The organism is candidate division KSB1 bacterium, assembly GCA_034505495.1.
In the GTDB taxonomy this organism is placed as follows: Bacteria; Zhuqueibacterota; Zhuqueibacteria; order Residuimicrobiales; family Krinioviventaceae; genus Fontimicrobium_A.
Window position 1 is genome coordinate 20666 of record JAPDQV010000010.1, and the last position, 57671, is coordinate 78336.

Annotated in this window: 44 protein-coding genes and 2 tRNA genes (1 of these 46 cut by a window edge); 9 read left to right on the forward strand and 37 right to left on the reverse strand. The window is 55.4% G+C overall.

Going from position 1 to position 57671, the window contains the following annotated elements; translation table 11 throughout:
* The 10 genes from ONB24_06180 to lexA form a co-directional block, all read right to left on the reverse strand.
* Positions 1-571 (reverse strand): flippase-like domain-containing protein (locus ONB24_06180; protein ID MDZ7315694.1); only part of this gene is annotated, 571 nt, incomplete at its 3' end.
* Positions 572-588: 17 nt separating this feature from the next.
* On the reverse strand, positions 589-3381 hold the full coding sequence (locus ONB24_06185) for a DUF2723 domain-containing protein (protein ID MDZ7315695.1): 2793 nt from the start codon (positions 3379-3381) through the stop codon (positions 589-591).
* A 7-nt stretch (positions 3382-3388) separates the two neighbouring features.
* Entirely contained in the window at positions 3389-4513 is a 1125-nt protein-coding gene (locus ONB24_06190) for a glycosyltransferase family 4 protein (GenBank protein MDZ7315696.1), read from the reverse strand.
* Entirely contained in the window at positions 4513-5286 is a 774-nt protein-coding gene (locus tag ONB24_06195; GenBank protein ID MDZ7315697.1) for a class I SAM-dependent methyltransferase, read from the reverse strand. Before ONB24_06195 ends, ONB24_06190 begins: the two co-directional genes overlap by 1 nt.
* Positions 5287-5315: 29 nt before the next feature.
* On the reverse strand, positions 5316-7421 hold the full coding sequence (recG, locus tag ONB24_06200; GenBank protein ID MDZ7315698.1) for an ATP-dependent DNA helicase RecG: 2106 nt from the start codon (positions 7419-7421) through the stop codon (positions 5316-5318).
* Positions 7422-7430: 9 nt separating this feature from the next.
* On the reverse strand, positions 7431-8735 hold the full coding sequence (locus ONB24_06205) for a DUF4139 domain-containing protein (protein MDZ7315699.1): 1305 nt from the start codon (positions 8733-8735) through the stop codon (positions 7431-7433).
* A gap of 122 nt (positions 8736-8857) precedes the next feature.
* Positions 8858-11581: a valine--tRNA ligase gene (locus tag ONB24_06210; protein ID MDZ7315700.1), complete on the reverse strand. Its 2724-nt coding sequence runs from the start codon at positions 11579-11581 to the stop codon at positions 8858-8860.
* A gap of 120 nt (positions 11582-11701) precedes the next feature.
* Positions 11702-11953, reverse strand: coding sequence for a hypothetical protein (locus ONB24_06215; GenBank protein MDZ7315701.1), 252 nt, complete (start codon positions 11951-11953; stop codon positions 11702-11704).
* A 24-nt stretch (positions 11954-11977) separates the two neighbouring features.
* The gene (locus tag ONB24_06220; protein MDZ7315702.1) at positions 11978-12367 is read right to left on the reverse strand and encodes a hypothetical protein; all 390 of its coding nucleotides are present in this window, start codon (positions 12365-12367) and stop codon (positions 11978-11980) included.
* A gap of 25 nt (positions 12368-12392) precedes the next feature.
* Positions 12393-13028 (reverse strand): transcriptional repressor LexA, encoded by a 636-nt coding sequence (gene lexA / locus ONB24_06225; protein ID MDZ7315703.1) that lies wholly within the window; start codon positions 13026-13028, stop codon positions 12393-12395.
* Between the two features lie 356 nt (positions 13029-13384).
* Here lexA and ONB24_06230 point away from each other — a divergent pair, with 356 nt between their 5' ends.
* Complete coding sequence (locus tag ONB24_06230) at positions 13385-13714, forward strand: cupin domain-containing protein (protein MDZ7315704.1); 330 nt, start codon at positions 13385-13387, stop codon at positions 13712-13714.
* Between the two features lie 59 nt (positions 13715-13773).
* Here the strand turns inward: ONB24_06230 and ONB24_06235 are convergent, their stop codons facing one another.
* From ONB24_06235 to ONB24_06250, 4 genes are all read right to left on the reverse strand, one after another.
* Entirely contained in the window at positions 13774-14013 is a 240-nt protein-coding gene (locus ONB24_06235) for a hypothetical protein (GenBank protein MDZ7315705.1), read from the reverse strand.
* A gap of 150 nt (positions 14014-14163) precedes the next feature.
* The gene (gene typA, locus ONB24_06240; GenBank protein MDZ7315706.1) at positions 14164-15993 is read right to left on the reverse strand and encodes a translational GTPase TypA; all 1830 of its coding nucleotides are present in this window, start codon (positions 15991-15993) and stop codon (positions 14164-14166) included.
* A 27-nt stretch (positions 15994-16020) separates the two neighbouring features.
* Complete coding sequence (locus ONB24_06245; GenBank protein MDZ7315707.1) at positions 16021-16167, reverse strand: hypothetical protein; 147 nt, start codon at positions 16165-16167, stop codon at positions 16021-16023.
* A gap of 93 nt (positions 16168-16260) precedes the next feature.
* Positions 16261-18261, reverse strand: a complete 2001-nt coding sequence (locus ONB24_06250) for a cellulase family glycosylhydrolase (GenBank protein MDZ7315708.1) — start codon at positions 18259-18261, stop codon at positions 16261-16263.
* 141 nt (positions 18262-18402) lie between these two features.
* Here ONB24_06250 and ONB24_06255 point away from each other — a divergent pair, with 141 nt between their 5' ends.
* Entirely contained in the window at positions 18403-19956 is a 1554-nt protein-coding gene (locus ONB24_06255) for a hypothetical protein (GenBank protein MDZ7315709.1), read from the forward strand.
* 107 nt (positions 19957-20063) lie between these two features.
* Here ONB24_06255 and ONB24_06260 read toward each other — a convergent pair whose 3' ends face one another.
* From ONB24_06260 to ONB24_06325, 14 genes are all read right to left on the reverse strand, one after another.
* The gene (locus ONB24_06260) at positions 20064-22604 is read right to left on the reverse strand and encodes a glycoside hydrolase family 9 protein (protein ID MDZ7315710.1); all 2541 of its coding nucleotides are present in this window, start codon (positions 22602-22604) and stop codon (positions 20064-20066) included.
* Between the two features lie 352 nt (positions 22605-22956).
* Complete coding sequence (locus tag ONB24_06265) at positions 22957-23460, reverse strand: C40 family peptidase (GenBank protein ID MDZ7315711.1); 504 nt, start codon at positions 23458-23460, stop codon at positions 22957-22959.
* Between the two features lie 142 nt (positions 23461-23602).
* Positions 23603-23676, reverse strand: a tRNA-Met gene (locus ONB24_06270).
* Between the two features lie 89 nt (positions 23677-23765).
* Positions 23766-24533 carry a phosphate ABC transporter ATP-binding protein gene (locus tag ONB24_06275; GenBank protein MDZ7315712.1) on the reverse strand — a complete coding sequence of 256 codons (768 nt, stop codon included), beginning with the start codon at positions 24531-24533 and terminating at the stop codon, positions 23766-23768.
* Positions 24533-25297, reverse strand: a complete 765-nt coding sequence (locus tag ONB24_06280; GenBank protein MDZ7315713.1) for a phosphate ABC transporter ATP-binding protein — start codon at positions 25295-25297, stop codon at positions 24533-24535. The genes ONB24_06275 and ONB24_06280 overlap by 1 nt, the downstream gene beginning before the upstream one ends.
* A complete protein-coding gene (pstA, locus tag ONB24_06285) occupies positions 25291-26175 on the reverse strand; it encodes a phosphate ABC transporter permease PstA (protein ID MDZ7315714.1) in 885 nt (294 codons plus the stop codon). Before pstA ends, ONB24_06280 begins: the two co-directional genes overlap by 7 nt.
* Positions 26176-26183: 8 nt before the next feature.
* Positions 26184-27080, reverse strand: a complete 897-nt coding sequence (gene pstC, locus ONB24_06290) for a phosphate ABC transporter permease subunit PstC (GenBank protein MDZ7315715.1) — start codon at positions 27078-27080, stop codon at positions 26184-26186.
* A complete protein-coding gene (locus tag ONB24_06295) occupies positions 27077-28006 on the reverse strand; it encodes a phosphate ABC transporter substrate-binding protein (GenBank protein MDZ7315716.1) in 930 nt (309 codons plus the stop codon). Before ONB24_06295 ends, pstC begins: the two co-directional genes overlap by 4 nt.
* Positions 28007-28067: 61 nt before the next feature.
* Entirely contained in the window at positions 28068-29171 is a 1104-nt protein-coding gene (phoU, locus tag ONB24_06300; GenBank protein ID MDZ7315717.1) for a phosphate signaling complex protein PhoU, read from the reverse strand.
* Between the two features lie 126 nt (positions 29172-29297).
* Positions 29298-31424 (reverse strand): endo-1,4-beta-xylanase, encoded by a 2127-nt coding sequence (locus ONB24_06305; GenBank protein MDZ7315718.1) that lies wholly within the window; start codon positions 31422-31424, stop codon positions 29298-29300.
* Positions 31425-31483: 59 nt separating this feature from the next.
* A complete protein-coding gene (gene glgX, locus ONB24_06310; GenBank protein MDZ7315719.1) occupies positions 31484-33553 on the reverse strand; it encodes a glycogen debranching protein GlgX in 2070 nt (689 codons plus the stop codon).
* Between the two features lie 13 nt (positions 33554-33566).
* Complete coding sequence (locus ONB24_06315; GenBank protein ID MDZ7315720.1) at positions 33567-34112, reverse strand: porin family protein; 546 nt, start codon at positions 34110-34112, stop codon at positions 33567-33569.
* A 196-nt stretch (positions 34113-34308) separates the two neighbouring features.
* On the reverse strand, positions 34309-35886 hold the full coding sequence (locus ONB24_06320; protein MDZ7315721.1) for a B12-binding domain-containing radical SAM protein: 1578 nt from the start codon (positions 35884-35886) through the stop codon (positions 34309-34311).
* A 5-nt stretch (positions 35887-35891) separates the two neighbouring features.
* A complete protein-coding gene (locus tag ONB24_06325; protein ID MDZ7315722.1) occupies positions 35892-37091 on the reverse strand; it encodes a radical SAM protein in 1200 nt (399 codons plus the stop codon).
* 401 nt (positions 37092-37492) lie between these two features.
* Between ONB24_06325 and ONB24_06330 the strand changes: the two genes are divergently transcribed.
* From ONB24_06330 to ONB24_06355, 6 genes are all read left to right on the forward strand, one after another.
* The gene (locus ONB24_06330; protein MDZ7315723.1) at positions 37493-38377 is read left to right on the forward strand and encodes a hypothetical protein; all 885 of its coding nucleotides are present in this window, start codon (positions 37493-37495) and stop codon (positions 38375-38377) included.
* A 110-nt stretch (positions 38378-38487) separates the two neighbouring features.
* Positions 38488-38955, forward strand: a complete 468-nt coding sequence (locus ONB24_06335; GenBank protein MDZ7315724.1) for a response regulator — start codon at positions 38488-38490, stop codon at positions 38953-38955.
* A 153-nt stretch (positions 38956-39108) separates the two neighbouring features.
* Positions 39109-39453, forward strand: coding sequence for a hypothetical protein (locus ONB24_06340; protein MDZ7315725.1), 345 nt, complete (start codon positions 39109-39111; stop codon positions 39451-39453).
* 93 nt (positions 39454-39546) lie between these two features.
* On the forward strand, positions 39547-40881 hold the full coding sequence (locus tag ONB24_06345; GenBank protein ID MDZ7315726.1) for a glucose-6-phosphate isomerase: 1335 nt from the start codon (positions 39547-39549) through the stop codon (positions 40879-40881).
* Entirely contained in the window at positions 40881-41516 is a 636-nt protein-coding gene (locus ONB24_06350; GenBank protein MDZ7315727.1) for an NUDIX domain-containing protein, read from the forward strand. Before ONB24_06345 ends, ONB24_06350 begins: the two co-directional genes overlap by 1 nt.
* 60 nt (positions 41517-41576) lie before the next feature.
* A tRNA-Met gene (locus ONB24_06355) sits at positions 41577-41649 on the forward strand.
* Between the two features lie 126 nt (positions 41650-41775).
* Here the strand turns inward: ONB24_06355 and ONB24_06360 are convergent.
* Entirely contained in the window at positions 41776-44196 is a 2421-nt protein-coding gene (locus ONB24_06360; protein MDZ7315728.1) for a T9SS type A sorting domain-containing protein, read from the reverse strand.
* Positions 44197-44215: 19 nt separating this feature from the next.
* Positions 44216-46228, reverse strand: a complete 2013-nt coding sequence (locus tag ONB24_06365; GenBank protein ID MDZ7315729.1) for a glycoside hydrolase family 97 protein — start codon at positions 46226-46228, stop codon at positions 44216-44218.
* Positions 46229-46473: 245 nt separating this feature from the next.
* On the opposite strand from ONB24_06365, the gene ONB24_06370 reads away from it, so the two are divergent.
* On the forward strand, positions 46474-47982 hold the full coding sequence (locus ONB24_06370; protein MDZ7315730.1) for a Gfo/Idh/MocA family oxidoreductase: 1509 nt from the start codon (positions 46474-46476) through the stop codon (positions 47980-47982).
* Between the two features lie 426 nt (positions 47983-48408).
* Here ONB24_06370 and ONB24_06375 read toward each other — a convergent pair whose 3' ends face one another.
* From ONB24_06375 to ONB24_06405, 7 genes are all read right to left on the reverse strand, one after another.
* Positions 48409-50277: a T9SS type A sorting domain-containing protein gene (locus ONB24_06375; GenBank protein MDZ7315731.1), complete on the reverse strand. Its 1869-nt coding sequence runs from the start codon at positions 50275-50277 to the stop codon at positions 48409-48411.
* A gap of 397 nt (positions 50278-50674) precedes the next feature.
* Complete coding sequence (locus ONB24_06380) at positions 50675-51349, reverse strand: ABC transporter ATP-binding protein (GenBank protein MDZ7315732.1); 675 nt, start codon at positions 51347-51349, stop codon at positions 50675-50677.
* Between the two features lie 47 nt (positions 51350-51396).
* Positions 51397-52632 carry a PQQ-like beta-propeller repeat protein gene (locus ONB24_06385; protein MDZ7315733.1) on the reverse strand — a complete coding sequence of 412 codons (1236 nt, stop codon included), beginning with the start codon at positions 52630-52632 and terminating at the stop codon, positions 51397-51399.
* A 39-nt stretch (positions 52633-52671) separates the two neighbouring features.
* Entirely contained in the window at positions 52672-53961 is a 1290-nt protein-coding gene (locus tag ONB24_06390) for a glycosyltransferase family 4 protein (protein MDZ7315734.1), read from the reverse strand.
* Entirely contained in the window at positions 53958-55190 is a 1233-nt protein-coding gene (locus ONB24_06395; protein MDZ7315735.1) for a PQQ-binding-like beta-propeller repeat protein, read from the reverse strand. Before ONB24_06395 ends, ONB24_06390 begins: the two co-directional genes overlap by 4 nt.
* Entirely contained in the window at positions 55187-56788 is a 1602-nt protein-coding gene (locus ONB24_06400; GenBank protein ID MDZ7315736.1) for a 2Fe-2S iron-sulfur cluster-binding protein, read from the reverse strand. The genes ONB24_06395 and ONB24_06400 overlap by 4 nt, the downstream gene beginning before the upstream one ends.
* Positions 56785-57671 carry the end of a 4Fe-4S dicluster domain-containing protein gene (locus tag ONB24_06405; protein MDZ7315737.1) on the reverse strand. Its footprint extends 952 nt past the window's final position, so 887 of the gene's 1839 nt are visible here — the last part of the coding sequence; its start codon lies beyond the right edge, outside the window; the stop codon is at positions 56785-56787. The genes ONB24_06400 and ONB24_06405 overlap by 4 nt, the downstream gene beginning before the upstream one ends.

The window sequence follows — 57671 nt, forward strand, 5'->3', positions numbered from 1 at the left end:
TCGGCAGCCTGCGCTGCAGACGAATCTGCAGCCAAGCGCCGACCCGCCGGCTGAACAATCCGGCTAGGATTGCCGTCCACAAAAATAGAACAGCGCCGATTGCCCAGAATTCCGCACGAGTGAGAACTCGAGCTTTAACCACTGCCGCCATCATGGCTATCATGGCCATGGCCGTAAAGCCGATGATGCGGTCGAACAGCACGGTCGAGACCGCTACCGTTCCGCGGCCGCTGTGCCGTTTGATGTCATAGATGCGCACCGCATCGCCGCCGATGTTGCTCACCAAAAAGTTGTTAAAGAACAAGCCGATATGATACAGCCTCAGAGACTGCATAAAAGTGATCTCGGTTTGCTGAGACCGCAGCAGCAGATGCCATTGATAAGTGCCGAGCACATTGCTGAGCGCATAGACGGCAAACGCCGCAAGCAGCCAATGCAGGCTCGCCGCTGCCAATCGGCCGAGCACATCTTCGGCTCCAAGCCGCCGCAGAAGGCTATAAACCAAGCCAACGGAAACGAGGGCCTTGAGGATTGTAGAGAAAACCGGTTTTACATGCCTCTTTCTTTTCAAAGCGATCGTCCGTTCGCTCAATTTTGCAGCGTATCTCCGGCGTTGCGGTTCATCAGCTTGTCCAGCTCTTCGATCTTTTTCTGCGCCTCCGAATCCATGGGCCGCATCGCCAGCCACTTCTGCAGGATCTCCTTTGCTTTTGCGTATTGGCCCTGGCGTTCGAGCAGACTGACATAGGCACCGACCACTTCGGGGTCTTCGGGCGCCTGACTGTAGGTATATTCGGCCATTTCTAAAAAGCGGTCGTTTCTTCCGGCAAAATAATAATATTGGCCGACCTGCAGCGCCAGACGCGGATCCGGCGCCGGTATCACCTTAAAGGGCATGATTTCATTCATCTTGTCGAGCGTGCGGACGACTCCCGCATGGTCACGGTTCATGAGATAATAGTGCGCCAACCGTAAAAATGCGGCGCGATAATTCTGCAGCAACCCGACAATGTTATCGTTGAAATAGACTTTCGGATTGTCTAGGTTGCGGTATTGGAAAACCTCAAAGAGATTTTTCTCCAGCCGGGCGGCGTCGATGCCGTCGGCTTTGCCGGGAATCAGTTTAAAGCAGAGGCCGTCCATGCGCAGAAATTCGTCAAGATTGACTTTGTTTTGATCCGAGACGGTAACGGCAAAATAGATCGGCTTTTGCCATTGATTGGCCAGCACAATGTTAAGAACCATGATATCCTGCACGCGCAGCGCCTGGCCGAATACAGTCGGTTTGACGTAAAAGCGCAGCGTTTCCGGTTCGCTGATCTCGATGCCCAATTCGCGGCGTTTGACCTCGGGCGGCACAGGGATCTCGACATTTCCGCCCTTCCAGACTCTAACCTCCAGCTTGTCGATCTGTTCATCGGTCAAACTAATCGGAACCTTGGGTTCCTGATGCTTGAGCTGTTTGATGTACCATTGCGTGTTCAGCAGACTGAGATTGACGACGCGGATATCCGTTCGAATCCCCTTGACGTACTGGAGAAACCAGAGCGGAAAGGTGTCATTGTCTCCGTTGGTGAAAATGATGGCGTTCGGCTCGCAGGTTTGCAGGATGTTATAAGAGTAATCGTAGGCCACATATTCGCCGGTGCGGTCGTGAGTATGGAAATTAAAAGCAAACAGGTTGATTGGCGCGATGATCAGCATGAATGCAATCGCCGCAAAGGAGGCGCCGAACAGCAGCCGTTTTCGGTCGCGGAAGGTTTCTTCGAGCCATTCCAGTACGGCCGTCACGCCGATGCCCAGCCATATCGCAAAGGCGAAAAAGCTGCCGACAAAAACATAGTCCCTCTCGCGCGGCTGGGGATCCTCCTGGTTGAGATAGATGACGATGGCCAATCCCGTGAGAATGAAAAGCGCCGTCACAAAAGTTGCATGCTTCCAATGCTTGATGAAATGGTGCACCATGCCCAGAATGCCGAGAAGGAACGGCAATCCCCACAAGCCGTTGAGTGAAATTAGCTCGGCAATAAAGCCGTCCGGACCGATGGTTTTGCCTTTGCCGATGAATTGCCAGCCGAAATACCGCCAGTAGAGCTTGTTGATCTGATAATCGATCATGAACTTGATCTGTTTGGAGAACTGGTAGGTTTCGTAATTTTCACCCGGGTTCTCATACTCAAACTGCCAATCCGGCGCCAATCCCGGAAAACGGCGCGGCAGAATGCCCCAAGTACCATATTGCTCGCGGTTGAGGTAGCTGACCATGCCGGCCAAGGTTTCGGGGTCGTTCTCATCGACAGCGGGATCCAGATTGGAACGAATATAGATCATGGCATAAGTCGTATAGCCGAGAATAATGAGAAGGAGTGACATGAGAGCAAGAGAGGCGACACGATTGCGGTCGGCTAGTGTTTTGCGCAGAGCTAAAATCAATCCGATCGGCAGAAGCAGCAGAAAGAAAAAGCCGAAGGACTTGAGCTTTCCGGCAATGTATGGAACATACTGCACAATTCCCGGATAGATCAGTGCAAAGCCGAAAAGCGCGATAATAGCGAAGAAAGTGAAATTTCGGTAACTGATGCGCTCAGGATGATCGCTGCGCAGCAGAGCGATGCCGACCATCAGCAGTACGCCGAAGGCCAAATTGACTTTGAGCGGAATGCCGACCGACAGGCCGAAAGCCAGGACCAGAAAAAATAACAGCAGGGTAAAACCGACATAGCCGGCGAATCTTCCCAGAGTTGCCTCGCGGCCGTGCGTCTCCAAGTAGCGGAAATAAATGACGAGAAAGAGAGCAGGCAGCGCCAGGATCATCAGCAAGTGTACGGCAATAGCGAGACCGATCAAATAAGCGATGAAAAGCAGGTAACGGTCTGAAGTCGGAGCGTCGGATTTCTCCAGCCAGACCAGAATCAGATAGATCACCGAGCTGGTGAAGAGCATACTGATGGCATAAACCTCAGCCTCTACGGCGTTGAACCAAAAAGAGTCGGTAAAGGCAAAGGCCAAAGCGCCGATCAGACCGCTCGCCGTCAGCACCAAAAGATCATAGTCGGATTTCGGTTCACCCCGCCATTGCTTGATAAGTCGCACGATAATGAGATAGAGGAACATAACCGTTAAGGCGGAACTGACGGCGGAAATAAGATTGACGCGCAGCCCGATGTCGGCTACAGGAATGATCATGCTGAACAGCCGGCCGAGCATCAGGTAGAACGGCGCCCCAGGCGGGTGCGGAATGCCGAGTATGTAGGAACAGGTGATGAATTCGCCGCAGTCCCAAAAAGAGGTCGTCGGCGCAATGGTGCGCAAATAGGTCACAAGCGAAATGACAAACGCCAAAGAGGCAAAGATTCGGTTGATTTGTTTCTCGCGCTGCATTCTATCCTCATGATTTATGCTGTGCATAACGTTCAATCAATTCTGCGGCGATGCGCGCCGATTCGTCCCAACTCCATTGTTTAGCCCAAAACGTCGCCTGGGTTCCTAGTGAGAGCCGTTTCTCTTTATTTAACAAAAGCTCCGTCACGCGCTCCGTCAAAGCCTGCAGGTTGCCGTATTGGTACAACAAACCTGTAACGCCGTCGACGACCGAATCGCGCAGTCCCGGCGAATCAGCCGCCACAACCGGAATGCCGCAGGCGTTGGCTTCCAAAACCGTCAATCCCCACCCTTCCTTCGGCGAGGGATTGACGACAACCGCGCAGCTACGCAGATGCTTGACTTTATCAGCCTGCGAAACGTGGCCGGTAAACTCGATCCATTCCGATAATTCGAGCTCACGGCACAAGCCGCGCAGCATCGCTTCAGCGTCGCCGCCGCCGATGATTTTTAATCTGGCGTTCGGCACGCGCAAACGAATCAGCGGCAGCGCGCGAATGAGATGGTCGATGCTCTTGTACTTTTTTAAACGGCCCAAATAACCGATAACCGGCTCATCCGCCGTTCCGTCCGTTCCGACATACGCCTCGACCTCTACGGCATTGGGCAATATATGAATTTCGCTCTTTATTCCCCAGCGTCGCAGCTCTCGACGCGTGCTTTCCGAGACTACGGCAAAGGGCGTCCGACGATAGACCCAGCGCACCAAATACTCGGCCGTGCAGACATAGGCGCCGTACCAGGGCGAAACTTCTTTAAAGATGCTGCTGCCGAAAAAATGGTGAGCAATGGCCAAAATCGGTTCTTTGACGAATAGCGGAGTAAAGAACGGAATTTTATTTAAATCATCAAGTACAATATCATAACACCGACTTTGAGCGAGTTCGCGGTAGGCTTTGGGTACGACATAGTTAAAAAAATTGCGTCCGCCGCGCCGAACAACGCGGATGCCGTCTATTTCTTCCTCGTCAGCGCCGCCGGCAAAGCTGCAGCAGAGCAGCGTCACGTCGTGCTCGCGCGCCACGCGACGGAAAATCTCGTGCAGATGCACCTCAGCCCCGCCGGCCAAAGGATGACGGATATCCTGCCAATTGATGACCAAGATGCGGTAACGTCGCTTTGCCGATCTCATTACGGTTTCCGTGCCACAATACCGATATCCATGAACGTCATCCGAGCTGCGGGCAACCGCCGAAATGAGTTGCGAAAGGTTTGCCGCAGGCGGTGCAGCAGCGGAATTTTGGGCGGATACATCGGCAGAAAGATGCCGATCTTTTTCAGGATTTCACGGACTGCGCGGTAAAAAAAGCTCGGACGCATCCAATCGCCGTAGATTCGGAGGGTGACAAGTCCGCATTTTTCGTGGAGCCGCCGCAGTTGCCCAGCAGTAAATTCCGTTTCCCATCCTGCAAACCATTTGTTCATTGCAATCAAAACGTGCTTAACGAGCGTATACGGGTGAAAGGTCTGCGGAACATCGGCTATCGTACAGCCGCCGGACTTGAGCACATAATAAATCTCTGCAACAATACCTTCAGGCCGTTCGAAATGTTCCAGCAGGCCCTGGTGATAAACAAGGTCCAAGCAACCTTGACGGAAGGGCAGATGAAAAGCGTCGGCGCGCACCAGATAGACGGATGCGTTCTCTTTTTTTGCCGATTCGGCGATCAATTTGAGCGAGCTTTGCGCATAGTCGAGAAAAATCACGCGGCCGCCCGATTTTGCCAGGCGCAGGCCGTCGCGACCGGAGCCGGCGCCGATCTCCATGATCCATTTACCGGCGGGCGGTCCAAGGCTGAGAATCTGCTGCAAAATTCGCTCGGAAGTCGGATAGATCTCTTCGATCGGCCGGCCGGACCAAAAGCTTTCCCAAACGTCCCGTCGGTGTTTTCCTTTCTCGGTCAAACGCCTGCTCCCTCTTGAACCGACTTGGGTCAACTGATCCAGCATAACTGGTAATAGTTGCGATACTTTCGGCTAAAATAGCCGCGAATGGGTAAATCCTCGGGGGCGGAAAGCTGCGGATCGCGTTCGACCAGCGCAGCGGCTTCTTCGCGGGCGCAGGTCAACAGATCGCCGTCGCGCAAAATGTCCGCCACCTTTAAATTCGGCATGCCGCTCTGCTGCGTGCCGAAATAGTCGCCTGGACCGCGCAGCTGCAGATCCTTTTCGGCAATCTTGAAACCGTCGTTGGTCGCCGCCATGGTCTCCAACCGTTCGCGCGCTTCGGCGGAAAGGTTGCCGTAAGCGATCAGAATGCAGTAGGACTGTCGACTGCCTCTGCCGACTCGACCGCGCAGCTGATGCAGCTGCGACAACCCGAACCGCTCGGCATGCTCAATCACCATGATCGTAGCGTTGGGCACGTCAACGCCGACCTCAATGACCGTGGTGCTGACCAAAATCTGCACGCGGCCGCTTTTAAAATCGTCCATGACCTGCGCTTTCTCTTCCGCCGACATGCGGCCGTGCAAAAGACCGAGCGAGAAGGACTGAAAGAAGGTCTTCCGCATGATTTCGTAGCTTTCAGTTGCCGCCTTCAGGTCGAGTTTTTCAGACTCTTCAACCAGCGGAAAGACAATGTAGGCCTGCTCGCCGGACTCAACCTTTTGTCGTACATATTCATAAATTTTGCGCCGACTCTTTTCATCGCGCCAGCGCGTGATGATCGGCTTGCGGCCGGCGGGCAACTGGTCGAGCAGAGACACATCGAGGTCGCCGTACAACGTCATGGTCAAAGTGCGGGGAATGGGCGTGGCGGTCATGACCAAGAGATGCGGCTGAAGGCCTTTTTCCCGCAAAGCCGCCCGCTGCATGACGCCGAAGCGATGCTGCTCATCAATGACCACCAGCCCCAGGCGCGAAAATTCGACATGCTCCTGAATTAAGGCATGCGTGCCGACGACAATCTGCGCCGTACCGTCGGCGATCTCCCGGATGACCCTCTCGCGCTCGCTCTTTTTTTGCCCGCCGATGAGCAGCGCAAGGTGTACGTCGATCCCTTGCAACAGGCTGCGCAGAGTAAGGTAGTGCTGCTCGGCCAAAATTTCGGTAGGCGCCATGATCGCCGCCTGACAGTCGTTGTCGACGGCCATCAGCATGGCAAACAACGCCACAAGGGTTTTTCCGGAGCCGACGTCTCCCTGCAACAACCGGTTCATCGGCCGACTGGAACGCAGATCGGCGCGAATTTCGTGCAGAACGCGCTTTTGAGCTTCAGTCAATTCGAACGGCAAAGCCGCAGAAAGAGCTTTTACTTTCTCGCCGATGTGCGTAAAAGCGGTGCCGCCGCCTTGGACCGCATATCGCCTGCGGCGCAGCGCCAGCAATAGTTGAAGAAAGAACAGCTCGTCGAATTTCAACCGCCGCAAAGCGCACTGCAGGCTCTCAAAGCTGTTCGGCAGATGAACCTGGCGCAGGGCTTCGCCCAGCGGCGGCAAATCGTGTCGGGCGCGAAGAGCCGCCGGTAAAGGATCCGCAAGATCGCCGCAAAAGTCCTTGACCAGTCGCGCCATCAAACGGCGGAAACCGCGGCTGTCGAGACCGACGTCCGTCAAGCCTTCGGTGGAAGGATAGACCGGCACGATCCTGCCTGTGTGGATCGGACTCACCTCGAGGTTTCTCCCCAGGCGATCGAATTCGGGGTGCACCATCTGAAGGCCGCCGTAACGACTCGGCTTGCCGCTCACGGCCAGCCATTCACCGACGGCAAACAGGCGCTGCCAAATAGGTATACCGGCAAACCAGACACAGACGAGAAGACCGGTATCATCTTTGAGCACCAAATAGAAGCGGGTTTTGCCGCCTTTTTTGATGCCGGTCTCGATGATGCGGCCGATGACCGTGGCCGGTTCATCTTCGCGCAGCTGATTGATTGGGGTGACGTTGGTGCGATCCAAATAGCGCCGCGGCAGATAGTAGAGAAGCTCCTCGATCGTAAAGACGCCGACTTGAGCCAGCGCAGCGGCGCGTTTCGGACCGACCGACGACAGCCGGTCCACCGGCTGCAGCAAAACTTCCAAAGAGACCGAAGAGCTCACGACGCCGTGCTACTGAATCAAGACCGTGTACTCGAAGCGGGTCTCGCCGTTGGCGGGTACCGACACCAAAAAATCGACGCGGCGCGCAGTTTTTTCCTTGATGGGCGGCGTGCTGCCGATGAACTTGCAGTCGCCCCATAAATGCTCGACCACCACCACCTCGATTGGCTCCTTCTTGTGGTTGCGCAGTTTTATAGCCACCGTGAGCTGACGACTCGTACTGGTCACCTTTTGCTCCTTCACGACTTCGCGCTCGCCGACGACATCAAAGGCATTGCCGAGTTTCAGGCGCACCGTCTCGTCTTTGGGCGTATGATCAATCATATCTTCGCCGATGAATTCCTGGGAACCATCCGTATCGCGCTTGTAAACGCGAACTTTGCCTTTGGGGAGCGGCATGCCCAAGCCGCTGTCCTTGCTGTTCTTAAACTCCAACCGTACCTGCACCTTGTCGTCGTTGAAAGCGCCGTCGTACACATAGACTTTGGTTACCGGCGTGGTCTGGGGTTCAAAAAGGGACATCTGTTTGATCTGACGATCTTTGAGCGTTGCCGGCCGCTGAAGAGTGTAAAGGTGGTATTCAAAGAACTCTTTTTCTTCGAACGGCGCCATGGAGGCAAGCATATAGACATCCTTAAGCAAACGCTCACCACGGGATTCCTCTTTAACACGATTGACGTCGCCGGCAACCAGCTTTAGTTTGGCATTCTCGAACGATGCGCCGCAGTTGTTCTCAATAGACACCCAACCGGCGAGGTCCATCTGCGTGTCCTTTTCGTTGACCACAGCGACATACTCGGCATGCCATTTGATGCCGCTTGTCAAATAGCTGATCTCAGAGCGTACCGGCCCCGCAACCTTGCTGTCGAGCTGCCAAACCAGCGTCGGCCTGGTCACCAGGCCGCCCGGCAGCGACGGAAAGACGACGCTTTCGATGGCCGCCGCTTTAATCGCTCTCACTTGGCCGCCGTCAAGGCCAATGATCACATCATTGTCGACCGCACTCAGCAGCGTACCCTGCACCGCACCGGTCTGTTTGACCATCACCAGCACTTCCTGGTTGATGTACTTTTGCAGCAGCCGCGACATGCCCACCAAGTCGTACTCGAAATTCTGTTCCAACAGCGCCACTTCCTGCGGATGCGAGAGCGCTTTGAAATGCACCGAAGTGGGATCGATGCGCGCCGCTACATCCTCGAAAGAAAAAATCTGAACGCCCTTTTTCAACTGAATGGTGCGCACCTGCCGAACCAGAGCCAAATCGTTGTTGTAGATCGTTACCGCCGTCTCATCGGCTGCAATCGTCGTCGCCATGATGACCCCTCCTAAGGTTAGCCTGATAAATTTTTTCATTGCAACACCCCGTATTTAATAAGGTACGGCTTTCAAACCTCTCTCACGCGACTTTGTTCCCGCGCAATCGGCTGCAACGGTGTTCACGATTCGAGCGTGTGCAGCGCTGCCTGCAGCTTGTGCAGATTGGTCTCCCAATCGCTCTTCTTTTGGCGCTCTTTTTCAATGACCTCCTGCGGAGCGCGGGAAACAAAGTTTTCGTTGGCAAGCTTTTTATCCAGCGCCGCCAACTGCGCCGACAGGCGGTCGATCTCTTTTTTCAGACGACTCTTTTCCACCTCAATATCGATCAGATCGGCCAGAGGAACGAACAGTTCCACGCCTTGAACTACGGCGCCGGCGGCAAGCGGCGGCCGTTCATTTTTGAATCGAATCGCGGAAAGACGGGCCAACTTTTTGATCGCCGTTTCGTTGTCCCGAATGGCTTGAAGCTTTTCCGCATCGCCGGAGCGCACCACCAGCTCGGCTTCCTTGGCCGGCGGCACATTCATTTCGCCGCGAATGTTGCGCAGCGAAGAGATAACCTGCTGAAGAAAAACGATCTCGCGCTCGGCCTGTTTGTCGAACCATTTTTCATCCGCCTGTGGGTAGGTCTGCAGCAGCACCGACAGGCCTTTGCCCTCGTTGCCGGGCAGGGCGTGCCAAATTTCTTCGGTAATAAACGGCATGAAAGGATGCAGCAGCCGAACCACGGTATCCAGCACGTACAAGGCAATCGAACGGGCTATCCGACGCGGTCGCGGCGCGCTTTCGTCGTACAGCCTCGGCTTGATCCACTCGATGTACCAATCGCAGTATTCGCTCCACACAAAGCTGTAGAGCGCATGCGTGGCATCGTTCAGTTTGAAGACGGCCAGGGCATGGTTAATGACCTGCGCGGCTTTATGGAGGCGGCTGAGAATCCAGCGGTCAACCGTTTCCAATTCTTTGGCATCAATCTCGTCGAGCGAAAGGATCGGTTCGTTTTCATCCAAGTTCATCAACACAAAGCGGGCGGCGTTCCACAGCTTGTTGGCGAATTTTTGTCCGACCTCCGTAAGGGACTGATCGAAACGGACGTCGCCGCCCACCGGCGTCAGGTAAAGCATGGTCATGCGCACGGCATCGGCGCCGTAAGCGGGAATCCCTTCCGCGGCCGAGGGATTCTCTTTGGCAAAAGCGGCCACTTCTTCCTTGGATGCACCTTCGATGAGCCAGAGCGGATCCGGCGAGTTGCCCAAGGATTTGCTCATTTTCCTGCCTTTGAGGTCGCGGATCATGCCGTTGAAATAGACATCATGGAAGGGAATTTCGCCCATGAAATGCAGCGAGGCCATGATCATGCGCGCCACCCAGAAAAAGATAATGTCCGGACCGGTCACCAGGGTATCGGTCGGGAAGAATTTCTGCAGATCCTCCGTCTGTTCCGGCCAACCCAAGGTGCTGAACGGCCACAGCCACGAGGAAAACCAGGTGTCGAGCACGTCTTCATCCTGCCTGAGCTGAGTGCTGCCGCATTCGCGGCAGGCGCGCGGTGTTTCGCGCGCGATGGTGACGTGGCCGCTTTCGCAATACCAGGCGGGAATGCGGTGGCCCCACCAGATCTGTCGGCTGATGCACCAGTCGCGGATATTCTCCATCCAGTGGAAATAGGTCTCTTCCCAATGTTTGGGGTGAAACCGGATGCGGCCGGAACGCACTGCTTCAATGGCCGGTTCGGCCAGCGGCTTCATTTTGACGAACCATTGGGCGGAGAGATAAGGCTCCACCACATCGTCGCTGCGGTAGCAGCGCGGAATAGAGATGATCTTTTTCTCTTCCTTACGCAGCAGTCCCTGAGCGGCCAAATCTTCCAGCACTTTTTTGCGCGCCGCAAACCGATCGAGACCGGCGTAAGGACCGGCGTTTTCGTTCATCACGCCTTCGGGCGTGAGCACGTTGATCATTTCCAGACCGTGCCGTTGTCCCACTTCGTAATCGTTAAAATCGTGCGCAGGCGTGATCTTGACGGCTCCGGAGCCAAGGGCAGGATCGGCGTGTTCGTCGGCAATGACGGGGATTTCGCGGCCGATGAGCGGCAGGCGCACTTTTTTGCCGATCAGCGATCGGTAGCGGGGGTCATCGGGATGCACCGCCACGGCCGTATCGCCCAACATCGTTTCCGGCCGGGTAGTGACCACAACAATTTCGCCGCTGCCGTCCGCCAAAGGATAAGCGATGCTCCAAAAGCCGCCTTCCTCTTCCCGGTTGTTGACTTCTTCATCAGCCAGCGCGGTATGACAGCGGGGACACCAGTTGATCAGCCGCGTGCCGCGATAAATCAACCCTTCCTCCGCCAATCGAACAAAAACCTCGCGCACGGCGCGCGAAAGCTTTTCATCCATCGTAAAGGCTTCACGGTCCCAGTCGCAGGCCGCACCCAGGCGTCGAAGCTGTTTGAGAATGATGCCGCCGTATTTTTCCTTCCATTCCCACACCCGTTCGAGAAATTTTTCGCGGCCGAGCATGTGACGCGTCAGCCCTTCCGCCGCCAGCGCCTGCTCGACTTTGTTCTGCGTTGCAATACCCGCGTGATCGGTACCCGGCAGCCATAAGGTCTCATAGCCGCTCATTTTTTTCCAACGGATGAGCAGATCCTGAATCGTATTATTGAGGATATGCCCCATCGTCAGCATGCCCGTAACGTTGGGCGGCGGGATCATGATCACATAGGTGGGCTTTTTCGAATGCACGTCGGCGTGAAAAAGCTTGTGTTTATTCCAATAGGCAGACCATTTTTCTTCGACTTGCAGGGGATTGTAGATTTTCTCCATTGCCGATGCGCTCATTCATTCCTCGATCAACTGGTTGGCAGGTTTATTTAACTCTATTAAAATTTAAAGAAAAGGCGGGTAACAATCAATATGATTTGCGGCAAATGCAGAGGAATTAAGAGATTTTTACGGGGCTTAAAGCAATTGATCGAAAAGGTCGGTTTGAACGACCCGCTGCGCCGCACGCTGACGCCGCTCCAATTCGTCGATCCTCTCCTCTAAGGCGGCGATGATCTGCATATGGTCACCCGACATCAGTTTGACGGCAAACTCTTTCTCTAACAGCCGCAGCGTTTCATCCAGATTGTTCGCTTTTTCCCGCAGGACTTCCAAATCGCTGAAATTCTCCCAGTATTTTTCCCAATTGGGAAGATGATTTTTAGCCATTTTGCTTCCTCCATTCGATCACAATCAGGCCGCTTCAGAATAGTCGACCTGACAAAGAGCTTCTTTGGCGGGTTCCAAAACGGCAGAGCGGCAAACTTCAATGGCCCGCTGCCAAGCCGCCTGCCATGCGGCAAGCTGTTCGCGCCATCGCCGGACCTCGGCCGCGCTCAGCTTTCGACTTTGCCTGCGCTCGCAGATGTCGCCGTCGAGTTGACGCCACAATTCCTCTAATCGCCTGCGCAGCCCCGGCGCCTCTCGTTCCAGAATACGTTCAATATCGTCGAACCCAAGATTTTGTTCAAGAGAAAGAACCTCGAGTTTCTGCTGCACAGCCGCAAATGCACGCCGCATTTCATAAAAGGGGTCAAAAAAATCAACGATAAAGAGTTCATCATACAAATCATTCGGCATCATATAAAATTTCTCCCTTTTTAAAAGCTCAGAATTTGCGCAGCAGTCCGCGTACAATACCGATGACGGCGAAATTCGGATCGTCGCGCGGGATGTAGATCGGCTGCATGGTCTGATTTTCCGGCTGCAGCCGTATGCGATCTTTTTCGCGGTAAAATCGCTTGACAGTCGCCTCGTCTTCCAACAGGGCGATAATAATGTCGCCGTTGCGGCAGCTTTGGGTCTGTTCGACCACCAGGATGTCGCCGTCGCGAATGTCGGCGTCGATCATGCTGTGGCCGTGAACGCGCAAAAGAAAGAGATTTTCCTTGCCCGCCCAATCCAGGTCCAAATAAAGTTCCGCTTCCTTTTCCTCATAGGCCAATTGCGGCATACCCGCCTCCACTTTGCCCAAAAGCGGAAACGGCCGAACGCGGCGCGTCATCGAATCATCCTCGACCAGTCCGAGCGAACGCGATTTGCGCTCATCTTTGCGCAGATAGCCCTTGTCTTTCAACACCTGCAGGATCTTGTGCACACTGGCAGGCGAAGAAAGACCAAACCACTCCGCCAGTTCGCGCACGGTCGGCGGATAACCGTTCCGGTTCTGGAACTCGCGCACCGCCTCCAGCACCTGGCGCTGCTTGGGGGTCAACTCTTCTTCCATAGGCAAACAGTTTGTCATTTATATGAACATTTGTTTGCTTATTATACGAAAATAATGTTCGCTTGTCAAGGATTTTTTTCCTTAAATCGATAAATTTTAAAGCCGAGGTGACGCTTCCTGCGAGCGAACAGCGTATACCGAGCAGAGTGTTCACCAAAAAGCAGGGTTCCATGTTAGGTCGTGGTTTTCTTGGATTGCTGAACAGTCGATTGAACGTTTGACGGTCCGGATGCTGAGGCTCGACCGCCTGCATCATTTTCCGATAAATTTGCTTTGCGTAACTCCATCTCAAAAAATGTCCCCAACTTGACCCGCATCAATATTTGCCGATGCCGCTCAGCGTATATTCTTTTGTCAAATGAAAGGAATCGGCTATGAAAGAAGAAACCCCACTCGGTGCCGTTAGTTTAGCGGCATCCGTCTCTTATCAGGAGAACTCGATCGTCAGTCAAACCCTGCTCAAGCGGTCGAGCGGCACGCTGACGCTGTTCGCTTTCGATAAAGGCCAGGCGCTGAGCGAGCACACGGCGCCGTTCGACGCCGTGGTGCAGGTCATCGACGGCAAGGCGCAAATCATCATCGCCGGCAAGCCCTATCTGGTCAGCGCAGGCGAATATATCATCATGCCGGCCAATGTGCCGCACGCGGTGAATGCCGTCGAGCGCTTTAAAATGCTGCTGACCATGCTGCGCAGCGCCGAGTAGCGAGCCTAGTTTTTGGCCTCGCAGCAGCAGATTCGGCTGGATCAAACGGTGCTTTCAGTTTAGGCTGCATCTTGTTGCGTACGGCGGAAAAAGCCGGTAAAGATCAGGGCAACTCCGGCCAGCGTCAGCAAGCCGGCCAAAACCCAAAGCAGAGCGAGAAAAAGCTCGAGCTTGTCTATGCCTAAAAACAAACCGACCTTGGTTTTGGTTTTGCCGATAAGAGCATAGACGAGAGGCATTCGAAAGAAAAAAAGAGCTGCCCCGCCGGCCGACAAAATAAGGCCGAATATTTTTCTCATCTTAACCTCTGCTGATTCAAATTCGCAACTACAAGACTTTTCCGTCGCCGATGAGGAAGTCCTTAAGCCGGCTAATTTGCAGAAAAGCTGGTGTTCGCCAGGTTGTCTTCCCGTGCACTATTTCCAACGGGCTGATAGGGTGCCGTAAAGTTACTCTTCGCCCCATCGCTCTCGTCGGCTCTGCAGCGCCCTTTTTGCCTTGTCGCGCTCCATCTTTGCCAGCCGTATGCTCTGCGGCGTGACTTCGACGACTTCATCCTCGGCGATGAATTCGATGCACTGATCCAGGGACAGCATGCGCGGCGGCCGAATGGTTACGGCAATGTCCGAGGTGGAGCTGCGCATGTTGGTCAATTTTTTTTCGCGCGTGATGTTGATGTCCAAATCGCCGCTGCGGTTGCGCTCGCCGACGATCATCCCTTCATAAACCAGTGTTCCCGGTTCGAGGAACAGTTCGCCGCGGTCGGCCATCGCCAAAGCCGCATAAGCCGTCACTCTGCCCGGACGATCGGCCACCAGTGCGCCGCTGGCGCGCTGCGGAATGGGACCCGCCCAAGGCTCCCAGCCGTGAAAAATCGAATTGAGAACGCCGGATCCTTTGGTGTCGGTGAGAAAATGGCTGCGGAAGCCGATCAAGCCGCGTGAAGGAATGATAAACTCGAGCAGAACGCGGCCGTGCCCCTTGTTGATCAAGTTGATCATTCGGCCTTTGCGCGACGAGAGCTTTTGTGTCACCACGCCGACATACTCTTCCGGCACATCGATCATCACCTCTTCGGTCGGCTCACACCGGACGCCGTTGATTTCTTTGGTAATCACCTGCGGCTTGGAAACCATGAACTCGTAGCCTTCGCGCCGCATGGTTTCGATGAGCACGGCCATCTGCAGCTCGCCGCGTCCCTTGACCTTAAAGGCATCCGGCCGCTCAGTCTCCTCGACTTCAATGGCGACATTGCCGAGCGTTTCGCGCTCGAGCCGCTCACGCAGATGTCGTGATGTGAGGTACTTGCCTTCTTTTCCCGCAAAGGGACTGGAGTTGACGTAAAAAATCATCGACAGCGTGGGTTCGTCTACCTGAATGCGCGGCAAAGGCTCCGGCGCATCGCTCGCCGCAAGTGTGTCGCCGATGCGTACTCCCTCGACGCCCGCAAAGGCGGCAATATCGCCCGCTTCGACCCGATCGACCATTTTTCGACTTAGATTTTCGAATGTATACAGAGCAGAAAATTTGACGCCGAGCTGTACCCCTTGCTCGCTGCATAATGCATAGGCGGTGTTCATCTCCAAGGCGCCGCGCCACAGTCGACCCACGGCAATCTGACCGACATAAGGGTCATAGTCCAAATTCGTGACAAGAAACTGCATCGGCGCGTTGTCGTCGGCCTCAGGGCCGGGTATAGTGTCGAGAATCGCTTCAAACAGCGGCTCCAAAGATGTCGAACCGTCGCCCAGCTGCCGATGGGCAATCCCTTTCTTCGCGTTGGTGTAGAGGATGGGAAAATCGATTTGGCTCTCATCGGCATCGAGGTCGATAAAGAGGTCGTACACCTCGTTGACGACCTGCTGGATGCGGGCATCGGCGCGGTCGATCTTGTTGACGACGAGAAGCATCGGCAGCCGTTTCTCCAACGCTTTCTTTACGACAAAGCGCGTTTGCGGCAGCGGTCCCTCGGCTGCATCGACGAGCAGCAGCGCGCCGTCCACAAGGTTCAGGCTGCGTTCCACCTCACCGCCGAAATCGGCGTGCCCCGGCGTGTCGACGATGTTGATCTTGACGCCCTTGTAATTGACCGCCGTATTTTTGGCCATGATGGTGATGCCGCGCTCGCGCTCTAAATCCAGCGAGTCCATAATCCGCTCCGCCACCTGCTGATTGGCGCGGAAAATCCCGCTCTGGCGCAGCATGCCGTCCACCAAGGTGGTCTTGCCGTGATCGACGTGCGCAATGATGGCAATATTGCGAATTGTATTCTTTCTCATGCATCCTCTCATTGAATGAAGATCTTTTTACGGGTCTTCGGTCTCCAAAGTCATTTTGTAAATCTGCAGCGAACCGCCTGCCCCTATGCGCCTGCAGGAAGCGCTTTTATTAAATTCCTTTGTCCGATTGGGAATGCTCTCGACTTTATGCGGCAGCAGCTTTCTATGCAGCATTGTCGCGCTCGGTGCGGAGTATTGCCGCCTCGCACCGACCGGCAACAGGCGGGTGGGCAATCCGCAGATCTCTCATTACAGTACAATTGCCCGTTACTTGAGCAGGAGAATCGGCCGACAAAGTCGCGTCGACCCTGCCTGCAGAATCGCCCAATAAACCCCCGAAGCAACGACGCTGCCGAACGCGTCGCTGCCGTCCCAATAAACGCTGCCCTCCCGCTGCGGCTCTCCCTGCCCTTCGAGCGTCCTCACGGATCGGCCATCCGCATCGACGATTTCGATCGTAACACGCCCTTCATAGGGCACCATAAAGCGGAAAGTCGTCCCGGCATTGAATGGATTGGGATAGCTTTGCAGCAGGAAGGGCGAAATTACGGTTTCTCGGCGTTCTTCCACCTTGGTCTCCTGCTTGAGCACAAAGTTCAAGGCGCTTAAATTATAACCGCCGCGCTGAGCGATGTGCGCAAGGTCATGCGTCCCCTTTTCCAAAACGATGCCGGAGAGCGTAACGGATCGCCACGCCTGCCAGCCGCCAGTATTGGGAATCGCCGCCAAACCCAGCGGCTTGCCGTCGAGCTGCAGCACGGCCTGCCCTCCGCCGGTAGCAGAAGCGACCCGCAGTTCGATGTCATACACGCCGCTCTTTTCCACCGTCACGGTATATTTTTGCCACTCGCCGCTCTCGATCCAGCCGATGTTGAACGGCGCTCCCTGGGCATCGCTGCAGTTCTCTATATCGACGCCGTCGTTGCGGTATTTCCATCCCATGTTCCATGCGGAGCCCCCGACGCCGTCGGTGTTCTCCGAACGGGTGTCTTTATAGGCCAAGCCGGCGTTGCCGTAATCATAGTCTACGGCGGCAATTTTGCCCGGAATGCGGTGCTCTTTGAACGGCAGCCGCCGCACGGCAAAATCCGGCCGCATCAGGGCGTCGATCACATCCGGCAAAAACGTGCAGTTTTCCAGCTTGAGACCGCGCGCCATCTCCATCAGGCCGTCCATGGCCGCCTGAACCGTCGGCTTGCCGGCTTCTCCGCGCCAATATGCCAACACACGCTCGTATTTGGCCGGAAGCGGAGCAGAATAGGGACTGCTGATGGTTTCGACCTTTTTGTGCGCCCACCAACACCAGCCGATGTCGTTCTTTTCGCACGCACGAACGACGGCAGAGTACCACGGGTTCGAGTTTTCGCCGGATTCCCCTAACCACAAGGGAACATTTTGCTGCGACCTTAAAGCGAGGTAGCTGTTCAGCGTGCTTTCCGCCGTGCTGCTCCAATACTTGTGAAAGCTGTAGGCCATGTTGTCGTCGATCGGCGGCCCGAGCTGGTTGAAATCGGTACCCCAAGCATTACCTTCGAGAAAAAGCAGATGGTTTTGATCCACCTGACGGATGGCCTGCGCAATGCGCCGATAAAGCGATCGTAAAGCGCTGTTGGAATAGCCCGAAGGCAAAACCGGCTCGTTGAGCAGATCATAGCCGCCGATCCACTCCTCGTTCGCATACCGTTCGGCGATTTTCTGCCAAAGTTCCACGGTTCTGTCCTGATTCGCCTTGACTGTCCACAATCGCGCAACCTGGCCGTCGCTGTCGCTGATGTTGCCGGCATTCTGTCCGCCCGGTGCACAGTGGAGATCGAGGATCAAATAGAGCCGATACTTTTTACACCATTCCAGCACATTATCAATGACCTGAAAGCCTTCTTCCAAATAAACTCCCGGCCGGTCTTCCGGCGTCAGCAGCCGATAGTTGAACGGCAGACGCACCGAATTGCAGCCCCACGAAGCGATGGCGGCGATGTCGGCCTCGGACACATAGTTCGCTTCATACTCACGATAAAAAACCGCGGCGTTCTCCTCGCCCACCAAATCGACAATTTGTTTTCGGATCGAAGACGGAGAACCAAAACCGGGGATGTGAAGCATATAGCCCTCAGGTACCAGCCAGCCGCCGAGTCCGTAGCCGCGCAGCAGCACCGGTTTGCCGTCGCCGTCGACAATCTGCTTTCCGGAAGCTTTCAAAAAAGCAAAAGCCGGCGATGCAGCAATGAACAGAACAAGCAATATAATGATGCTTTTTCTTGCCTTTTGCATAGTCAGCCCTTTCCGCCACTTTGGCAACGGGTAAGTTACGAAAAAGATTTGCAGATTGCATCATTTGTTTTTTTTCATACAATTTTGTTTATTGTTTATACCCACATCTCTCAGTCGAAAAATAACTTTGAGGAGCAAGAGATGAAGAATCTAACCAGTTGGGCTAAGCGGAACACCTTGGTGTTCATCTGTCTTTTCTCCTCGGCCTCCACTCTATCTGCCGAATACCTTCCCGGCGACCAGTTCGAGCCGTGGGAAGGTGGGCCCGCCTACTATGCGCAGTGGCCGAACGGTCCCTCACCGGCTTCCGACTTTTTCCCCATTGCCGTCTGGCTGCAAAGTCCCGAAGCAGGTACGGCAAAAACCTATAAAGCCGTCGGCATCAACACGTTTATCGGTCTGTGGCAGGGCCCCACCGCCGGTCAGCTTAACGCCGTGGCCTCGCTCGGCTTAAAGACCATCTGCGCGCAAAATACGCTCGGCCTCACCCATTTTCGCAATAACGTCATTATCGCCTGGCTGCAGGATGATGAGCCGGACAATGCACAAAACGGCACGCAGGATCCCGTACCGCCGAGCGAAATCATCCGCCGTTACCAGGACATGAAGGCCGCCGATCCGACGCGGCCCGTCTATCTCAATCTGGGCCAAGGCGTCGCCTGTGACGAGTGGTACGGCCGCGGCAATCGGACTAACCACCCCGAGGATTACCGGGAATACGCCAAAGGTGCCGACATCCTTAGTTTCGACGTCTATCCGATGAACGTCTTTCCTTTGCCCGACAACGCTGCGCCGTGGTTCAAAGCGTTTCACAATAAAGTGGCGCAGGACATCCGATACGTCGCCTACGGCACCGAAAACCTGCGCAAGTGGTGCGACTATGCCAAACCGGTTTGGGTGTGGATCGAAACGACCAACATCGACGGCGATAGCCGCTATGCCCTGACGCCGCAGATCGTCCGCGCCGAGGTCTGGCTGGCGCTCATCCACGGCGCGCGCGGCATCGGCTATTTCTGCCATCAATTCAGCCCGACCTTTATCGAGGCGGGACTTTTGGCGAATGCCGCCATGGCTAAAGGAGTCGAGACCGTCAATCTGCAGATCACGGCGCTGGCGGCTGTACTTAACACGCCGAGCGTAAGCAACGGCCTCACGGTCGCATCGGCAAATCCTGCAACTCCCGTCGATGCAACGCTGAAGCGACACGACGGATACACCTACGTGTTTGCCGCCGCAACGCGGCCCGGATCAACCACCGTCACCTTTACTCTACGCGATTTCGGCAACGGCATGGTCGAGGTCATTGACGAAAACCGCTCGCTCGCCATGACCGAAGGCGTTTTTCGCGACGAGTTTTCAGACTACGCCGTTCATTTGTACAAAGTCGCCCATACGGCGGTGACAAAAGTGGGAAAAGCCGAAAAGCAAAATCTCGATTTACGGCTCTTACACGCCGGAAACCCCTTTAATGACGAGACAGTCATTGCGTTTTTTCTCCCTCAGGAGAGCAACATAACCTTGGATGTCTATGATTCATTTGGGAGAAAAGTCGCTGAACTGATGCGGGGCAGAAAGCCTGCCGGCAATTATCGGGTGCCGTTCCGGCCCGATCCTAAACTTGCCGGCGGGGTATTCTTTTGCGTGCTGCAAACCGAGCAAAGTACGAGCGTCGGAAAACTGCTTTATCTTAAATAACCTCGAGCCGCCCGCGACAAGCACTCTAACCCTGCTGTTCCCTAAGAGAGAAGCCCGGCGGGAAGGCGAGGACGTCTTGCCTCTTGTCCTTCCCGCCGATGATGTCACTACCGTTGTACTAAATCTTGAAGTGCATGTGCCGCCAAAATGTAATGGGCGCAAATGTCAATGACGTACTCGTTCTCGCCCCACAGAAACGGCCAATCCTCTTTATTTTCTAAAAAATCAGGCTTTATAAGCAAAAGACCTGGCACAACGCCGCCGGCAATAAAAGTAAAATCAGCGCGATTGTTGCCGTAGGCAATCTTTTTCGAACGCACGCCGACGCCCGAAACAAACGAAATATTGGAGTAGGGATGACACCCGAAAATATAATCCATACCGCGGAACGCGTATTCGGCACCGATTATCTCCGGAAAAGCTTTGTGCAGGAGATAATTGGTCTCTACCCAGTCGATGATCGTTCCATTTCCGGCCCAACCGCCGGTCGTTATGGGAATGCCGAAGGGATTCTGCTTCAAGAGCTCATCATTATAGGCTTTGAATTTCTGCACAAAAGGCAGCAGTTTTTTCCGATATGCCTGATCCCGATAAGGCAGAGCCGATACCGCGGTTTTGATGAGCCGAGTCGAGGACCGTTCGAGCTCGGACCATAGCAGCTTGTCAAACAGGTCGGCATAGGCTTGATCTTTTGTCGAGATGTACAACTGCAGCGCCGCATTCAGTTCCGGAGCCCCCATGCCGAACGGACCGCCTCGCCGTCCCTCCTGAACGCGCCTCTGCTCTTCGGCAAAGGCTTTTTTCGCGGCAGTCAAGCACTCCTCGGCCAGCTCGTCAAGGTAGCTGCGCAAAGCGCGCGACGCGGCGGCCAGTGCGGCGATCGAGGCATAATTGTTCCACGGCAGATCGTTGGTGAAAACCCACCGGTCGTCCGGCGTGCCGCTTGTCAAGCCGTCTGATTGATAGGGCTTCAGTTTCGGATTAAAAGGCAGGTTGTCCGTAATGTTCGAGGCGTCTCCCAGGTGGTGGTATTGGTGTAAATTCGGCTCGATGATGCCGCTGATCGCCCGGCCGAAAGCGCGGTGCTGAGCAAGGATTGCCAGGATGCCCTGTTCAATTTGCTGCAAAATGTCCGGTTTACCGTCCGGGTGATGAATATCAACGAATCGTTGCGACTGATCCACCAGAGTTTCATCGCGCTGCGGTCGGAACCGTTCCCATGTGTTCACCAAGTTCATGACGGCGGCGCAGTGGGAACCGGTGCGAATATCGAAATCGCCGGCGTCGAACCATCCGCCGATGTTCAAGCCGGGCACGCGCTCGCCGGGCTGGTAACGCGTCTCGGTGCTCCCGCCCATGCGGTATCCGTCAAAGTGCTGATGATTGATCGGCGCCTGCAGAGCGTCGTCCAGGTGAGCGGCACCATGCCAGACTCGATAGGCTTCGTTAACGAACATGTGATCCATCTGCACCGGAAACCAGACGTCCAGCGTCGGATGCCAAATCCCCTCAAAGACATGCGCGCCGATCAAAAAAGGTCCGCTTTGCTCGTCGCCATATTGAATGCGGTATATCCCTTCCTCCTGCAGCGATGAAAAGTCGAAGCGCAGATAATGATAGCGATAAAAATCGCCCCAATCCTGTGTTCTGCCGCGGTATTTTTCGACCCATTGACCGTTTGCCTCCAACTTGTGCACAACTGCTTGCTGCAGAGGAACGTCGTTTTTATCCAGCTCGATCACAGCCGTCTTGGGCTGAGTCGGGTGATAGCCGACCTGCGAATAGGCGATCATGGGTCGACGTTTCCAATTGGGGAGCGTGGTCGGCGTCAGTTGCCACTCGACCACCAGGCCGGTACGATCGGCCGGAAGAAGTGTGCGTACGACATACCAGCCGTTCTGCGCCACGCTGCGCCCGTCAAAAAGCTGCAGATCGCCGTCGAGAAGAGAGCGAATGGTGATGCAGCGTTCGGGATCTTCCGGCGCCAGAGTAAGCACTTTGCCCGTTGCAAACGGTTTGGGCTCCACATACTCGCCGCGGCCGCGATCGTCGAACGTCGAGTGGCCGGCGTATTGCCGAATCTGCGTCGACATCGGCTTGACTTCCATCGAATTGCAGGGATAGAGCGGGAAAATGCCTGTACGGTCGTCTATTCGATAGGTCTTTTCAAAATAAGCGGAAGGCAAAAATTCAAGGTTGAATCCGGTGCGTCCGTTCAGCTTTTCGGGCAAAGGCTGATCGAGATAGACGCGGAAAAAGGCGCTCCGGCCTTGAGCAAAAACCACCACTCTGGAGGTAAAATCGAACTCGTCGTAGCGCAGCGTTATCTCGACGCTGTTTTCTTCGCGATTAACTTTTCGCTCTACGAGCCTGGGGATTTGATCCCATTGTTCCGGCGTCGGTTTGAGCCTGACCGCTCCGCCGGTGGCCGTCCGCACCCCGTGATGGATAAGAATGATGCCGGAGGTCTTTTCGTCAAAGAACATGCCGGTGTAGGCATTTTCGAACGCCAGCACATTAAAGCCCGGCATTTCAAAATATTCTTTGTCATTCAGCTTGAGAAAGCTCTCCTCAGCGGAGAACGCATTCCCCAAAAATAAAACGGCAAAAAGCAAAAAGATCCGTTTGCAGAAGCGATGTTTCATCATGCATCCCTCAGTTTTTTGTTTTTCCACTTGGTATTCAGCTTTGTCAATCCATACCGTCGATCGACAAACAGCCCGGCAAAAGCCGTCGCATCATCCGGTCATTCAATAGTATCGCATCCTTTGCAAAGCATGCAGTAAGTGATTTTTGCTGCCCGGCTCGCAAGACGGAAGGGATTGTGATTTGACGAACGCTGGGTACCGGGTTGTTTTGACAAACGCAAAATGATGTTGAATGTTCTCTAATCCAAGGCAACGGAGAAACTGACGCCGCTCGGCCTCGGCAGGCCAAAGACCAACGCGCCGGCCCTCATCTGCAAAGGCTAAGGTTGAACATTGCAAAACAACGGCAGTTTTACGACCCATCAGTGATTCTTACTCTACCCGCCCCCATATAGCGTCGCCGGTAGTAAGAATCGCTCAGTTTGTTCAATGCGACCCCTTTTTGCCGACCGGCATCGATGAAATAACCCTTCTGCAGATAAAGCCCGACATGAGTAGGTCTCCCCTTTTCGCCGAAAAAGACAAGATCGCCGAACTGCAGCGCTCGGCTCGGTATCGGCAGGCAATAGGCGTACAGATCGACCACTGTCCGCGGCAGCGAAACGCCCAAGGCATTCCGATAGAGGGTCGAGACAAATCCGGAACAATCCATACCCTCTTCCGTACTGCCGCCCCAACGGTAAGGCACTTGGTAATATCTTCGAATCTCCTGTTTGAGAAGCTCGACCTGCGGAGGTTGAAGAGGCGGGTATGACTGAATAATGGTTTCCTGTTGAGGAAGCGTGGAAGAGCAGGCACAAATCGCGTAGATCATCACAATTAAAAGGATGATCAGCACCAGCTGAAGGTTACGCAATTGTTCCTTTCCCGGATTCTTCATAATGTGGAGGGACGAACAAATCGACGTTTGCAAAGCCAACGGCTGATTTAATAGTGCGCCTTTCAAAGCCGCGGGAAAAATAAAAAGCCCTTGAACAAATAGGTTCAAGGGCTTGCTGTAGCGGGGGCAGGATTTGAACCTGCGGCCTTTGGGTTATGAGCCCAACGAGCTACCAGACTGCTCCACCCCGCGGTGTCATTATAATTTAATAAATATTTTTTTAAAGTCAAGTTTAATTTCCCGACACAAATGTATCTAAAGCGCTTAAAGCCTGTAGAGAATCATCCGTAGCGTCCTTCGATGTATTCCGCTGTACGCGGGTCCTTGGGCGCAATGAACAGGTCGGTCGTAGCGCTGTGTTCGATGACCTCGCCCATCAGCATAAAAATACACTCTTCGCTGACGCGGCGCGCCTGCGCCATGTTGTGGGTCACGATAATAATGGTGTATTGACCTGCCAATTCGCGCATCAACTCTTCGATGTGCAGCGTCGCCTCTACGTCCAACGCCGAACAGGGCTCATCCATCAGAATGATCTGCGGTTTGAGCGGTAAAAGTCGGGCAATGCACAGCTTTTGTTGCTGCTCCAACAAAAGAGTCGTCGCTTTGACATTCAGCTTGTCCTTGAGATCTTTCCACAGCCCGACTGCCCGAAGGGACTGCTCAACCGCTTCGTCCATTTGAGCCCGTGTTAAACTGCCGCGCGGCGTGTGGATGCGCAGCCCGAAAACTACATTCTCATACACGGAAATCGGCAGCGGGTTCGGCCGCTGAAAGACCATGCCGACCTGCTTGCGCAGCTCTTCCAGCGAAACGTTCGGATCGTAAATGTTGTTTCCCAGTATCTTGATCTCGCCGGTCGTGGTGACGTTGCCGTAACGTTCGTTGACGCGGTTGAGACAGCGCAAAAAGGTCGTCTTGCCGCAGCCCGACGGGCCGATAAGCGAAGTGATGATTCCCGCGCGAATGTTCAGGTTGACATTGATCAGCGCCTGGAAATCACCATACCAAAGGTTGAGGTCGCGTGTTGTGACGGCATAGGATTCCATCAACCGAATCTTCCGTTTACATAGTCATAGGTTTTCTGCGAGGCAGGATGATCGGAAAAGATCACGTCCGTAGCGTCGATTTCGACCAATTCGCCGTTAAAGAAAAACGCCGTGCGGTCTGCCAGGCGCCTCGCCTGCTGCACCAGGTTGGTGACCATGATGATCGTAATTTGTGAGCGCAGCTCTTTCAACGCATCCTCGATGCGCATGGTTGTTACCGGGTCGATGGCGATCGAGAATTCATCGAGGCACAAGATTTCCGGATCGTGCGAAAGAGCGCGGGCGATGGTCAGCCTCTGCTGTTGTCCGCCGGAAAGTTTGGTGCCCAACGTGTGAAGCCGGTCTTTGACTTCATCCCACAAAGCCGCCTGTCTCAGGCAGCGCTCCACCCGTTCATCCAATTCGGCTTTGTCGGTAATGCCGGCCATGCGCGGCGCAAAGGCCACATTATCGTAAATCGACAGCGGCAGTCCCACCGGCAGCGGGGAAACAATGCCGATCTTGCGGCGCAGCTCGTAGACGTTTCGGATATCGTAAATATCCTCGCCGTTCATCCAAACGCTTCCCGAGACGCGGGCACTGGGAATGAACTCGATGGTCCGGTTGAGCACCTTCAGAAACGTGGATTTACCGGATTGCGCCGGGCCGATGATTCCCAAGATTTCGTTCTCGTAAACATCGAACGAAATGCCCTTGAGGGCCTCGTGTGCGCCGTAACTGACCCGCAGGTTGCGGATCTGAATTTTTTCTTTTTTGTCTACCATTTTTTGCGCGACCGTAAGCGGATGCGAATGACAATCGACAGCGCATTGACCAACAGCACGGTGCCCAAAAGCACGACAGCCGTGCCGTACGGAAGCGCCTCGGGAACATCGGGAACCTGCGTCGAGATCGTAAACAGATGCATGGAAAGAGCCATGCACTGATCGAGCAATCCGTAGGCAAAAATGTCGCCTTCACGGATGGCCTTGTAGAACACGGCACCGGTAAACATGATCGGCGCCGTTTCACCGGCAGCGCGTGAGACCTGCAGAATAACGCCCGTCAGTATGCCGCTGATCGAATTGGGCAGCACGATGTGGCGAATGGTCTGCCATCGTGTTGCCCCGACGTTCCAGCACGCTTCCCGAAAGGCCATGGGAACCGAGGCGAGCGCCTCTTTGGTGCCCGCAATGATCACCGGCAGGGTCATGATGGCGAGCGTCAGAGAGGCGGCCAAAATGGAACGCCCGATGCCTGCAGCCAGCACAAATGCGCCGAGGCCGAAAAGCGCATGCACAATACTGGGCACGCCGGCCAGATTGACCACAGCCAGATTGATGATTCGCGTCAGCAAATTCTCCCGCGCGTATTCATTCAGATAGATGGCGGTCATGACGCCGATAGGAGTGGCGATCAGCAGCGAGATGATGACCAAATAAAGCGTTCCCAGAAGCGCGGAAAAAATGCCTCCTTGGCGCATGCCGTGCGTGGGATTTTTGAGAATAAAATCGAGGGAGAGAATCGGCCACGCTTTGACAAAGAGATAAACGATGATCAGGATCAACGGAATGATCATCAGCAGGCTCATTGCCAAAAAGATGCTCTTGGCAATTTTCTCACTCCGCGCGTTTTTCAGCGTCAGTTCGGTAGCGGTGAACATTCGTCATCCTATTTGTTGCGAATGCCTTTAACGATCAAATCGGCAGTCAAATTGATGATAAAGGTGATGGTAAACAAAAGAATGCCGATGATAAAGAGGACCTGATAGTGTTCCGAGTGTACCGGCGCTTCGCCGAGTTCGGCGGCGATGGTGGCCGTGAGCGTTCGAACCGGTTCCAAAAGGCTTTTCGGAATGCGGATCGAATGGCCGGTGGCCATGAGGACGGCCATGGTTTCACCCACGGCGCGGCCGACGCCGAGCAGCGCCGCGGCTAGAAGGCCGTTGCGGGCTGCCGGCAGCAGCACACGATAAACCATTTGCCAGCGTGTGCAGCCGAGCGCCAGTGCCGCTTCACGATAGCTGTCGGGAACCGCCTTGAGGGCATCCTCGCCGATCGAGACGATGATCGGCACGCTCATCAGCGCCAGAATGATGCCGCCGTTGAGCATGGTCAAACCTATGGGAGCATTGAATATTTGAATGATCAAAGAGTTCATGATGGTCAAGCCGATAAAGCCCCAAACCACCGACGGGATTGCCGCCAACATTTCGATGACGATTTTAAACGTCTCCCGCACCTTGGGCGAACAGAATTCGGAAATGTAAATTGCCGCCCCCAATCCGAACGGAACCGCAATCACCATGGCGAGCGACGTGACGCTGAGGGTTCCGACGATCAGCGCCAAGGCGCCGTAACGCACATGGCTTTGGGAAGTCGGGTACCATTCGATGCTGGTGAAAAACTCTTTGACGTTGAAACCTTTGAAAAGAAAAGAGCTCCCCTCACGAAAAACAAAGAAAAAGATGGCAAAAACAAAAAGGATAGCGCTGACGCCGCTGACCCTGATCAGATTCTCGATAATGCTTTCTTTGATCTGTTCCGCAACCCGCGACCGCTTTTTCACTGTTGCTTCCCTCCCGCAACTTGAAGCTCCTCCTCAGGATGCACCGGTACATAGCCGGACAACTTGACGATATGCTGTCCTTCCGGTGAAAGAATCCAATCGAGATATTTCCGGATGGTTTCATTGGGTTCGCCCAAGGTGTACATCAACAGCGGTCGAGCGATCGGATATTTGCCGTTTTGCGTGTTTTCGATCGTCGGGGCATAAGCGGGTTCGCCCTTCTTTCTGCAAATGCGCAGCATCTTGACTCGATCGTTGGCGTATCCCATGCCGCTGTAGCCGATCGCACTGGGCGTCCGGCTGACCAGTTCGACGACGTCCTTCGAACCGTGCATGTCGATCGTACCCAGACGCATGTCGCGCTTTTTGCCGATTACCGCCTCGCGAAAATAGTGATAGGTCCCCGAATTCGACTGCCGGCTGACGACCATTATCTCGTCGCGCGCACCCTTCGGCAAAGTCACGCCCAACTGCGACCAACGGGTAATCTTGCCGTGCTCGCCATAGATCTCCGCCAGCTCTTCGATGCTCAGGCTGTCGATCGGATTGTCCCTGTGAACATAGATCGCCAACGCGTCGTAACCGACAAGAAACTCGACCGGATCTTTGCCGGTGTGCTCCTTTGCCTTTTTGATCTCCATCGGTTCCATACGCCGGCTGCAGTTGGCAATATCGACGGTGTTTTCGATCAGCGCGGCAATACCGGTACCGGAGCCGCCGCCCGAGACTTCAATGGACACCTCATCGTTGACATGCGCATAGGCCTCGGCCCAAGCCTGAGCTAAATTGACCATCGTGTCGGAGCCTGTGTTTTGGATCGTCCGTTTGGCAACTCCGGCGGCCGATTGACTCGACCTTCCATACAGGCAGGAAACGAACAGGCTGCTGCTTACGGCAAGCAGAACTAGGCCGGCCGCCTTTAGCATCCTCCTGCACGGTTGCGCAGCCGCCGAACGACGTAACAACGACGTAGTCAAAGAGTCGCGTTTACAGGTTTTCACCGGAAATTGCCTCGATTAGATCGCAAATGTTTGCCCGTAAACTGTCAAAAGCCTTCTCAAGGTGCGGGAAAAGCGCACCGGGATCATTCGGCTTCATTTTCGGCATTTTCATCGGCCATTCGATCACGATGGTGGTGAGCGGCAGACTGAGCTGTGAAGGCTTGATATGCGGTGAAAGCAGAATGACGCCGTGTATGGTTTCTTTGCCGGTGACTTCGGCGACGGATTTCGGTTTTTGTTCCGAAATGTTAATGCCCTTTTCGGCCATAAAGCCGACGATCATCGGATGTATCGGCTGGGGATTAATACCGGCGCTGAAAAAGCGGAACTTTGGTTTCTGCAGCGAGTTGGCAATGCCCTCGGCCATTTGGCTGATGATTGCGTTGTCATCATCGACAAAAAGAATGTTGTAGCCGCTCGCAGCCGAGTGTCGGACGTTCTCGCCGGTAACCACATAGTAGGTTTCCTGGCAAATGCTCTTGGCCTGATCGGCAACCCGCTCCAGTCGTCGGGCAATCGTCAGCAGGGGATTAATGGCTTCGTCGCCGAGCACGCCTTTGGCGCGCAGCTCAAAAATCTGCTGGTTGATCTTGAAACGAAGGTTATCGGCGACGTCCTCAATATCCATCAATTGGCGTGCTTTTTCGAGGTCGCGGTCTGCAAACGCCTGCACCGCATCGCGGAACATCTTGATCGAGGCATCGGCCAGCTCTTCGAACGGCAAACTTTCATAATCGGCGCCCAGATTCTGCAGCAATACGATCTGGCGACACATGCTTTCGGCATAATCGCCGATGCGTTCCAGCCCGCTGACCATCTTGAGCACCGCATAGATGAAGCGCAAATGAATCCCGACCGGCTGCTGCCGCACGATGAATTGCAGACACAAGCGATCGATTTCATCCTCGAGGTCATCGATCAAATAGTCGCGCAGGATGACGACATAGGCTTTCTGTCGATTTTTTTCCAACAGAGCGGCCACGGCGCCGCGCAGGGCCGCTTCGTCCAATGCCGCCATGCGCATGAGCGTCTGGCGAATGGTCTGCAGATCGCGCTGCAGAGTGGCTTCATATCGAGGTTCACTTTGCATCTTTTGCCGCCTTTTTGAAGAATCGATTCATTTGTTTGATAAAATATGAAAGCTAAACTCAATTTGCAAGATTAAGCCGCTTATTAATAAACTCTTAATATTGCAATGACGATTATCCACACTATTTCAATGAAGCAAAAGCACACGGCGGACAAAGCGGCTATCGCCGCACCGAATGCTGATGAGATACACGCCGCCTGCGTACACACTGCCGTCGAGAGCGAAGCGATGCTCCCCTTTTGCCAACCGGCCTTCAGCAACTAGAGCAATTCTTCTGCCGGTCAAATCAAAAAGCTCGATTCGGGTCGGCGCCGATTCCGGCAGATAAAGCTCCATGATAAAAGCGGAATTCGTCGGATTGGGATACAAGCGGCAGTCGAATTGGGCCTCGTCACGGGAGCGGATGCCGGTTGCGTCGGTCGGCAACTCGACGGCGACGTCGCTTTGCGGCTTTTCGAGTTCCGCAACAACCTCCTTCACAACGCCCTCATATTCCGCCGCGATGCGGTAGCTGCCGAGAAAACCGCGAATTTCATAGACGCCTTCGGCATCCGTTGTGCCTTCGGTTCGTGTCCACCATCGATTCAACACCAAATCGACATAGGCGTGGTAGTTGGGCTTGTAACTCCAGTCTTTGCGGATCATGGCGCCCCGAGGCCGCCAGTGAATCGGCTCCCAAAATCCCCACATGACGAACTTGTTGACGCCGGGGTGACTGAAGATGAGCGTCAAAAAGTCGCGCGTATAATCCGCTTGAGCCTCTTCGTCGTCGATGTCGATGTCGAATTCGGTGATCTGAATCGGCAGGCCGTAAGCGGCAAACCGGTCGAGAATCTCCTTCAACCGGCGAGGCGTAGTCAGAACGGCGCCGAAATGCCCTTGAAATCCCAGGCCGTGCAGCGGCGCACCGCGAGAGAGAAGCAGCTCGACGATACGCGCCAGGTTGTCCTGTACCTTGATGTCGCCGCCCGAGATCAGCACTCCGGTTTCATTGAGGATCAGCCGCGTCTCGGGGTGCAGCTCATGAACTTTTTGGTACCATTCGACCAAAACCTCATCGCCGAGAAGGTCCATGACGTCGTGATTGGTATAAGGTTCGTTGACGACGTCCCATTCCTCGACGCCCGCTTCCCGTCCCACAGGCACCACGGTTTCCAAATGCTCCAGCAGGGCTTGGCGCAGGCCGGCCGGATTGTTCGCCAGGGAGCGAAAATAGGGCGTCATCCACGTCCAGCCCGGCCAAATCAGCACATGCCCTTTGGTGCGAAAACCGTTATCAACCAGCCATTCCGCTCGGTGACGATAATCCTCCCGCACCTGCGCCGAAGAATACCATCCCCAACTGCCGTCTCCCATGTAAAAGGGCGTTGTAGCGGCGTTAAAGAGCTTAAAGATTTCTTCCCGATACCTTCGACCGTTCCGGCTGTCTTCGAACAGCGGACCATCCATAAAAGAACCGAACCGAAAAGCGTGACGCTGCATCTCGACCTTTACGCGCGCATTCTTGATCGGCAGATTGGCCTGGTTTTTGACTACGATCCGCAGATTACCCTTGCGCAGCTGCTCGATTCTTGCCTCCGCCTCAGCGCGCCAGGGAGCATTCGCCTCGCGACCGGCATAGGTGATTCGATTCTTCGGCAATTTTGCGGGATCGACATTGCGGCCCAAGTTAAGGGCAATGATGCCGCCGATTTCCAGCACCTGAGGGTAAAAGCCGAGATGAATGGTGAACTCCATCTTGCCGACTGGAAAATCCTGCGGCGCCTGGCCGTAAATGTAGATTTTATCCCATTCGCCGATCGGAGCCAGGTCGTGCGATGCAATTCCCGTCCAGGGTGATTCGGCAAGCTGAGCATAGAAAAATGCTTTTCCGGTCTCGTACTCGGGCGGCACCGATAGGCTGCGCACCCACAAAACCCAAAAGAGCATGTCGCCTTGATGCACGGCAATTGCATTTTTGGGTGAGACAAACTGCGGCTCCCAGGAATTAGCGCCGACGCGTTTGACGTCGATTTGATACGCCTGGGTAAAAGGAAGATCTGCGGCGGCGGTAACACGCCTCAAAGCGGCCGTACCTCCGCCAAGCGAATAACCGGTCAACCTGCTGCAGTCATAGAGCAGTTCCCCGGCAACCGGCAGCTTGTCTCGTTCCGCCGCCAAATAGTCGGCAAATTTCGGATCCGCTGACTGAGCAAACGTCAATCCGGTGAGACCCAGCAACAGGCAAAAGTATTTTGGTTTGAAGATTTTCATTTGCTTTTTCCGCAATTGCTGATATTGTTCAAAATGTTGCCGACGACCGAAAGAAGTCTCTATCGTGCCGCAAGCAGCACAACCGAGCGCGGTGCGGCATCGTAATAGCTGTCGGCAATGGCTTCCGCGAGATGCGGCGGTGAAAAATCCTTTGGATAAGCAAGCGAGGTGTCGATGACCCGCACCCACTCGCGGCCGCCCGGCAGCGCCGGAAGCTCGAAAACCAAGGGCTGCCAATACATGTTAAGAAGAACATGGAGGCGTTCATCGACTTTGGGATCATGCAGCGTAAAAGCCAGAGTATGCGAAGTCGGACTCCAATCGGGAGCCCCCAAATGCACACCATGCCAAATGATATGCAGGGCATCCTTTTGCTCTCCGACGGAGACCGGTTCTTCAGAGGTAAAACACCGGCTTTGCTGAACGAACTCGATCACGCCGCGGACGAACGCAAATAGGTCTTTGCGCCGCTTCAGATCGTCCCAATTGAACCAACTCTGTTCGTTGTCCTGGCAATAAGCGTTATTGTTGCCCAGTTGGGTGCGTCTGATTTCATCTCCCATCAAGAGCATCGGCGTGCCTTGCGAAATCAGCAAGATGGTGATGAAATTTTTGATCTGCCGCAGGCGCAGGGATTCGATATCCGGGTCGTCGGTCGGACCTTCAACGCCGCAGTTCCAGCTGAAATTTTCATCCAGCCCGTCGCGATTGTTCTCGAGGTTTGCCTCGTTGTGCTTTTGGTTATAAGAGACCAAATCGTTGACTGTAAAGCCGTCGTGGCAGGTGACAAAGTTGATGCTGCGGCGCGGTCCGCCTTCGCGGCCGTAGATGTCCGGACTGCCCAGGAGGCGGTCGGCGATCGACCGCGTCATGCCTTCATCACCGCGCACGAACCGCCGCACATCGTCGCGAAAGCGGCTGTTCCACTCGGCCCACCGTTCACCGACAAACGAACCGACTTGAAACAGGCCCGCGGCATCCCAAGCTTCGGCAATGATCTTGGCGTGCGCCGTCTCCGGCATGGTCTCGATCGACAACAGCGTCGGCGGATTGGATAACGCCCGACCTTGCTCGTCGCGACTAAGGACCGAAGCCAGATCAAAGCGAAAACCGTCTACATGCATTTCCATCGCCCAATATCGCAGGCAGTCCAGAATCATCCGCCTGACAACCGGATGGTTGGCATTGAGCGAGTTGCCGGTGCCGCTGTAATTGGCATAGCGGGATTTATCTTCTTCGAGGATATAATAAATTTCATTGCCGAGCCCGCGGAACGAATAAGTCGGACCATCGGCGCCGCCTTCGGCTGTGTGATTGAACACAACATCCAAAATGACCTCGATGCCTGCCAAATGCAGCGCTTTGACCATGTCGCGAAATTCGTCGAGAACGCCGATCGGGTCGCTCGTCGAGGCGTACCAGGGATGCAGGGCAAAGAAAACGATGGGGTTGTAACCCCAATAATTGTGCAGCGGCGGCGGCGCATCGCCGTCGTCGAACAACTGCACCGGCATCAGCTCCACGGCCGTAATGCCGAGGCTTTTGAGATAGGGGATCTTTTCGATAACGCCCCGAAACGTGCCGCGCACCTTCGGGTCGAGCCCGGAACTGGGATGCCGCGTAAATCCCTTGACGTGCATCTCATAAATGACGCTTTCGGCATAGGGACGGCGCAAAGGATAGTCGTCTTCCCAATCATAGCGGGAGGGATCAACCACCACGGACTTGATGGCCTGGGCGCAGTTGTCGCCGCCGATCCGCGCCGCCTCCCGATCGAATTTTTTGCCGATGGCGACGGCTTTGGCATAGGGGTCAACCAATACCTTGTGCCCGTTGAAACGCAGTCCCTTGGCGGGTTCAAACGGGCCGTAAGCGCGCCAGCCGTAAAGCTGCCCCTGGCCGATTCCCGGCACAAAACAATGCCAATAGTAAGAGGTGCGGTTCATTTTCGGATCGAGCGTAATGACCCGTTCTGGCCGCGGCGCATCGACGTCGTCGAACAGCAGCAGTTCTACGGCATAGGCATTTTTGGAATAAATACTAAAATTTACACCGTCGGCATAGACCGTCGCTCCCAAGGGAAAACTGCGGCCGTAAAGGCGGTGAGGATGAAGGTCGTGCAGGTCCATCACTTACAAAGCGTTACATGCCTAAAACAATGCTGAGCGTCAGCATGGACAGCCGATCGAACGATTTGGTCTCAAATCGTTCCCACTCGGCGCGGACTCCCAAGCCGCCTAGCTTGGCCACAGCGCCGATTCCCCAGGAAAAGTTCGAGCCGCCCTTGTTCGATTCTCTTGCAGTAATATTGTTCTGCTGATCCCAGAACGAATAACCGGCTTTGGCAAAAAGCTCGACCAGCGCCAAATCGACGCGGCCGAGTGCGTGCAGATCGTAGGCGGTGATGTTGGATTCGTATTTGATGTCGCCGGCTTTACTCTTGACGGTGCCGAAAGAGCGATACCCGCCTTCGAGTGCCAACGACTTGCCGGCCAGCACGCCTGCGTAAATTTTATAGGCAAAGCCGCTCTCATCGAGTTTCAGATCCGTGTTTTCCAGTTCACCGAGATCAGTCTTGACGTAGCTCTGGCCGACGCCGCCGCCGAAATAGGCGCCGCTGCTTTTTGCTTCCGTTAATCCCAACCCCGTCAGGATGATACTGCAGACGATCAAAGCACTCCGTTTCATAAGGCCTCCTTATTGCCCGCTTTTTATTCACCTGCACCGATTCGCGCTTCTGACGACTCATTCCCAGGCAAATCGGCTCATTTTATGAAATATAGCACAACTATTTCGCAAACGCCAACGAGAAATATCATAGGAATAACCGCTGCATCGGACGTGGCCGCGCAGTTGAATTCATACCGTCCTCAGCCTCATTCCGTTATTCACTGAATTCTTGTTTTCTTTTAGTTGCTTTTTTCAATGCCTCCATGCGCCCCATCGGCACGCGAATCGTGCCGTACCATTCCGGCGACGGAAGAATCGGCTTGACTTTAAAAGGAAGGTCCCGCCTCCTGCGGCCAAACAACAAATAACCAACGAAATGCAGTCCGGCAGCAAATGAGCGGCGGCCTTCGCGCGGCGATCGCACCGCCTGACGCAGTTTGTACCAAAGGTAACCGGGGCGAAAGTGGAAGCGGCGAAAGGCGCGCTCACAGAATCGTTCGATTTCTTCCGGCGGCAATCCCGGCAGATTGAGCACGCACCGATGGCCGCCTTCGGCCGTGAGCCATAGGTCAAAAGAATCGGTCGCCAGAAAGCCTTTTTCCTTGTAATAGGCATAAGCGCCGGTTCCGGGATAAGGCATTACCGGATAAAACTGCGCGCTGTCCGGTTTTATCTTTATCGCCAGCTGCAGCGTTTTTTTCATCGTCTCACGGGTTTCTCCCGGAAACCCGACCATGAAGCAGCCGTGCACCAAAATTCCCAGTTTATGGGCGTTTTCGACGAACCGCTGCTGAATCGCGGTATTCTGTCCCTTGCGCATGTTGCGCAGAATCCGGTCATCGCCGGATTCGAACCCTACCGCCGTGCTGTGCAGGCCCGCCTCTTTGAGCAGCCGCAGCGTCTCGAAATCGACGGTGGTGCGCAGATTGGCAAAAAAAGGCAGCCGAACGCCTTTTTCCTTGACCAGCTGCGCAAAGCGTCGGGCAAACGGCGGATCTGCGGCAAAATTATCATCCTCGAAGGTGATCTCGCGAATTTCCGGCATGTTCTCCTGCACCCACAGCATTTCGCCGACGATGTTTTCCGGACTGCGGTGTCGATAACGATGACCGTGCATCACTTGGGGATAGACGCAATAGAAACACATGGCGGTGCAGCCGCGGCCTCCGATCAGCATCACCATAGGGTGATGGCTGAGATTGAAATAATAGTCATTAGGATTAAGAAAGCGTTTGTAGATCGGCGCGATCCAAGGGAGATCGTCGAGATTTTCGATCAGCGGGCGCTCCGCATTTTTGCAGATTTCGCCGTTACGACGATAGGCGAGGCCCAAAACTCGGCTCGGCGAACCGCCCTGCTCCAACAGTTGCGCCAGCTCCGCCACCGTAAGGTCGTACTCGCCGATGCAGACGTAATCGACGGCCGGGTGACGCTCCAGCGTCTCACGCCAGAGCGCCGTGACGTGGGTGCCGACCATGGCGACGGCCGATTCGGGAAGTATCGCCTTGAGCTCACCCGCGACGGCACAATCACTGTACCAACTGGCGGTTACGGACTCGAGGACAATCAAATCCGGTGCAAAGTCCAGCAGGCGACTGCGGATGTCGGCGAGAGTGCGGCGGCTTGCGGGACAGTCGATCAAATCGATTTCATGGCCTCGCGATTCGGCAACCGCCGCGGCGGAAGCAAGCCAATAAGGGTAATACATAGTGCCGGACTTGATTACTCCCGGACTCCGCTGCGAACGGCTGAAACGCTCGAAATAAGGCGGATTAAGGAAGAGAATGCGCATAATCTCTATAGAAATTTAACATCGGACAAAAACAAATCGCAGCAGCGGTAACAAACGGGAAACAGGCCTCGGTGCTTTATCTCCTGCCGCCAACGACGGTATTTTTCGCCGTTCCAAATGTCCAAAAAGGACTGCTCGTGAATGTTGCCGCAAATATAATCGGGAAAATCCGGACAAGGCGTCACGTCGCCGTTCGGCAGGATGTACGACTTGACATAGATCGACAGGCAGGTACGGTGACCAAAGGTTTCGTGTATGTTCTCATAATAGGTCTCCACCTGATCCGTCTCGAGCGCCGGAGACAGCGAGACCGGCAAAGGCAGATCGGAGCTGTAAAGCTTTTCGAGCTCCTGACGAATCCCCTCGTACTTGCCGCGGCGCTCGGGATCGAAAATGACGCCGCTTTCGAAGGGCTGCCAGGACACTGCTTTGATGCCGAACAGCTGATGCATCAGGCGCTGATGCGCCGTGCCGGTCTCTTTGGTGGTAAACCAAGTCCAGTTAAAGTTGAGACTGTCGGCGCCAAGCTCGGCGGCGATTGCGGGCAGGAGCGATACCGTTGCAAAGCTCTCGGGACTGATGGTGCCGCGAATCCGTATCAGCGGCTTGGACGCGTTCCGCGCTTTCTTTTCGGCAATGACAGCCGCCAATCCGGCCTTCACTTCAGCAAAGACGCCCTGTCTGCCGCGCACTCGATCGTGGATTTCTTCCGGTCCGTCAATCGAAACGATGAGATCGTCCAGACCGCTTTCCACGATTTCTTTAGCGTGACGGCGCAGCAGCAGGCCGTTGGTGTTGATCTGCACCGTAAACCGGCGCGATTTTGCCGTCCGAACCAGGTCGAACAGCTGCGGATACAGGAACGGCTCGCCGCCCCAGAGATAGAGGTTGGGACGCGCCGGCGCCAGCTCGTCGAGGAGCCGTTCATAAACTTCAAGAGAGGTTCGCTGACGGAAAAACTCGGGCGGCGCATATTTGGGGTCGCCGGGAGCATGACCTTCGCGCGGCTGTCCGCACATGCGGCAGCGCAAATTGCAGGCATTGCTCAATCTAATGCAGACGGCATTGGGCGGCGCCGCGCTGCCGTTGCGGAAGTGATAATCCCATAATGCCCGCAGCCGAGTGCTCCAAGTCGTGCGCATCTTGTTGCGCGCCAACTCGGGATTCTTGAGAGCCAGCCGTGCGAGCTTTACAATGGTGCGCATAATCCCTTTCCTGTCGTTGCGGCTTCAAGATAAGCAATTTGCCTATGAACGTCAACCGAACAAATCCGAGTTCGGCACTTTGTCCGCAAAATTTACCGCTTGTCCAATTCCACGACAGTTTAGCCTTGGGAACCGCCCCCCTCTCGCGCCTTTTATAAATTCGGATAAAATTCACTATAAATCATAGTCGGGGAGAGACAAGATAAGCTGCTATTTTACATTGATTAAGTCATACTTGAAACCTTTCGGCGGTTTGGCAAACGTTACAATCCGCCTTGTTCCTTTCCGGGGTGCCGGCACAAGAATTGACTCTTGTCGTTCGGGTTTGGGCGCTTGCCGTTCGGCGAATGGTATATCCAAAACAGGCATAAATCTCACACAACCGGAGCAAAGCATCGAAATTGGCTACTGCACAGATTTCTTTAAAAGCCATCAAGCTCGAACTGCAAAGAACCTTGGGCGCCCCCTCCCGATTGTGGGCCTTTGCAGGCACCGTCCAGCGAGATAAAGGCCGCGCCATAGCACAAGCCTTTGCCGAGCTTTTGAAACGACAGGGTAAGAGGGTCGAGTTGTTGTCGGCGGATCGTCTTTTCCGGACCTCTGGGTTGGAAAAGACCTCCGCCGCAGCCTCGGAGCCGTCGGTCATGCCTTCCTATTCGCTGCTGAAGGAAACGGACAAGATTCTGCAGCAGGCGCTCCTCGGCCATGACGAGGTAAACGAGGAGACCCGTTTCATTCTCGTCGACCTGCAGTCGCGCTGTTCGGCGGCAGCCGTCGATCTCTTTTTGACCGCCGACCTTCCCATCTACATCCTTCAGCCTTCCGAAGCGGCGATCCGCAGCGCCAGGATCTTTTTCACCTACTGCCTCGTCAAAGCGCTCGACACCTTTTTCGACGACAAGCACCCGCTGATGCGCGCCATACTCGTGCAGTTGCGTCAGGGTACGCCCTTTTCGCCCGCGGTTCTGCAGCGGATCAAGGCGCTCGAAAAACAGTTCCCGCAGCAGGGCAAATGGCTGGAATCCCTGCTGAAGAGTTTTTCTCCCCAGATCATCCTCTGCGAAAGCGAACCGCACCAGCTGCGCGATTTTTCCGAACTATTCTTTGAACGATCGGTCGACATTTTCCCCCCTTCTTCCGGAATTTTAGGGGTAATTCATGAAAAAATGATGCAGACGACCGAGTGGTATACAGCGCCGAAACGGGCAGCGGAAAACGGCCCCTTGGAAGAGATCGAACGCATCATGCGCCGCAAGTTAAGCGCCGTCATGCAGTCCGGTACCTAATCCTTCCTGCAAAATCTCGCTTGCAAATTTGCTTATTTTCTTTATTTTTAATATGGTTGATACGTCGAAAATCAGCGCGGCGATCGACTAAACTCCTATGAGGTCATACCATGGCAAACATTTTGGTTGTCGACGACGAACCGGATTTCCTCGAGCAGATGCCCGCCATCATGAGCCGATGGGGGCACAAAACCTTTACCGCAACCGACGGATTTCAAGCGCTCGAAATCTTTGAACGCGAGTCGATCGACCTGATCCTTTCCGACGTACGCATGCCGAACATGGACGGCATTCAACTGCTGCATAAAATCCAGGACATCGATAAGCGGTGTCCGGTTATCTTGTTGACGGGTTATCCCGCTGACGAAACGGCCATTCAAGCCATGCACAGCGGCGCCGAGGACTATTTGGTCAAACCGATCAATTATGACGAGCTGCGTATCCGCATCGAGAAGAGCCTGCAGCGCAAGGCGCACATGGATTCGATCCCGTTTCTGCGCGGCTTGAACTGGGCTTTGGCGCTTTCGATCCCGTTCTGGCTGATCATCGGTTTTCTTTTAGCCAAACTTTTACGGTGAGCAGAGTTCATCTTATCCATACTTCTCTTATCGCGATTAGCTAACATAGAACATGGCGCCAAGTGTTACGACAAAGGCTAAACATGAAAGATAACTCATACCGCTAAATGAAAACAAAAAGACAGACGCAGAACCAACTGACGGGAAATACGATTGAGCGAAACGTTGCAACCAAGTGAAAAAGTCATGGAACAATCCTCTAAAATCGATCATACCTTTTCCTCGCAAATCTCCTCCGCCGCTCTGGTCAGCGTGTTGATTCGCAAGGGCGTTGTGTCGGCAGCCGAACTGCTGGAAGAAGAACGCCGCCTTCGCGCAGCAAATCGGTCGGAGCACGCACCGATCGAAGGTGAACACTCGCATCATCATTCTCGTTTGAAACGCTGGGCATCCAAACGGCGTTGGAGCCGACGTCTGACCCATTTCTTGTTCGGGTGGGAATTCAAGCGCGTCCGCGTCGAAAGTCACAAAAACAAAGAAACAGGCGATCGCGATTAGAAACCCGTCATTGCGCCGCGAACATCTGTTTGCTTCTCCCCTAAAAAACTTCTATATTATTCGATATACATCCATGAAAGCAAATGAGGTACCATGACAGAACCGATCAAATTGAATCTCTCATTACTGGGACCCTTCGTTACGGAAGAGCGTCTTGAGGCGTTGCAGCCGAAATTGGCGCAAGTGCACGCTTCATTATTGAACAAAACCTGTGCCGGCGCGGATTTTCTCGGCTGGCTCGACCTGCCGTGGAAGATGGAAAGCGAACTGGAACGCATCAAATCCCTGGCCCAAGAGATACGCAGCCGCGCCGATCATTTGGTCTGCATCGGCATCGGCGGCAGCTATTTGGGCACTCGCGCCGCCGTCGAATTTCTCTGCGATCCGTTTCTCGGCAATTCCTTTCTGCTCTACGCCGGACAAAATTTGAGCGCCGACGCGCACGCTTCGCTGATCGACTATATCTTGGATAAGCAGGTGTATCTCAATGTGATATCGAAATCCGGCACAACCACCGAGCCGGCCATTGCGTTTCGCCTCATCAGCCAGGCATTGGCCAAAAAATATTCCGTAGACGAGCTGAAAAAGCGCATCATCACCACGACCGACAAACGACGCGGCGTGCTTCGAAAGCTGAGCGATCAGCAGGAATACCGCTCCTTTGTCATCGAAGACGACATCGGCGGCCGCTTTTCTGTGTTAAGTCCCGTGGGACTGTTGCCCATCGCTGCAGCGGGTTATGACGTTGAGGCCTTGCTTGCCGGTGCGCGCGACATGGCAACGCTCTGTCGAGCCTCGGCCGATGTTTCCAAAAACCCGGCCGCAGCCTATGCCGCCGCCCGCTATCTGCTGCATCAAGAAGGCAAAAAGGTCGAGGTGCTCTCGTTTTTTGAACCTTCTCTCTTTTTCCTCGGCGAGTGGTGGAAACAGCTGTTCGGCGAGAGCGAAGGCAAAGACCACACCGGTCTCTTTCCGGCAACGGCCAACCTGACGACCGATCTGCACTCCCTCGGCCAATATCTTCAGGAAGGCGAGCGAATACTCTTCGAGTCCTTTATGACCGTTTCAGCCCGCAGGACATTGACCATCCCGCATTTCGAGGACGACGGAGACGGCCTCAACTTTGTCGCCGGCAAATCGCTCGACGAGGTCAACGAACAGGCTTATCTGGGTACACGTTTTGCTCACGCCGAAGGCAACCTGCCGAACCTGACCATCTCTTTGGCCAGGCGCGATGAATACACCTTGGGAGCTTTGTTCTACTTTTTCGAATTTGCGGTCGCCATGAGCGGTCTCCTGCTCGGCGTCAATCCGTTCGATCAGCCCGGCGTCGAAGCCTACAAGAAAAACATGTTCGCCCTGTTGGGAAAACCGGGCTTTGAAGAACAAAAGAAACTGCTGCTGTCCAAGTTTTTCGGGGAAGCCTGATGAATAAAGCAGATCAAGAAATATTGGTCGTCGATCGGGCGACCCTGTTTGCCGATTCTTACTTTCAGGGCTTTTGCGACGCCGCATCGATGGATTATCGCCGCATCATCGACGATAATTACTTTTACCTGCGGCGCGGTGATGTCGAACCCAACCCGGCTTACAAACAGCCGATCCCCTATGTAATCATCGCTCAAAAAGAGAGCCGATTGATCTTTGCCTATCAGCGCTCCTCGACGAGCAGCTATTCGGAAAAGCGGCTGCGCGGCAAATGGTCTTGGGGCATCGGCGGGCACGTCGACAAGGACGAGTCGGTGACCGGCGACCCGATTTTGGCGGCGCTGCATCGAGAAATCAGCGAAGAAATCGATCTGGTCAATTATGAACCGCCCATCCTTCTCGGATACATAAACGATGATCAAACCGAAGTAGGACAGGTGCACTTTGGTCTGCTGTTTCTCGCTTTTACCGAGGCGCGTAAAATAAAGCCCAAGGATAAGGAAATGTCATGGGGGGGATTTATGTCTTATGATCAATTGGCGGAAATTTGCGCTCTGAGCGACGGGAATGTCGAATCCTGGTCGGAAATCGCCCTCGAACCTCTACGTCGGGCTCTCGGATTCGATCAGGAATGAAAAGCTGCAAATTTTTCTTGTCTTTTTTTGCTCTTTTTGTTATTTTTCTATGCTGGAAACGGCGGTGTAGCTCAGTCGGTAGAGCAGTGGAATCATAATCCATAGGTCGGGGGTTCAAGTCCCTCCGCCGCTACAAAAGGCGATCGATCAGTAATGGGTCGATCGCCTTTTTTGTTGACATGCCTGTTCTGAGGAAGCGCCGAGCGGCTTTTACCCCATCCCCTCGGCGCCGTTCCTGCCCTAACCAAAAGCCATTACTTTATTTGAGCAACACAATTTTTTGCGTTGCCACACCGGTTGACCCGCTCAGGCGAACGAGATAGACGGCCGAGGCAGCCGAGCGCCCGTATTCATCCCTTCCATCCCATACCAGACTGTACTCGCCGGCTTCGAATTCCCGTTCCTCCCACCGTTTCACTGATCTCCCTGTTTGATCAAAAATGTCAATCTGCGCCCTCGTCGGCCGCTCGAACCGGAAGCGCAAAGTCGTGTAGCCGTTGAAAGGGTTGGGATAGTTGGGCAAAAGATCAAAGTCAACAGGAAACGCCGTTTCGCATTTCTCGACTCGGCTTGGATCAAAGCCGGAAATGTAATAGCCGCGGCCGCTCAAACCGACGACGATCTGACTGCCGTCGTGCGGATTAAAAGCGATACAGTCGCCGCGCAGCATCGGCAACCCATTGTTCTGCCTTTGCCAGGTCTGCCCGCCGTCTTCGCTTAAATAGACTCCGGTGGCGAAGCAGGCGTCATGGTAAGGATGGTCGTTGGTCACAAAAGCGATGATGTTCGAATCGGTCGGGTGCACGGAAGCGGCGGCAATGTAGGCGTCATTATGGATGCGCGTCCAAGCGCCGTCGCGGTAACGCCACAGGCCGCCGACTTGCCGCCATGAAGCCGCGTAGACTATGTTCTCATCTTGGGGGTCGACGGTCAACCGCGTCGTCGGCTGCGGCCCTTTGATGGCGGCAAATTGAACGCCGTCGCGCGCCTCATACACGCCCCTGGAAGTCGCCAGGTACAAATGCAGAGGGTTGCTCGGCGCGCCGAGCACCTGCTGCACGGCCGCCTCCTGGAAGATAATTTTCCATTTATTCCCTGCATCCTCAGAAAAATAGAGCGCACCGCCGATCGCCGCCCAAACGCGCGATGAGTCGTTCGGCAACGCATAGATGCTCGTCGCCTTTTTGTTCTCGTATTGATTAGGTAATCCGACGGCAGAACCCATCATCAGCTGCCATCTTTTGCCGCCGTCCAGTGTGCGACCGATGCCCTCGAAATTATACTGGCCGAGTGCGACGAACATCGTTTGCCTGCCCGCAAAGCAGAGTTCATTGCCGCCGCCCCAGTTACCGATCGGCGCCTTGGCTTTTTCCCAGGAAAACAGCCGGTTGGTGCTGTGCCAAAAATTGCCGGCATCCATTGCGGCAAAGGCGGCGTGGTTTGGATCAGTCGGGTGCCATTTAAAGTCCTTGCACACAAGCCCCGAAAATCCGCGGCCGCGCCAGAGCTTGCTTCCGGGAGGCTGATAGGCGGTGGCATCGTCCCACTTGGCGCCGCCGTTCCGGGTGCGGAGAATGTATTCGGAACCGGCGCCGAGGATGAAATTCTCATCGTTCGGATCGACAGCTGCACATTCGATGCTCTTGCCCGCAGGATACGCGGTAGCAGCTGAACCTCCCGTGGCCTTCCAGGTCTCGCCTCCGTCCTTGCTGATGTAAGGCGTGTTGTCGGTCCAAGCCGTATTGCCGGTGAACATCACGTTGGGGTTGCTCCTGGAGATCACGACGATTTCATAACGCGCCGTTTGATTGGCGTCGCTGCTTTTAACCTGCGAAAGGCCTTTATTTTTCGGCACCCAAGTTTGTCCGAAATCGGTCGTTTTATAGATCCCGCCGGGGGAGAAGGTCGATGCACCGGCCGTCTGATAATTACCGAGCGCAACAAATGCCGTCGCCGGTTCGGTCGGATGCGGTTCGATCCAATTGATGTTTGTCGTCGGCAGACCGGCATTGGCTTCCTGCCAGGTTCTGCCGCCGTCGCGGCTGACGAAAACGCCGAGGCCGTCGACAGCGGCATAAAGGCTGTCCGAAGAACCGGCGGCAAAACCGGCGGCGAGAATGTTGCGGCTGCGCAAATTGGCGATCTGCCGCCACGTTTCGCCGCCGTCCGTGCTTTCCCAAACCGCGCCCCATTTGGGATTTCCGGGCGAGTTCCAGCGTCGGTGCGACCCGCCGACTGCGATCAGCCGTTGCGGATTGTTAGGATCGAACAGAATTTTTTGGATGGGCGCCGAATACATACCGCCGTCAAACGCGCCCATGCCGCGGCGTTTGGAAACCCAGTTGCGGCCGCCGTCCGTGCTCTTGTACGGCCCGCTCATGGAACCGACCCAGACCTCATTGGGATCTTTCGGATGCCAGGTGAAATCGGCCATTTCCCAGCTGTCGAAACCAAACGTCTCGCCCCACGAGTCACCGCGGTCGAGGCTCAAGCCCACCCCCAGCATGTCGCCGCCGACCAAAATGCGGTTCGAGTCGTGCGGGCTGACGATCAGGGAGACGATCCGGCCGCCGCTGCCGGGTTCTAAAAGGGGTTTCCAGTCAAATTCCAGAGCATAAAGCAGCGAGGCGGAGAGAAACAAGCCGCTCGACAGCACGGCAACAATAAAACGCTTTGTCATAAAGCTCCTCAATAAAAACTCATTTCCGAATCGGTTTAATGACTACGACAGCGCCGCCGCTGCCCGCCAGATGCAGCTCCAGCTTGTCGCCGGAAAGCTTTATTTCCTGCTTCTGCAGCCGATCGGGATAATCGGCAGCTTCATCGGGGTCAGCCCAAATCGTCGCCTTGAATCTTCCTTTACCCAGAAATGCAAGCGGCAAAGAGACGATCCGCGGCTGCTCGTTGGTCATGGCGCCGACAAACCAAGTCTTGCCGGAACGACGGGCGATGACCACGAATTCTCCCGGATAACCGTCCAGGACCTTGGTCTCATCCCAAGTCGTCGGTACGATCTTGAGAAAATCGAGTCCGGCCGGCGACACGCGATAGTTGTAGGGCGAATCACACGCCACCTGCAGCGGGCTCTCGTAAACAACGAACATGGCGAGCTGCTGCGCGCGCGTGGTCATGACGAACGGCCCCGGATCGTCGCCGCCGACGGGGCGAAAGGTCTGCGGCGTCTTGTTGCGAAAGCCGCCGGGCGTATAATCCATCGGCCCGCACAGCATACGCGTAAACGGCAGCGTCACATTGTGGGTCGGCGTGATGCGTCGACTCCACTTGTTGTACTCGTTGCCGAGCACGCCCTCACGGGTCAGCAAGTTGGGGTAAGTGCGCTGAAAGCCGTCCGGCTTGTAAGCGCCGTGAAAATCGACGACGAGATGGTGCTTGGCGGCCAGCTTGACCAAACGACGATAGAAATTGACCATTTCCTGATCGTCGCGGGCCATAAAGTCGACTTTGACGCCCGCCACACCCCATTTTTCGTAAAGCGGAAACGCCTTTTCCATTTCCCTGTCAGCGTTGAACCAGTCAAGCCAAACCAGAATTTTGACGCCTTTTTTCGCGCCGTAGCGAACCAGTTCGGGAATGTCGATTTCCGGCGTCGATTTGAGAATGCTGACCGCCGGATTGCCGGCCGTTCCGAACGGCTTGCTCGGATCGAAAGGATTGCCGTACCAGAACCAATCGACCAGCTGGTATTCCCAACCCATTTCGGCGGCAAAATCGATGAAATACTTCATCGAGGGCGTATCCACGCCCAATTTGCCGGGATAGTCCGGCGCATAGCTGCCGCACCACCAACGATCCCAAGCGGAAATGCCGGGGCGAATCCAGGAGGTATCTTTAATTTCGCAAGGCGGGTTGAGATTCAAAATCAGGTTGGATTCGATCAGGTCGCCCGGCTTTTCGCCGATCAGAAGGACGCGCCACGGTGAAAGACGGGGAGCGCGGGAAATCACGGCGACCTCTTTTTCATCAAGCCGCGGCGACAACACCGAGACGACGGCATTGGCTGCGGTCGTGCTGCGCGTAAAATAGATGCCCGCCCAGTCGTCCAAATCGGCTTCGGTCAATGCCGCCCACGCATGCGGAAGCTGCACCAAAAGCGGACATCCGATCAGATCCCCGGGATGCAGATCGCCGAGCAGTTTTCGAGGATATTCACCTTCCTGATGAGTTTGAAAATGCTCGAAATGCACCGCCCAAACCGTCGGATTGCCGGGAAAATGGAACTCGGTGCGTTCGGCAGCCAGTTTGAAATCCGTAAAACCGCATTCGGCGGGAAATCCATAGCGCAGGCCGACACCGTCATCGTAAGCGCGCGCCGTCACGGTCATGATGCGATGCGGCGCCTGCGTTTCCTGCAAGGTAAGGGTCAATTCGTTATAGGCATTAACCACACGACTGCTTTTGCCCCATAACGGCCGCCAAACCTCATTTACCGATTGCCGCGACTCGCCGACAACAGCCAGGTTCTCGCCCATCGCCGGCATGCCCTTGAAATCGAGCCGTAAAGGAGAATCCAGCAAGACGGCTTTTCCGTCATAAGAGACGGAAAAACAGAAGCGGTCCGCAGACGGATCAGTTTCCAAATTCTTTTTCATTTCCAGGGTTACGGCAACCTTGCCGTTCGGCGAGGTAACGACGGCAGCCGAAACGGAAAACGACAAGAAAAACATAAGGATGAATATCACCCAATAGCGCATAAAATGTTCTCCTTTCCTGCATTCATATTTCAAGCGCGGGATTTTTCAAAGATATTAAAATTTTATTGAATTCAAAACTCAAATCGTACATTGTTTAAAGTTGATATCGTTTCGCCTCTGCGTCAATCATTTTGCAATAAAAAATTACGAAGAGTTACTTGAGTTTATTGTTAAGAAAAACTAACATATTTTTGCAATGCATTTCCACAATATTGCCATCCGTCAACCATTTTAAGGAGAAGCGCATGTCGGAAAAAGCTATGAATCGTCGAGAGTTCATCGGTACGACGGCGGCCGTCGCGGCGGCGGTCATTGTACCGCGTCATGTCCTGGGCGGCCCAGGGTTTGTTCCGCCGAGCGACAAGATCCAAGTCGGCCTTGTCGGCTGCGGCACCCAGGCGCTGCGCATGATTTGGGACTATTTGCGCAACGACAACATTCAATTGACCGCCGTCTGCGACTGCAACCGCAACAGCCAGGATTATCCCGAATGGGGACGATTCGATCTGCGCAACACTATCCGCCGCGAGCTCGACGAACCCCGCTTCGGCGAAGGCGACATCGGCTGCCGCTGCGGCCGCGAAATCGGCAAGTACGTCGTCGACACCTATTACCGCAAGAAACGCGGCCTGGCCGCCTGGCAGGGATGCTCTTCCTGGGAGGACTTTCGCGACATGCTGGCCGACGAAAAGCATCTGGATGCGGTGTGGATCATGACGCCCGATCATACCCACGGCGTCATCGCCTATAAAGCCATGCAGGCCGGCAAGCACGTCATCCTGCACAAGCCTCTTTCGAATGTAATCGCCGAGACGCGTCTGATGACGCAACTGGCGGAAGAAAAAGGCTTGGCAACGCAGATGTACTGCGCCGCCGACAACCAGATGCGGCCGCTGATCAAAGAGTGGATTCAGGCGGGCGCCATCGGGGCGGTCCGCGAGGTGCACAATTGGTCGCGTCGGCCGGTCTGGCCGCAGGGCATGGACGCGCCGAAAGAAAAAGTCAAGCCGCCCAAGGGCTTCAACTGGGATCTCTGGCTGGGTCCGGCCGAAGAACGCCCCTACCATCCCACCTACACCCACACTTACTTCCGCGGCTGGTACGATTTCGGCTCCGGCCCGTTGGGCGACATGGGACATTACAGCGGCTATCAGATTTGGGACATCCTCGATCTGCATTTGCCGCTCAGCGTGGAAGCTTCGGCCAGCGAGTTCTGCCGCATCAATGAGACCGGCCAGGCGGAAAAAGTGGTGAACAGGGTTTCCTTTCCGCAGGCTTCGATCGTACACTGGGAGTTTCCGGCCCGCGGCGATCAGCCGCCGGTTGACTTTTACTGGTACGACGGAGGCATTCGTCCGCATTTATGGAAGGAAATGGAGATCGACGGCCGTGAAATGCCCGACGAGGGGTTGCTGTTCGTCGGCGATAAAGGCAAGCTGCTGTGCGAATTTTCCGGCGAGTCGCCGCGACTCATTCCTAATAAGGCAATGAGTGAGTTCGTGCGGCCGCCGAAAACCCTGCCGCGGCCGATCGATGAGCTGGAGCAGTTTGTCCGCGCCTGCCGCGGCGAAAAACCTTCCGATGCCCGCTTCCAGGTCGTGCAGCCGATCACCGAGACCCTGCTGCTCGGCACCATCGCCCTGCGCGTGCGCGGCAAGCTCTATTGGGATGCAGAGGCCATGCGCTTCACCAACAGCGACGAGGCGAACCAATACGTCACCCGAAAAAACCGCAAGGGCTGGGAACTGGCTTAGCGGCTCGTGATATATGTAGAGCGAGATTTATCTCGCGCCCGCAGCGCAATCTATCGTAGCGCGAGATTTATCTCGTGCCCGAAGCGCAATTGTACATAGCGCGAGATTTATCTCGTGCCCGCAGCACGTGCATGATCCCATGCCAGTAGCGCAATTGTACGTAGCGCTATATTTATCTCGTGCCTGTAGCGCTAGATTTATCTCGTGCTTATTCAAAACCACGCCACAAAATTCATCGAGCTGTTCTCCGGCACTACATAATACTCATTTTAGTTTCCCAGTGCCGGTCGCAAAAAGCCGCGGGGCGGGATTAAAACCCCGCCCCGCAAAACAATTTGAAAAATCATGCGGCAAAACCGCGGCGCAATTAAATTCAGCGCTTTTTTTGACCTTCGACTTTGGACTTTCGACCTTGGACCTTTGTCTCTATTTTAACAATACCACCTTGACCGCCTTCTGCTCCTCGCCCGTCCGCAGCCGCAGCCAATAGACTCCTGCCGGCCATTCGGGCTGAATCGTCCATTCGCGGCGGCCTGCTTCGCAAAAGCCTTCATACAACACGGCAACGCGCCGGCCGAGAACATCGAAAACTTCAAGCGTTACTTTTCCGGCTGCGGGAATCTCAACTGCCAGGCGAGTCTGGGGATTGAACGGATTCGGCGCTGCCGAAAGATTCAGCTCAAAAGCCGCCGAAGCGTGACTGACACGTGTCTCGTCGACGCGGCCGGTGAGCAGCATCGCCGTAACCGACAACGGCGGCAGTTCAAGCGCAAAAGCGGCGTTTTTTACCTCGGCGGAAAACGATTTGAGCGCATTTTTGCTGTGCGATTTAAAGGTTTCGTTTTTCGGCAAGGAATACAAGGCCAAGGCGGGATAGGTGCCGTCGGCAACGCTAAAGTGCCGCAGCCGTACCGTCGCGGATCGACTTTCCTGCAAGGAGCGATTGACCAGAACGACCGTCAGCGAATCGCCGGATTCATTGACCGAGCTGTAGGCAGAAACCAGCGGCTCGCCGTCGGAAATCGACTCGACGCGGATTTCCTGGGCATAGCGGCTGAACAGGTGCACGACTTCGTACATGCCGACCTTCCAGTCCCACGGCGTAAAGATTTCCACGCCGTAATCGGCAAAAGTGCCCAATGTCGAGGCGTACCAGACGGCGATGACGTTGGGGTCGTCGCTGCGCACGCCCATTTCACTGACGCTCAGGCCGACGCCGTGGTCCTCGCCCATGTACTTGACCAGCCAGTCGCGGCAGCGCTGAAAGATGTACTCTTTGGTGATATTATTATCCCAAGCCGTCGGGCCGCTTCGCTTGACGCCGTTAGCGCCGGGATAGTTATACGTTTTATCGAACCAGACGCGATGTAGCTGCAGAATGTCTGCAGGGTTGGTTTCACCCGGGTAAAAGTGCAGATCGAGCAGATCCAACAGCCGCATGCCGCTCGCAGTCTGTTCCTCAGCGACGCGCTTGATGAAATACTCCAGCCAAACGTAGCTTTTTCCGCCGGCTGTGATCTTTTCATTGTTCCAGTTGAACCACTGCCACTCGTTGGTCGAGACCGGCCCGAGCAGTTTGATCTCCGGAAAAGCGGCCCGCGCCGCCTTGGCGACGGCAAAATAGCGCTGCAGATATTCCTCCACGCCGAAATTCTTGGGAATGACGTCGTCGTGCGTACCGTTCCACACCTCGGGCTCGTTGTCCATGTTCCAGTAGACGAACTGGTCCGGATTCAGTCCCAAATCCTCGAACCAATGGCGCAGAATGCCGACGGTCGAATCAGCAGGCCACTCCATAAGGTACTTTGTCGGGTCGCCGTTGCCGATATTCGGGCCGCCGCCTCCTGCCCAGTTGTTGTTCACGCCTTCCCACCATTGCGAGCGGTTGTATTCCCAATCATTAAAGTTGTAATCGCGACTTGCCGCCGCCCAGCCGATCAGCTGCAGCGCCCACAGCGCCTTAGCATAGGGCAGGTTCTGCTGCAGACTCTTGGCCGCATAATCCCAATCGTGCGGATAGACGTTGTTGTACCAATCGGGATGGCTGGTCAGTTTGCGGCGCCAATTGTATTTTGTCGAGTTGTTGCCGCCGTTGTCGCGAAAGATGCGGATGCCCGTATCGCGCAGAAACTGCCATTGCGCGGCACTCAAAGGTCTGGCGGGATCATCCGAAAGCGTGTTGTTTTTGCCGTAGATATAGGGCGAAATCGGCCGATGACCGGCTGCGGCATTCACCGTGATTTCGGCTGCTCCGGAGGCAGAGGCCAGAAAAATTAAAAGGGCTTCGATTCGCATGCGAGCTCCTATCGGATGGCTTAAAAAGTATGATAATGTTAGCAATTCTCATTGAAAAGGCAAAGTGTTTTTCAGGGAGAAAACAGATTGACAGCAGTCACCATGAGAGAAGATTTTTCAATGTAAAAATCAGGTTTAAATTGCAAATGTATCGTTTTAGCTATAGAAAACGGCATTCGATCCAAAGGAAAGTTGAAGTCTAATGCTCAATTTTTAAAAGAAAACGAGCCGATTGGCTGCGGGCTGCCCGCGAAAACCTTCGTACAAGCCGTAAAGCGTTTCTGCTCGATTCCGCAGGAGGCGATTGCCGACTGTGCAAACGATGTCGTTCAATAGACTGCCCGTAGAACGGCTTTGCAGCAGGACATCGAGTCAGGTAGTGATTTTGCGGTAAAAATCAAGCGGCAAGCAGGCGGCCGCCGCTCAGGCGAAAACGACGCCGCATTCGCTCGGCCAATTCGAGCGAGTGGGTGACGACGATCAACGCAACTCCTTGATCGTGATTTAGTTCGAGAATCAGGTCCGCCAGCGAAGCGGCCGAAACGGCGTCGAGGGAGCCGGTGGGTTCATCGGCGAGCAAAACTCGGGGGCGATTGATCAGCGCGCGCACCACTGCCGCCCGCTGCAGCTCGCCGCCGGAAAGCTGGGCAGGGAAATGATTCTGCCGTTCAGCCAAACCGACGCGCTCCAAAAGCGTTCGGGCGCGGGATTCGACTTCCGAGTCCGCACCGAATGCCAGCACCGGAAGCAGCACGTTCTCAAGGACCGTCAACTGCGGCAGCAGGTGGTGGAGCTGAAAGACAAAGCCGATCTCGCGGTTGCGGACGCGCGCCAGCTCGTCTTCGGAAAGAGCGGCTAAATTGCGGCCGTTTAATTCGATTCGGCCGGAGTCGGGACGATCGAGGCCGCCGATGAGGTTCAGCAGCGTGCTCTTGCCCGAGCCGGAAGGGCCGACGACGGCGACCGAGTCGCCGGCCTCCACCTCCCAGTCAAGATTCTGCAAAACTTGAATCGCCCCGCCGGCCGAGGGATAGGATTTACTGACGCCGACAAGCTGTAGAATTTTCTGCATGGCTACGCTCTTTTCCGCCTTAAAAAGTTTATGCCTCAAAAGCGCCGTTACTCTTCTACGCGATAGAGAAAACTCCGGCTGCGCAGGATGAGCGAACGCCCTTTGACCGCCGGCGAAGCCCAAAAGCCGTCGCCGAGCTGATTGACGGCCAGCTTTTTAAACGTCCGTTCGGCGCTCACGACCGTGGTTTTGCCTTTTTTGTCGAAAAAGTAAACTCGACCCGCTGCCGCAATCGGCGAGGCGCCGAACTGTCCGCCTAATTGCTGCCGCCAGAGCACATTGCCGGTTTTGGCTTCCAGACAGCTTGCCGTACCCTTGTCGTCGGCCATGAAAATCATGTGGTTGAGAAAAATCGGCGAAGATTCAATCGGCACATGCTCTTCCGCTTTCCACACCACTTTGGCCGTCAGATCGCCGATGCCGTGCGGATCCACGGCCCACAGATCGGCCGACACCTCCTCCCAGCCGCAGTTAATAAAAACCAAACCGTCGCCAAAGATCGGCCGCGAAATCGTCGAGTCGCCGCCGTACACCACCCGCCAAATTTCCTTGCCGGTATAAGGATCGAACGCCTGGCACACTTTGGAGCCGTTGCTGATCAGCTGCGGTTTGCCGTTTACGGTAATGACGATGGGCGTAATATAGGCCTTGTAATAGAGCGGATTGCCCGTATAATATTCTTTCGGCCGATCGGTCTTCCACACTGTTTTGCCGGTCAGCTTGTCGACGGCGGCAATGACCTGCACATCGGAACCTTCCAAATGAAGGATGAGCAGGTTCTCGAACAAAAGAGGCGAAGAGGCAGGCCCTTGGATGTGATCGCAGGTCACTTCGTTCCACTTCCACAGAATTTTACCGCTTTTGGTGTCGATACAGGCAGTGCCGAAGGTGCCGAAATGCACATAGACGCGGCCTTCCTCAATGACCGGTGAAGGCGTGGCGTAGCTGTTGAGCGGATGCTTGCCCTGCGGTTTGTCACAGGTAAAAACTTGGATTTGCCGTAAGATCCTGCCGCTGTTGAAATCGACGCAGAGGCCAAAGAACTGCTTGCCGTCTTCGGTTGCCGTGGTTAACCATATTTGATCGCCCCAAATCACCGGCGTTGACCAGCCATGGTAAGGGATAGCGGTCTTCCATTTGACGTTCTGAGTTTCGCTCCAGGTCAGCGGCAGGGCCGCGTCCACGACGCCGTCGCAGGTCGGGCCGCGCCAATCCGGCCAGTTTTCGATCGCCCATCCAGACGCATACAATAAAATCAGCAGACCGTAGCCCCGTTTCATCATCTACCTCCTTTTGAATGATACTCAGCCGGACCTCATCACTTACGGCCGCAACCGTTGATAGACCTTTAGAATGCTCTCCGCCATTCTGTGCATCGAAAACTGTTCCATGGCCGCCTTTCGGCCCTGCTCGGCCATGGCGCGCAGCTGCGTCGGGTCATCCAGCAGCGACGCCCAGGCAGCGGCCAAATGCTCGCCGTCGTTCGGTTCGTAAATGAGTCCGCCGCCGGTCCTTTCAATGAATTCTGGATAACCGCCGACATTCGGCTGCACAATCGGCACGCCTGCCGCCAAGGCTTCGATCTGATAAGCGCCGAAGGCTTCGCCGTTGAGAACCGGAACGGAGAGCAGCGTCAAGGTTTTGAGAAAGCGGATGCGATTTTGCCGATCAAACCGTTCGACGATTTCGACATCCTGCCGCCAACCCGCCTTCTCGGTGCGTTGCAGCATCTGTTTGACGAACGGCCGGTCATCACCGGTATAGCCGCCGGTAAGTTTGAGTCGTACCGATTTGAAGCGACTCTCCTGCTTGAGGCGCAAAAAGGCATCGACCACAACTCCGAGGCCGAAATATTCGTTCATGCGGCAGAGATAGCCGATGACCGGCGGATCGAGCGGCAGCGGCGAGGGCTCGTACTCCGACGCATCGATGCCGCCGTCGACGGCAAACGTCTTTTCCTTCGGCAGCTTTAAGAGCGGCTCGACCCGCTCGAGATAGTGTCGTCCGGTGGAAATAAAGGCATCGACGTCGACGGCGCGCTCGGCCATCAGCTGCCAGACTTTGTCGCGATATTCGGGCCGCATGGGGTCGATCCACTCATGTTCGTCCTGCAGCGAGCAGACCACCGCGGCGCCCACGTCGCGTTTGAGCCTACGCGCCAGTCCCAGCAGCAGGGCATTGGACAAATGCACAATGTCCGGCTGCACATGTTCTTTTAGGTACCGCACGAGGTGGTCGAGTTCCGACGCCTGTCTTCCCTCTTCGCCGCGCAGCATGGAAATCGTCATTTCTTCCAGACCGGCTGCGCGTGTGGCGCCGGCGCGTTTGGCGATCAGCTGCAGCAGCGCCGGCGAATCGAGCGCCCGTTCCACCCACAACGGTGCGCGGCGATAAATCGGCAGCTTTTCTTTCAGGTAGGTATTTACCGCGCCGAAAAAGACCGGCGTGTCGCCCATTAGGCCGTGGACGTCGACGTTGAGCGGCAAATACATCGGCACCATAATGACCTGCAGACCGAGCGAACGCAGCGCCGTAATCAGCTGATTGTCGCGCAGACAGTTCTGACAATAAAAAGTGCCTCCCGAGCCGGGGACGATGTGGACGATTTTCATCGCGTTTCTCCAAAGGCATAGAGTTTACCGTCGACTGCACCTATGAGAATCATGCCGCCGCAGACAGCCGGCGAGCCGATCAGCTCTGCGCCGACTTCGTAGCTCCAAAGCAGCGAGCCGGATTTCAGACTCAACAGGTACAGCCTGCCGTCTTTGGAAGCAGCGACCACTTTGTCGCCGCAGATGACCGGAGAGCCGTCGATGTCGCCGCGGGCGGTAAACGTCCACACGGCGCGGCCGGTCCGGCGATCAACAGCGTGCAGGCGCCGGTCGCGGCCGCCGATGACCACCAGTTCCTCGTTCACGGCGGGCGAGGAAAAAAAGGCGCCGGCCTTGCCTTCGGCGTCGTAATACCAGATTTCCTTTTTTTGCGTCAAATCGAAGGCAATCAGGCTGCCGTTGAATACGCCGATATAAGCAACGTGGTCCAAGACAGCCGGAGAACCGGCGACGAAAGCGCCGACTTTAACGCTTTCCGCACGGCTGCCGTCGACTGCATTGAGCAGATGGAGCTGCGAGTCGCAGCCGCCGAAAACGACCAACTCCTCGTCGATCGCGGGAGCGCCGTTGATGTAATTGGCGGTCTCGTAGCTCCAGATCAAGCGGCCGTCGCGGCTGAAGCAGCGCATTAGGCCGTCGTAGCAGCCGACGACTATCCCCTCTCCTGCCGCGTTTGCCGACCCATAGATCTCACCATCGACCTGTCTTTCCCAGAGCACCTCGCCGCTGCGTGCGTTCAACGCATAGAATTTTCCTCCCAAGGTTCCCAGATAGAGGGTGGAATCGACCAACAGCGCCGGCGCTTCGATATCGTCGCCGAGTCCGACCGCCCATCGCCGTGCGCCGTCCGCCGGATCGACGCAGTAGAGCGTGTCGTTCAGCGAGCCGACGTAAACGCAGCCGAGTCCCACAATAGGCGATGCCTTGATGTCGTCGCCGGCCGAAAACGTCCACAACAGCTTCAGCTTTGCCGACAATTCGCCCTCGGCCGTTCCCTGCAGGGCAGGATTGCCGCGAAAAATCGGCCAGGAAAGAGAAGCGTAATCCGTTTGGCTTGAACGTTCCGAATCCTGTCGTGCGCAAGCAAGGAGCAGGCAAACGACGAAAAGGACCGCGCCGATCTTTATCCGGCTGATAAATAGGCCGGTAACTTGCCGATCACCCAGGCGGCGTTTATGCAGGAATGCATCGGCGGCAGCGCGCAGATTTAAAGGGTTCGGCTTGTTCACGGTTCAGCCTCTTCGTGATTTTTAAGCGATATGGCGCCGGTTGGACAGGCTTCGGCGCATTGCCGAGCTGTCTTTTCCAACCCGCGCTCGAGCGATTCGTGAAACGGCACGGCAAGGCGCACCTGAAAGCCGCGTCCGACAAACGCCAATCCCAGCCGTTCCTGCGCCGCTTCGGCAATCTGAATGCAGATGCCGCATTTGATGCATTTGCCTGGTTCAAAAACCACCAGATCGTGGCGGTCTTCCACTTCCACCCGTAATCGCTGACCCAACCGATAGCGCTTTGGGTCGGCGCCGTACTCGTGGGCATAAAGGCGCAGGCGACAGGAATTCGGCTTGCGGCAGTCGCAGTGCAGGCAGCGCTGCGCTTCGGCTACGGCTTCCTCCTCCGTAAAGCCGCCGGCCGGATCTTGGGGAGAGATTCGGTCAACCGGCGAAGCAGCTTTAGCCATGCGTTCGACCTCTTCGGGCCGCAGGCGTCCGACGATCGAATTGAATCGGCTCGGCCTGCCGCTAATCGGCAGTCCTTTGAGATACTGATCGATCGAGTGAGCGAGGGTCTTTCCGTGGGCGACGGCGCGTACGGCCATGCGGCTTTCGGCAATCAAATTGCCGCCGGCAAAAACGCCTGCAAGCATAGTCTGCAGCGTCGTGCGGTCGACCTGAACGCCTTTGTCGCCGACTTGCAGCACGCCGCGGTAAAGCTCTGCGCCGGCGCCGGTTGTCAGAGCGACGGCGTCGTATTGATCGCGCAGCTGCCCGAGGCTGACGTCTTTGCCCAGCTCGACGCCAAAGTGTGTGCGGATGCCTAGTGCGAGGATGGTTGCGATTTCAGCATCCAGCACCTCGCGCGGCAGACGCTCGACAGGCACCGCCGAACGGAGGTTGCCGCCGGCTGCCGATTCCTTTTCATAAAGATCCACTGCATGTCCGAAGCGGCGCAAATAATAAGCGGCGGCGAGTCCGGCCGGACCGGCGCCCACGACGGCGACCCGCTTGCCGGTATCCGGCAGACACTCGGGCTGAAACGGCGTATCTGCGGCCAAATCGAGGTCGGCAACGATCTGTTTGAGCAGGCAGATCGAGACGGCGCCGTCTTTGAGTCGGCGCGTGCAGGCGTTTTCGCAGGGCGCCGGACAGATGCGGCCCAGCACGGCCGGTAAGGCAATCTCCGCCTTGACCGTCGCGATTGCCGCCCGCCAATCGCGGTTCTGAATCTGACGAGTCATTAGCGGGATGTTCATTTGCGCCGGACAGGAGCGCTGACACGGAGCAGTGCAGTCGCCGACGTGTTCGCTGAGCAGCAGCTCGAGCGCCGAGCGCCGAAAGTCCCGCACCCGCTCGTTTTCAGTTTCAATGACCATGCCGTTCTCGGCCGGCGCCGAGCAGGACGGCATGAGTCTTCCCGAGGTTTTTTCTTCAACCATGCAGACCATGCAGGAGGTGTTGGGCGGAAAGCCTTCCAAGCGGCAGAGCGCGGGAATGAAAAAGCCCGCCGCCTCTGCGGCTGAAAAGAGGGTCGTGCCGCGCGGTACGTTCACCTCTCGGCCGTTGATGGTCAATCGCACGGCGGCTCCCTCCTCGACCTTGCGCTTCATGCCGACCCTCCTTGTCTGGAAACAACCTTGACCGCCTCGATCGGGCAGACCTGCCTGCAGGCATCGCACTGGGTGCATTTATCCTGCAGAATTTCGTGCCGCTGATAAGGCGTAATCGGGATCGCCTGCACCGGACACTTTTGCGCGCAAAGCGTGCAGCCGATACAGGCGTCGGTGATTTCATAACGGATCAGCGGCCGACATTTGCCGGCGGGACAAACGCCGTGCAGATGAGCTTCATATTCATCATAAAAATAGCGCAGCGTCGTTAATACCGGATTGGGTGCGGTTCTCCCCAAGCCGCACAGGCTGCCTTCGCGGGTTTTTTCGGCGAGCTCGCGCAGTTTTTCCAAATCTTCTTTCTGCCCCCTGCCCTCGCACAGTTTTTCGAGAATCTCGAGCATATGCTGCGTGCCGATGCGGCAAAAAGTGCACTTGCCGCACGAATGGTCGCGGGTAAAGGTGAGAAAATAGCGGGCGATGTCGACCATACAATCGCCGTCATCCATGACCAGCAGGCCGCCCGAGCCCATCATGGCGCCGACGCGGGTGAGCGCTTCGTAATCGACCGGCGTTTCGGCAAGCTCCGCCGGCACGCAGCCGCCGGAGGGTCCGCCGACCTGCACCGCCTTGAAGCGCCTGCCGCCCGCTACGCCGCCGCCGATCTCTTCGACGATTTGACGCAGCGTCATTCCCATCGGCACTTCGATCAGACCGCCGCGCTTGACTTTACCGGCCAAGGCGAAAACTTTGGTTCCCTTGCTCTTTTCGGTCCCCAGCGCGGCAAATTTTTCCGCGCCGTGACGCAGAATCCACGGCACGGTTGCAAAGGTCTCGCAATTGTTGACCAGCGTCGGTTGACCCCACAACCCTTTCTGCGCCG

Bases quoted from the DNA above. Each gene is read 5' to 3' on its own strand.
- ONB24_06185 (MDZ7315695.1), bottom strand. From the start codon at position 3,381: ATGCAGCGCGAGAAACAAATCAACCGAATCTTTGCCTCTTTGGCGTTT.
- ONB24_06190 (MDZ7315696.1), bottom strand. From the start codon at position 4,513: ATGAGATCGGCAAAGCGACGTTACCGCATCTTGGTCATCAATTGGCAG.
- ONB24_06205 (MDZ7315699.1), bottom strand. From the start codon at position 8,735: ATGGCGACGACGATTGCAGCCGATGAGACGGCGGTAACGATCTACAAC.
- ONB24_06210 (MDZ7315700.1), bottom strand. From the start codon at position 11,581: ATGAGCGCATCGGCAATGGAGAAAATCTACAATCCCCTGCAAGTCGAA.
- ONB24_06215 (MDZ7315701.1), bottom strand. From the start codon at position 11,953: ATGGCTAAAAATCATCTTCCCAATTGGGAAAAATACTGGGAGAATTTC.
- ONB24_06220 (MDZ7315702.1), bottom strand. From the start codon at position 12,367: ATGATGCCGAATGATTTGTATGATGAACTCTTTATCGTTGATTTTTTT.
- lexA (MDZ7315703.1), bottom strand. From the start codon at position 13,028: ATGACAAACTGTTTGCCTATGGAAGAAGAGTTGACCCCCAAGCAGCGC.
- ONB24_06230 (MDZ7315704.1), top strand. From the start codon at position 13,385: ATGAAAGAAGAAACCCCACTCGGTGCCGTTAGTTTAGCGGCATCCGTC.
- ONB24_06235 (MDZ7315705.1), bottom strand. From the start codon at position 14,013: ATGAGAAAAATATTCGGCCTTATTTTGTCGGCCGGCGGGGCAGCTCTT.
- typA (MDZ7315706.1), bottom strand. From the start codon at position 15,993: ATGAGAAAGAATACAATTCGCAATATTGCCATCATTGCGCACGTCGAT.
- ONB24_06245 (MDZ7315707.1), bottom strand. From the start codon at position 16,167: ATGCTGCATAGAAAGCTGCTGCCGCATAAAGTCGAGAGCATTCCCAAT.
- ONB24_06250 (MDZ7315708.1), bottom strand. From the start codon at position 18,261: ATGCAAAAGGCAAGAAAAAGCATCATTATATTGCTTGTTCTGTTCATT.
- ONB24_06255 (MDZ7315709.1), top strand. From the start codon at position 18,403: ATGAAGAATCTAACCAGTTGGGCTAAGCGGAACACCTTGGTGTTCATC.
- ONB24_06260 (MDZ7315710.1), bottom strand. From the start codon at position 22,604: ATGATGAAACATCGCTTCTGCAAACGGATCTTTTTGCTTTTTGCCGTT.
- ONB24_06275 (MDZ7315712.1), bottom strand. From the start codon at position 24,533: ATGGAATCCTATGCCGTCACAACACGCGACCTCAACCTTTGGTATGGT.
- ONB24_06280 (MDZ7315713.1), bottom strand. From the start codon at position 25,297: ATGGTAGACAAAAAAGAAAAAATTCAGATCCGCAACCTGCGGGTCAGT.
- pstA (MDZ7315714.1), bottom strand. From the start codon at position 26,175: ATGTTCACCGCTACCGAACTGACGCTGAAAAACGCGCGGAGTGAGAAA.
- ONB24_06295 (MDZ7315716.1), bottom strand. From the start codon at position 28,006: ATGCTAAAGGCGGCCGGCCTAGTTCTGCTTGCCGTAAGCAGCAGCCTG.
- phoU (MDZ7315717.1), bottom strand. From the start codon at position 29,171: ATGCAAAGTGAACCTCGATATGAAGCCACTCTGCAGCGCGATCTGCAG.
- ONB24_06305 (MDZ7315718.1), bottom strand. From the start codon at position 31,424: ATGAAAATCTTCAAACCAAAATACTTTTGCCTGTTGCTGGGTCTCACC.
- glgX (MDZ7315719.1), bottom strand. From the start codon at position 33,553: ATGGACCTGCACGACCTTCATCCTCACCGCCTTTACGGCCGCAGTTTT.
- ONB24_06315 (MDZ7315720.1), bottom strand. From the start codon at position 34,112: ATGAAACGGAGTGCTTTGATCGTCTGCAGTATCATCCTGACGGGGTTG.
- ONB24_06320 (MDZ7315721.1), bottom strand. From the start codon at position 35,886: ATGCGCATTCTCTTCCTTAATCCGCCTTATTTCGAGCGTTTCAGCCGT.
- ONB24_06325 (MDZ7315722.1), bottom strand. From the start codon at position 37,091: ATGCGCACCATTGTAAAGCTCGCACGGCTGGCTCTCAAGAATCCCGAG.
- ONB24_06335 (MDZ7315724.1), top strand. From the start codon at position 38,488: ATGGCAAACATTTTGGTTGTCGACGACGAACCGGATTTCCTCGAGCAG.
- ONB24_06345 (MDZ7315726.1), top strand. From the start codon at position 39,547: ATGACAGAACCGATCAAATTGAATCTCTCATTACTGGGACCCTTCGTT.
- ONB24_06350 (MDZ7315727.1), top strand. From the start codon at position 40,881: ATGAATAAAGCAGATCAAGAAATATTGGTCGTCGATCGGGCGACCCTG.
- ONB24_06360 (MDZ7315728.1), bottom strand. From the start codon at position 44,196: ATGACAAAGCGTTTTATTGTTGCCGTGCTGTCGAGCGGCTTGTTTCTC.
- ONB24_06365 (MDZ7315729.1), bottom strand. From the start codon at position 46,228: ATGCGCTATTGGGTGATATTCATCCTTATGTTTTTCTTGTCGTTTTCC.
- ONB24_06370 (MDZ7315730.1), top strand. From the start codon at position 46,474: ATGTCGGAAAAAGCTATGAATCGTCGAGAGTTCATCGGTACGACGGCG.
- ONB24_06375 (MDZ7315731.1), bottom strand. From the start codon at position 50,277: ATGCGAATCGAAGCCCTTTTAATTTTTCTGGCCTCTGCCTCCGGAGCA.
- ONB24_06380 (MDZ7315732.1), bottom strand. From the start codon at position 51,349: ATGCAGAAAATTCTACAGCTTGTCGGCGTCAGTAAATCCTATCCCTCG.
- ONB24_06385 (MDZ7315733.1), bottom strand. From the start codon at position 52,632: ATGATGAAACGGGGCTACGGTCTGCTGATTTTATTGTATGCGTCTGGA.
- ONB24_06390 (MDZ7315734.1), bottom strand. From the start codon at position 53,961: ATGAAAATCGTCCACATCGTCCCCGGCTCGGGAGGCACTTTTTATTGT.
- ONB24_06400 (MDZ7315736.1), bottom strand. From the start codon at position 56,788: ATGAAGCGCAAGGTCGAGGAGGGAGCCGCCGTGCGATTGACCATCAAC.